The organism is Paraconexibacter sp., from assembly GCF_059438195.1.
The window spans coordinates 1-48969 of record NZ_JBLKKY010000033.1 but is presented as its reverse complement, the minus strand read 5'-3'; the positions used below and the strand labels follow the sequence as shown (position 1 = coordinate 48969).

Genomic DNA, 48969 nt, shown 5'->3' with positions numbered 1-48969 from the left:
AACGGCTTCATCGAGCCGATCGTCAAGGAGCTGCCGATGGAGTACGCGGTCGAGATGAACCGCCTCATCGAGCTCCAGATGGAAGGGAGCATCGGCTAGATGTCGACGACCGCAGCGACGGAGCCCGAGTGGCTGCAGGAGCGCCGCTCGGGCGCGGCGGAGCGTGCCCGCACCCTGGAGCTGCCCTCGTTCAAGGGGACGCCCGGCTGGGAGTTCACGCCCCTCAAGGGGCTCGACCTCGATGCCTACGCCCCGGCGACGGGGGGGACGGCAGCCGACCGCGCGCTCTTCGACTTCGAGGGCGCGGTCCGCGTCGGCGGTGAGGCCTCCGGCGAGGCGACGAGCGAGGGCCCGGTCATCCTCCCCCTCGGCGAGGCGGCCGCCCGCTACCCCGACATCGTCGGCAAGCACCTCGGCACCGTCGTCGCCGACTCGGCGCTCGTCGCCCGCAACGACGCCCACTGGAGCGACGGCGTCTTCGTCTACGTGCCGCGCGGCGTCCACGTCGAGGCCCCGATCCTCGTCACGCACGTCCACGAGCAGGCCGGGACGGCGCTGCACACGCGGACGCTCGTCGTCCTCGAGGAGGGCGCCGAGGTCGAGATCTGGGACCAGACCGTCAGCGGCGACGACGAGACGGAGGGCCTCGTCAACGGCGTCGTCGAGCTCGTCGTCGGGCAGAACGCCCGGCTGCGGTACGTCTCCGCGCAGGACCTCAACGAGAAGACCTGGATCTTCGGCGCGCAGCGCGCGGTCGTCGCACGCGACGGCCACGTCGACTGGGTGACGCTCGGGTTCGGCTCGAAGAACGGCAAGGTGTTCCTCGAGACGACGCTCGCGGGCCCCGGCGCGCACGCGACGGTCACGGGCGCCTACGCGTCGCGCGGCCGGCAGCACCTCGACGTCGACACGCTCCAGGAGCACGCGGCGCCCAACACGACGTCGGACCTCGCGTTCCGCGGGATCCTCAACGACCGCTCGTCGACGGTGTGGCGCGGGATGATCAAGGTCGACGAGGGCGCGCAGCAGACCGACGCCTTCCAGGAGTCGCGCAACCTCCTCGTCTCGAAGAAGGCCCACGCCGACGCGATCCCCGGGCTGGAGATCCTCGCCGACGACGTCGCGTGCACGCACGCGGCGGCGATCGCGCAGATCGACCCGGGCCAGCTCTTCTACCTCCGCAGCCGCGGCCTCCCGCTCGCGGCGGCGCGCCGCATCGTCATCGAGGGCTTCCTCGAGGCGACGGTCGCGCGCCTGGAGGAGGGGCCGATCCGCGAGCAGGTCACGGAGGCGATCGGCCGTCGCCTCGAGCAGGTCCTCGGCACCTGAGGCCCTGCCGCCCGAGGCGGCGCGTCGGCCCGCCGCCTCGCGGCGGGGCGCCGACGCACCGCCGCGGCGGCGGTCAGGTGCTGGCCGTCGGGGCGGGGAGGCCGGCGAGGACCTCCGCGAGGTCGTCGACCGTCTTGAACTTGAGGGCGGTCCGGTAGACGTGGGTGTAGGCGATCTTGCCGTCCGCGTCGATGACGACGGTCCCGCGCTTCGTCCCCATGATGCGCGAGTCCATGCCGAACGCGGCGGCGACGGAGCCGTCGGGGTCGGCGAGCAGGGGGACCGTGAGTCCGTGCTTCGCGGCGAAGGACTCCTTCGAGCCGACGTCCTTGCCGCTCACGCCGTAGACCCTCGCGGGCAGGTCGGCGACCTCGTCGGCCCGGTCGCGGTACGAGCAGAACTGCTTCGTGCACACGGTCGTGTCGTCGCCCGGGTAGAAGAGGAGGACGACGTTCTCGCCGCGGTGATCGGAGAGCCGGAACGGACCGTCGGTGCCCGACGTCTCGACGTCGGGGGCGGGGTCGCCGACTGCGGGAATGCGTGCCATGAGAGGGTCTACGTTCCCAGATGACCGACTGGATCCATCGCCAGGCCACGCGGATCGCGTCGGACGCCGTCCCCGAGCTCGAGCGGCTCGTCGCCGTCTCGTCGCCGTCCGGTGACTCGGACGGCGCGGAGGAGTGCGTCCGCGTCGCCACCTCGCTGCTCCCCGCCGAGGCGGACGTCGAGCGCCTGCCGTGCTCCTCGCCCGATCACGCCGACGACCTCCTCGCGACCGTCCGCGGCTCGGGCGAGCGACGCCTGCTCCTCCTCGGCCACATCGACACCGTCGTCGCCCACGAGGAGCACCGGCGCCTCTCCGTCGACCCGCACGACGCGAACGTGCTGCGCGGGTCGGGGTCCATCGACATGAAGGGCGGCGACGTCCTCGCGCTCGGCGTCCTGCGCGCGATCGCCGAGGACCGCCTCGCCGACGTCGAGCGGGCCGATCTCCTGCTCGTGTGCGACGAGGAGTGGCGGCGGTCGCCGTTCGCCCACGCGCAGCGGTTCGCGGACTACGACGCGTGCCTCTGCTTCGAGGCCGGTGAGCGGACGGCCGACGGCGACGAGGCGGTCGTCGTGAAGCGCAAGGCGGCCGGCACGATCCGCGTCGACGCCGCCGGCCGGTCCGCCCACAGCGGGGCGCGGCCCGAGGAGGGGCGCAACGCCCTCCTCGCGCTCGCCTCCGCGGCGCAGTGGGTCGCCGCGCAGGCCGATCCGGACGGGCCGCACCACCTCACCGCCGTCCCCACGGTCCTCCGCAGCGGCGACGCGTTCAACGTCGTCCCGGCCGCGGGCCAGCTCCTGTGCGATCTGCGGTCGGACTCCGAGCGGGCGTTCGACGCCGTCATCGAGGGGCTCCCGCGCGACGTCGCCGGCGTCCGCCTCGACGTCGAGACGCTGCGGATCTGGCCGGGGATGGACTGCCGAGAGGCCGCCGCCCCCGTCCTCGAGTCCGCCGGCGACGTCCTCGGGCGTCCGATCCTCGCCTCGGAGCGCGGCGGCGCGAGCGACGCGAGCCACGTCGCGACCGTCGTGCCGCTCACGATCGACGGCCTCGGGCCCCTGGGCGGGGGCGCGCACGCGCCTCACGAGCACGTGCTGCGGGACTCCCTCGGCGCACGGGCCGAGGTCGCGCTCGCGGTCGTGGACGCGGTTCTCGCCCGCCCCTGAGGACCGGAAGGCGGTCCTCTGCTCGGACCGCTCGAACAAGGGCTTCACCCGTCATGCCGGAAAGAAGTCGGTCATCGCGTAACGGGTGTCCCCTTGGTTCTGTAGGCTTTCGCGAGTTTGACAACCCATGCCGAGCCCCCGCCACACGGATGGAGGGGGACGGGGGACCCACCGGACCAAGATGGTCGGGGGCGAATCCGGGCTTGAACGCCCGGTAGCGCAGCACTCAGCGCGAGCCCGACAGCTAACCCCGTAGGCGCAGAGAGCCAGGGGTTACGCACATGCACCACCGCTTCGTCCAACGCCGTTCCGTCCGACTCGCGCTCGTCGCGGCAGCCGCGACCGCCGCCACGTTCACCGCGCCGGTCGCTGCACCCACCGCGGTGCTCGGAGTCGCCGTCGCCGACACGTCGAGCGACCGCGACTTCGGCGACCGCTCGCTCCGCGCCGGCGACAAGGGATCCGACGTCCGGGAGCTGCAGCGGCTCCTCAACAAGGTCGGCATCGAGGTCAAGGTGAGCGGCACCTTCGACGCGGCGACGAAGAAAGCCGTCCAGCGCTTCCAGCGCGCCGCCGGGTTCAAGCCGAGCGGCGCCGTCGGCAAGACGACGGCCCGCTCGCTCCGCCAGGCGGTCAGCGGCGGCGCCGAGGTCGCGGGCACCGGCGGCTTCGCCGCCAGCAGCGGCCCGCGTCCGAGCCGCCTCGGGCTCCGCCTGCCGGTGAAGTCCGGGATGAGCGGCCAGGACATCCGCGTCCTCCAGGACTTCCTCACCCGCGCCGGCTTCCGCACGAAGGTCGACGGCCAGTTCGGCGGCGGCACGAAGAAGGCGCTCAAGCGCTTCGAGAAGGCCAACGGCCTCCCGGACGACGGCGTCGCCGACGCGAACGACCTCGACGTCCTCCGCGGCCAGGTCGACGCCGGTCCGGACGCCGAGACCGCCGAGAAGCCGCTCGAGCTGGCTCCCGGCGACCGCGCGAAGCTCGGTCCCGACGGTCTCGCGATCGCCCCTGCGAACGCCCCGCAGGAGGTGAAGGACATCATCGCGGCCGGCAACAAGATCGCGAAGAAGCCCTACATCTACGGCGGCGGGCACGGCAAGTGGGACGACAAGGGCTACGACTGCTCGGGCTCCGTGAGCTACGCCCTCTACGGCGCCGGGCTCGTGAAGAGCTCGATGCCCTCCGGCGGCTACGAGACGTGGGGCGAGTCGGGCGCCGGCAAGTGGGTCACGATCTACGCCAACGGCGGCCACATGTACATGGTCGTCGCGGGCCTGCGGTTCGACACGAGCGGCCTCAAGCAGGACGGCTCCCGCTGGCACGACACGGACCGCCCGACGAGGGGCTACAAGGTCCGTCACCCGAAGGGCTTCTGACGGTCGCGGCGCGCCGTCGCGAGCGGGCGGCTCTGGTCACCAGGGGCCGCCCGCTAGCCTCAGCAGCCGATGACCCCGCCCGTCCGGATCCTCGCGGTGCCCGGCGCGCTGCGCCGCGGATCGTTCAACCGCGCGCTCGCCGCCGCCGCCGTGGAGGAGTCACCGGACGGCGTCGAGGTCGCCGTCCACGGGCTCGAGGACGTCCCTCTCTACGACGGTGACGTCGAGGCGGCAGGGATGCCCGACGGCGTCCGCGCCTTGCGCGACGCGCTCGCCGCCGCCGACGCGCTCCTCCTCTGCTCCCCCGAGTACAACGCGTCGGTCCCCGGGGTCCTCAAGAACGCGCTCGACTGGGCCTCGCGCGGTGACGACTCGCCGCTGACCCGGCTGCCCGTCGGGCTCGCCGGCGCGTCGCCGGGACGCTTCGGCACGGTGCGCAGCCAGGCGCACCTGCGTCAGGTGCTCGCCGCGACCGGCGCGCTCGTGCTCCCCAAGCCCGAGCTGTACGTCGCGGGGGCGCGGTCGCTCTTCGCCGAGGGGCGGCTCGCCGACGACGAGACGCGCTCGCGCCTGCGGACGCTGCTCGCCGCTCTCGCCGAGTGGGCGGGCGCGGTCCGATGACGGACCGCGAGGAGCGCGGGGACGACGAGGCGGTCGTCCCTCACCACCCCCGCAGCCCGGACGAGGAGCTCCTCTCCGCGGATCTCCCCACCGTCACCGAGGAGCGCACCGACGCCGAGCGCGTCGCCGACGCGAGCATGGAGCTCGCGACGGGCTTCGCGACCCTCCGGGGCGTCGACCGCGCGGTCTCGGTCTTCGGCTCCGCGCGCCTCCACGAGGGGACGCCCGAGCACGCACTGGCGCGCGAGGTCGCGCGCCGGCTCGGCGAGGAGGGCTTCACGATCATCACCGGAGGCGGGCCGGGCCTCATGGAGGCCGCGAACGCCGGCGGCCAGGATGCGGGCGTGCGCTCGGTGGGCCTCAACATCGTCCTGCCCTTCGAGCAGCTCCCGAACGAGCACCAGGACATCTCGCTCGAGTTCGACTACTTCTTCACGCGCAAGGTGATGTTCGTCCGCTACGCGAACGCGTTCGTCGTGTTCCCGGGCGGCTACGGGACGCTCGACGAGCTCTTCGAGGCGCTCGTCCTCATCCAGACCGAGAAGATCGAGGACTTCCCGGTCGTCCTCGTGGGGACGGACTTCTGGTGCGGACTCGTCGACTGGATCCACGAGCGGCTCGTCGCCGGCGCGCTCGTCTCGCCCGGAGACGCACGGCTCTTCACCGTCACCGACGACGTCGAGGAGGTCGTCGACACGGTCCGGGCGGCGAGCGACCGACGGTGGGGGCGCGCGCGCTGAGCGTCCGCGCGCGATGATCCGGACGATGGCCGAGCCGCTGCGCGTCACCTCCCGCGTCGCGATCCCCGCCGACGAGCTCGTCGTGCGCGTGAGCCGCTCGTCGGGACCCGGCGGCCAGCACGCGAACGTCACCGCGTCTCGCGTCGAGGTCGTCTTCGACGTCCGCGCGTCCTCTGCACTCACGCCGGAGCAGGCGGACCGCGTCGTCGCGCGACTGGGGCCGGTCGTGCGCACCGTCGCGCAGGAGCACCGCAGCCAGGCGCGCAACCGCGAGCTCGCGCTCGAGCGGATGCGGGAGCGCCTCGCCGGCGCCCTCCACGTGCCCCGCTCGCGCACGCCCACCCGCCCGTCGCGCGCCGCGAAGCGCCGCCGCGTCGACGCGAAGAAGGCCCGCGGCGCCGTGAAGCGCCAGCGGCGCCGGCCGGTCGACGAGTAGCGGCCCGCTCAGACCTGCACGAGCGCCCGCGCCCCGACCACGACCTTGCGTCGGCCCGGCACGACCGCGCGGCCCGGACGCGTCCCGAGGCCGGCGCGCTCGATCTCGCGCAGGATCTCGCGGTACATGGCGGCCGCGGCGGCGATCGCCCGCCCGCCGCGGCGCAGGCGGGGGATCCCGGCGAGGCCCTCCTCGTAGAGGGCGTCGGCCCGCGCGATGTACTCGCGCAGGAGGGCGGCGCGCCGGCCGGGCGTCGGCGGACCGTGCCGCGCGACCGCCGTCGCGGGGAGGTAGCGCCGACCGGCCGCGGCGTCCTCGTCGATGTCGCGGAGGATGTTCGTCAGCTGCATCGCGCGGCCGAGCGCGGCCGCGGCCCGCAGCGCCTCGTCGCGGTCGCCGTCGACCCCGAGGATCGCCGCCATGAGGATGCCGACGGTGCCGGCGACCCTGTGGCAGTAGCGGTCGAGCTCGTCGTCGTCGGCCGGCTCGCGGCGCTCGATGTCGTCCCGCATGCCGGCGCAGAAGTCGCGCAGCGCGTCGGCGGGCAGGGGATGGCGGTCGGCGAGGCGCGCGAGGATGCGCGTCTCGGGGCTCGTCACGCTGCCGTCCTCGCACCACGCCTCGACCGCGGCCACGCGGGACGCCGCCTCGGGGCGCCGCTCGTCGACGAGGTCGTCGAGCGTCCTCATGACGAGGTAGAGGAGATGGACGTCGTCGCGCACGTCGCCGGGGAGCAGCCGGCAGGCGAGCGAGAACGTCCGCGCGGCCCGGCGCGTGGTCGCGCGCGCCTCGCGCAGGAGCGGATCGGAGCGCTGGCCGTCAAGCAGCAAGGTCCGGCTCCTTCGCGATCGCGTGGGAACGGGGGAGGAGGCCCGCCGCCGCGTCGGCGGACACGAGCCCGGCCGTCACCTCGGCGCCGAGGAGGACGCCCGGGATCCCGGCCCCGGGGTGGGTCCCGCCACCGACGCGGTAGAGGCCGCCGATGCGCGGGTCGCGGTTGGGCGGGCGCAGCGCGGCGCTCTGGTGCAGCGTCGGCTCGAGCGCGAACGCGTTGCCGTCCCGCGCGTCGTAGCGGTCCCGGAAGTCGGCGGGCGTCATGCGGTGCTCGGCGACGACGCTGTCGCGGAGGCCCTCCAGGCCGAACGTCGTCTCGAGGTCCTCGAGCAGCCAGTCGCGCACGCGGTCGCCGTCGCGCGCCCAGTCCTGGCCGCCGCGGAGGTTCGGGACGGGGAGGAGGACGCAGATGGAGTCCCCGCCCGGCGCGGCCATCCCTGGCTCCGTCCGGTTGGGCACGTGGAGGTACGTCGACGACGTCGACGGCAGGCGGCCGCGCCGGGTGACGTCGCGGATGAACTCCCGGTAGCCGCGGCCGACGAGCAGCGTGTGGTGCCGGAGGGACGGGAAGGACCGGTCGGTGCCGAGATAGAGGAGGAGGCACGACATCGTGGGGCGCAGCGGGCGGCGGGCACGGCGGCGGACGGCGGGAGGCAGGAGCCCGTCGAGCTGGAGGACGTCGCCGTTGTGGACGACGGCGTCGGCGGCGATCCGCTCGCCGCCCTCCGTCACGACGCCGCGCACCCGGCCGCCGTCGACCTCGATGCGCGCGACCCCGTCCCCGCAGCGGACGTCGAGCGGCGTGGCCATCGCCTCGACGATGGAGTGGACGCCGCCGTCCGCGTACCAGACGCCGTCGAGGAACTGCAGGTAGACGAGGGCGCCGTAGATGGCCGGCACCCGGAAGGGGTCACCGCCGATGAAGAGCGAGTGGAAGCTGAACGCCTCGCGCACGCGCTGGTCGCGGAAGAACCGCGCGGTGCGGTGCCACAGCGGGAGCGCGGCCCCGAGGCGGACCATCGTCGGCGTGAAGGCGGCGAGCCGGCGCAGCGACGAGAACTCGCGCCGCCCGGCGCCGAGGATGCCGGTCTCGTAGACCGGGCGCATGGCCTCCATGTAGGCGTCGAACCGCGTCGCGTCGCGGGGTGAGAGGCGCGCGATCTGGTCCTTCATCCCGTCGGGGTCGCGGACGAAGTCGATGGTCGCCCGCTCGTCCCCGGGACGCTCGGCGGCCCACTCGATCCGGTAGAACGGGTCGAGCTCGCGCAGCGTGACCTCCGCCCCGAGGTCGAGGCCCGCGGCGGCGAACGTCTCCTCGAGGACCCACGGCATCGTGACGAGCGACGGGCCGGTGTCCCAGGTGAATCCCGCGTCGCGGATCTGGGCGGCGCGCCCGCCGGGGGCCGGGCGCCGCTCGACGACCACGACCTCGTGACCGGCGCCTTGGAGCCGAAGTGCGACGCCGAGGCCGCCGAGCCCGGCTCCGATGACGACGACGCGGCTCACCCGGGCGCTCCGGCGACGCGGAGGTGCTGGGGCCCGAGCGCCGCGACGGAGGGCGCCCCCGCCGCCCAGGTCGCGACCGCGATCTGGCGGACGACGGTCGCGACCGCCTCGCCGGAGGCGTCGTCGCGCGCCGCGAGCAGGAACGGCCGGGCGAGTCCGACCGCGGTCGCGCCGAGGGCGAGGCACTTCGCGGCGTCGACCCCGTCGCGCAGGCCGCCGCTCGCGAGGATCGTGAGATCGGGCGCGGCCGCGCGGGCCTCGGCGAGCGACACCGCGGTCGGCGTCCCCCAGTCGGCGAACGCCTCGGCGACGCCGTGCGCCGCGGTGTCCCGCCGCCCCTCGATGAGCGCCCAGTTCGTCCCGCCGGAGCCGGCGACGTCGATCGCCGCGACGCCGGCGTCCCGCAGCAGCGCGACGTCCTCGGCGTCCATCCCGAACCCGACCTCCTTCACCACGACCGGCAGCGGTGCGAGCGCGGCCACCAGCCGGCCGATCGCCTCGGCGACGCCCGCGAACTCCGGCTCGCCCTCCGGCTGGACGGCCTCCTGAAGCGCGTTGAGGTGGACGGAGAGCCCATCCGCTCCGAGCATCTCGACGAGGCGGCGTCCGCGCTCCACGCCCGCACGGCCGCGGATCTGGGCGGCGCCGAGATTCGCGAGGAGGAGCGGTGGCCGGGGGGCACCGGTCCGGAAGTACGTCCGACCGAGCCCGGGATCCTCGAGGAGCGGGCGACCCGACCCGAAGGTGAGCCCGATCCCGTGCTCCGCGGCGGCGCGGAGGAGGCGGAGGTTGATCGTCTCGGCCTCCGGCGTGCCGCCGGTCATCGCGCTCACGACGAGCGGGGCGCGGAGCGGCCGGCCGAGGAGCGTCACGCCGAGGTCGACATCGGCGAGATCGCGTTCGGGGAGCGCGCGGTGCCGGAGTCGCACGCCGGAGAGGCCGGTCCCGGAGACGTGCGTGACGCCGTCCTCGCTCGCGATGCGGAGGTGATCGGCCTTGCGCCCGTCGAGGGCGGGGCCCTCGTGGGCGACGGCGCGCGCGGGTGTGGTCGGCGGGGGCATTCGGACGGGGATACGCACGAGACCGCGAGGCGGACCGCCGGCTCGGGGGCAGGGCGCCGCAGCGTCTGGCAGGATCGCAGCCGTGGAGCGACGCGAGGACGGCCCCCCCGCAGACGTCGAGGCCCGTCCGGGCGACGTCGTCCTCGCGCGCGGTCCCGACGGTCGCTTCCACGCGCTCGTCCGCGGAGTGCGCCTCGGGCGCCTCGTCGTCGAGCGCTGCGACGGCCGGCCGACGGGTCCGCTCGCCCTTCGCGACGTCGTGTGCGTCTACCGGAGCATCGGATCTCCCTCCCCGGGCGCCGGTCTTCCCGCGGCGGAGCGCAAGCGCCCGACCGGGCAGCTGCGCTTCGAGGTCTGACGTGGGCGTCGCCCTCGGTCCCCGCCTGCGGCGCCTGTGGGCGACGCTGCCGGGGCCCGGCCGCCGCCAGGAGTGCCCGCTCTGCGGCACCCGACTCCGCCGGTTCCTTCCCGGGCCCGGCGGCCGCCAGCCGCGGGCGCGCTGCCCTCACTGCGGGTCGCTCCAGCGCCATCGCCTCCTCTGGCTCGCTCTCGAGCGCACGGAGGACATCGCCGAGCGGCCTCGCGACGTCCTCCACCTCGCCCCCGAGGCGGGGCTGGCGGCCGCGCTCCAGGGGCTCCCGGACGTCCGCTGGACCGGCGCGGACCTCGACCCGGCGCCGGGCCTCGTCCGCGCCGACCTCGAGGCGCTTCCCTTCGACGACGGCGCGTTCGACCTCGTCATCGCCAACCACGTCCTCGAGCACGTCCGGGACGACGGCCGCGCGTTCGCCGAGGTGCGCCGCGTCCTGCGTCCGGATGGCGTCGCGATCCTCCAGGTGCCCGTCAACGGGCCGGTGACCCGGGAGGACCCCGCCGCGACGCCGGAGGAGCGCCTGCGCCTCCACGGCCAGGAGGACCACGTCCGCACCTACGGCCGCGACGTCGTCGACCGCGTCGCGCGCAGCGGCCTCGTCCCGGCGTGGCTCGACGCGAGGGACCACGTCACCGAGGAGGACCGGCGGCGCTACGGCCTCGACTACGCCCCGGACTTCGGGATCGACCTCGGCGAGCTGCGCGAGGCGTGGGAGATCCACCGCTACCGCAGGCCCTGACCGGCGCCGGCCGGCGTGCCCGGCGGCACCGCGTCACCCCCCGGCGGCGACGCCGGTCCGCGCGGGCGCGCGCAGCGACGGGTCGAGCTCGTCGGCCGTCGGTCGGCCCACGGCGTGCCGGCGGTACCAGCGCCGTCCGTGGGCGTTCTGGTAGGTCCACAGCGCGGCGGCGACCGGGCCGCGATCGTGCATCCAGAACCGCTCCGGGATGTCGTCGAGCGGCGGCCGGCGGCCGATCTCGACGTCGGCGATCGCGACGCCAGGACCCTCGCGGCGATCGCGGCGGGCGAGCACGGTCCCGTCGGCCGCGCAGATGACGGCCCCGCCCTGGAAGTGCCCGCGATAGGGCACGCCCGGCGCCCACGGCAGCGCGCACTCGACGGGGCCGCCGTGCGCCGCGTGGGCGACGGGGGCGCCGACCGCCCGCGCCATCGCCTGCGCGATGTGCGCCGCGGTCCTCGCGTTGCTCGCCTCGAGGCGGCGCATCACGCCCTTCGGCGGCCATTCCGGGATGCTCCACCACGCCGAGCCGCCGACGACGACGTCGACGCGGCCGCGCAGCCGCCGCGCGGTCTGCGTCCGCATGAACTCCCAGCAGACGGCGGCGCCGGTCGCGACGTCGCCGCTCGCGTCGATGACCCCGTCGTCGTCACCCCCGACGTAGAAGCAGTTCTCCCACATCGTCGGGAGGTCCTTGTCGTGACGCCCGAGGACGGCGCCGTCGGGGCCGACGAGGAAGAAGGCGTTGCGGTTGTGGCCGTCCTCGTCGCGGCAGATGAACGAGCCGCCGGTCGTCGCGCCATGACGTGCGGCGAGCGTCCGCAGGAGGCGCAGGGCCGCGCCGTCGGGCGGGAGCGCGGCGTCGGCCATCGCATCGGCGAAGCCCATGCCCGTGGAGAAGAACTCCGGCAGGACGATCCACTCCGCCCCGCGGGCGCCGGCCTCGTCGCCGAGGGCCTCGCAGCGGCGCAGGTTCTCCGCGACGTCGGCCATCGCGGGCTCGAGCTGGACGACGGCGATCCTCATGAGGCCTCCCGGGGGTCGAAGGGGACGTCCTCATTCTCGACGGAGTGTCAAGAGCGACGGGTCGTCGCGCCTTCCTCCGGCGGGCAGCTCGCGACGCGCGCGGCGGGCCGGCCGCGCGCGTCACCGGCCCTCCCCTAGGGCGTCTGGTCCTCGAGCTGCTTGCGGGCCTCCTCGAGCTGCTTGCGGGCCGCGTCGATGTCCTCCTGGCTCACGCCGGACTGCTCCTCGAGCTGGTCGAGCGCCTGCTCCGCGGCGTCCGTGGCGTCCTGGCCGAGCGCGTTCGCGTCGTCCTGGAGCTGCTTGGCGGCGTCCTCCGGCGAGATCTCGCCGGACTCGACCTGCTCCTGGAGCTCCTGCGCCTCCTTCTGCAGCTCGGTCGCGCGGTTCTGGAGCTCGTCGCTCTGGTCCTGGAGCTGGGTCCCCGTGTCGCGGAGCTGCTCGGTCGTGTCGTCGTCGTCATCGCCGCAGGCGGCGAGTCCGAGGGAGGCGACGGCCGCGAGGGCCGCGATCGTCTTGCGGGGGATCATCGATGACTCCTTGGTCGAAGCGTCTCGTCGTGCGACGCGACCGTAGCCCACGAGGAGCGAGAGGAGGGTGTCACCCTGGTCTCAACCTCCGTCGGCGACGGGCGCCGTCCCCGCGTACCGTCGCAGGATCTGCTCCGCTCGTGTGCCGGCTGGGCGGTACGAGCCGTCGGCGCGCCCCGAGTTGCGGCCGTCGAGCGACCAGTCCCACCACCAGATCCCGATGAACCAGGGGACGCGTCGCCACGCTTCGAACGCGGCGGCGTAGGCGACAGCCTGGGTGCGCGCGTCGACCGGCGCGCCGGGGTCGATCTGCGCGGGGAAGCTCGTCGCCCCGAGCCGGCTCGGGTAGCCGAGCTCGGTGAAGCGGACGGGGAGTCCGCCGACCCGGGAGCGAAGGGCGGCGAGGCGGTCGACGAACGGCCGCCACGCCTCGACGAGCTCGCCGACGCTCGGGGCGGTCGCGAGCCGCCCGTCGGTGAGCGGCATGTAGGCGTCGACGCCGATCGCGTCGAGTGCGTCCCAGAAGCCGACGTCCTCGGCGTCCTCGACCCAGTTCGCGGCGTAGGTGAGCTCGCCGTCGAAGACCCGCCGCACGTCGGCGATCACGCTGCGGAACCGCTGCTCGTGCGGCGCCATCGAGACGAGCTCGGTGCCGACGACGAACGTCTCGGCCCCGGCCGCGCGTGCGAGACGCGCGTAGTGGAGGGCGAAGCGATCGTAGGAGGCGAACCACGCGTCGACGTCGCCCGGCGAGATCTCCCCGCGGAAGGTGCCGTCGAGGACGTCGACGTGGGGCTTGACCGCGACGGCCATCCCGAGGGCGCGCGCCTCCCGGGCGGCGGCGAGGAGGCCGGCGTCGGAGGGCGTCTTCGCCGGCGCGGGGCGCACCGTGGAGGCGGAGGCGGTCGTCATGTACCAGGTCGGCACGAGGACGACGTGGGTCGTGCCCGTCTCGGCGAGCGCGCGGAGGGCCCGCCGGGCGTCCGGACCCGAGAACCCGCCGGGGACGTAGGCGGTCGCGTTCATCCCGCGCTCCCACCGCGGCCCGAGGAGGGGGGAGGAGACGACGCGGACGTCCGTGACGTCGCCGCCGCAGCCCGCGCCGGCGAGCGCCGCGAGCAGGGCGAGGACGGGCACGGCGACCTTGCCGCGCGACCGCCGGCGCCGGGGGCGGTCAGTGCTCGGCGACGACCCCGTCCTCCGGCACGATCGGGCGGCCCTCCTCGACCCAGCGCTGGATCCCGCCGGCCATCGAGTACGCCTCGTACCCGGCGCGCCGGAAGGCCTGGGCGGCCATGAGGGAGCGGGCGCCGAGCCGGCACTGGAAGACGATCGGCGTGCCCTTGTCGAACGTCTCCGCCTTCGAGGCGAGGCGCTCCAGCTCGACGTGCCGGGCGCCGTCGATGCGGCCGGCGTCGACCTCGTACTGCTCGCGCACGTCGACGAGGACGGCGCCCTCGCGGACGCGTCCCTCGGTCTCCTCGGGGCTCAGCTCGATGTCCGGGCTCGAGAGGGGGTGGCTCATGTCCACAGCGTACGGGTCCGCCGTCGGGCCGCCTCCGCGGCCCGACGGTCACACGCGCGGGCCGCGCACGCGGGGGCCCTCGTGCGGGACCTCCATCGCGACGAGCTCGTGGGCCCGGCGCGCCCAGTCGCAGAGCACCGGCCGGGTCGTCCGCGGATCGATGATCTCCTCGGCGCTGAAGCGCTCGGCGGTCCTGAACGGCGAGCGGACGGCGTTGAGACGCTCCGTGATCTCCCCGAGGAGCCGCTCGCGGCCGCCCTCGCCGTCGTCGGCGGCCTCGAGCTCACGGCGGTACGCGGCCTCGATCCCGCCCTCGATCGGCAGGGACCCCCAGTCTCCGGACGGCCAGGCGTAGCGGAGGTTGAGGCGCGATCCGTCACCGTGCCCGGCTCCCGCGACGCCGAAGACCTTGCGGACGAGGATCGAGACCCACGGCGTGCGGGCCTGGTGGACGGCGCAGAGCCACCGCCCGCCGCGACGCATCGTGTTCGCGCGCTCGCTCGCCGTCCCGATGACGAAGCCCGGCTGGTCGACGAGGTTGACGACGGGGAGGCGGAACTGGTCGGCGGTGTCGACGAAGCGGGTGAGCTTGTCGGCCGCATCGCCGGTGAGACCGCCCCCGTAGACCTTCGGGTCGCTCGCGATGACCGCGACCGGCCGGCCGTCGAGGCGCGCGAGCGCGGTGATCGCCGAGGTGCCGTAGCGACGCCCGGTCTCGAAGATCGAGCCGCGATCGAAGACGAGCTCGAGGATCCGCCGCATGTCGTACGTCCGTCGCGACTCACGCGGGACGATCGAGAGCAGCTCCTCCTCGCGGCGCTCGGGGTCGTCGGTCGAGACGGTGACCGGCGGCGCCTCCCACGCGTTCTGCGGGAGGTAGGAGAGGTACCGGCGGACCTGCGCGTCGGCGTCCTCCTCGTCGCGCGCCTCGTTGTCGACGGCGCCGGCGCGGGTCTGCGCGCGGGCGCCGCCGAGCTCCTCCTTGTCCGGCGTCTCGCCCATCGCGGCCGCGACGACCGGGGGGCCGGCGACGAAGAGCTGCGCGGTCCCGCGGACGATGACGCTGAAGTGCGACATGACCACGCGCACGGCGCCGAGCCCGGCGCAGGGGCCGAGCGCGACGCCGACGACCGGGACGCGGGCGAGGTTCGCGACGACGAGCTCGAACCCCGGCAGCGGCGGGACGTAGGTGTAGCCCCACGTCTCCAGCGTCTTGACGCTCCCGCCGCCGCCGGTCCCGTCGACGAGCCGCACGAGCGGGAGACGCAGGTCGTGCGCGGCGCGCTCCGCCCACACCATCTTCTCCCAGATCGCCGCGTCGGCCGCGCCGCCGCGAACGGTGAAGTCGTCGCCCTGGACGACGACGCGGCGGCCGTCGACGTCGCCCTGGCCCACGATCATGTTCGCGGGGAGGACGTCCTCGAGCGACCCGTCGTCGGCGTAGCGCCCGACGCCCGCGAGCTTGCCGGTCTCGTGGAACGTCCCGTCGTCGAGGAGCGCCGCGATCCGCTCGCGGACGGTCCGGCGGCCGCTCGCCCGTTGTCGCGCGACGCGCTCCTCGCCGCCCATGCGCTCCGCGAGCTCCTCGCGGCGGCGCAGCTCGTCGAGCTCGGGTTCCCAGGACATGCCGGCGCACGCTACCGCGCCAACCCGGCCGGGAGCCGCGCTCGCGGCTGCGATCATCGTCCGCCGTGCTCGCGTCCCGCGTCCTTCCCGCCCTCGCACTCGCCGCCGCCTCGCTCGCCCTCGGCGCGTGCGACGACGCGTCCTCCGGTGCCGGCGCGCCGCCGCCGGCCGCGGTGGAACGCGACGGCGAGCGTCCGGCGCCCCGGTCGCCGCTGGCCCTCCCGGCGGGGGTCCCGACCGCCGCGCAGCCCGGGGCGACGCCTCCCGCGACGGACCGGCGCGTCATCAACGCGTGGCTGAGGGCCGTGCGGGAGGGTGACGTCGAGCGGGCCGCCGGCTACTTCGCGGAGCCGTCGACCGTCCAGAACGGCACGCCGGTCCTCACGCTCCGCAGCCGCGAGGCGCGGGAGGAGTTCAGCGGCTCGCTGCCGTGCGGCGCGATCGCGACGGGCTACGGCTACGCGGACGGCTACGTCATCGTCGAGTTCCGGCTCACCGAGCGGCGCGGCGGCGACTGCATGGGCGCCACGGGGCTCACCGCGCGCGGGGCGATCAAGGTCGAGGACCGCCGGATCACGGAGTGGTACCGGCTCGGGAACTCTCCCGGAGAGGCGCCGTCCCCGCCGGGGTCCGGGCCGTCGGTCCCCCCAGGGGCAGGGGACCTCGTCTGACGTCCGCGCGCCGGGTTCGCGCGCGCGGACGCCCGGATCAGCGCGGCGGCGGGTCGTAGTGCGGGTCGCGACGCTCGCGCACGACCGTCTCTCGGTCGCGCTGCTGCATGAGGAAGAGCGCGAGGACGAGCCCGGCGGCACCAACGATCATGAGGATGAGGCCCGCCGTGGCGAGGTCGACGCCCTCGATGGCGTCGTCGACCGCGTACCGCAGGATGGCGCCAGAGGCCAAAAGGAAAAGAGCGGTTCCGATCTGCATGACGAATCGGTACCCATCTGCGGCCAATACGATGCGTCCATGACCGTCTCGTCCCACCCCGACCTCTACGACATCCCGCAGGAGTTCCTCGACTTCCGCGACCTCGTGCGCCAGCTCGCGCAGGAGCAGATCGCGCCGCGGGCAGGCGACATCGACCGGTCGGGTGAGTACCCGTGGGACATCCGCAAGCTCCTCGCCGAGCAGGACATCCTCGGCCTGCCGTTCGCGTCCGAGCACGGGGGGACCGGCACGGGGACGCTCATGCTGCAGATCGCGGTGGAGGAGATCGCGAAGGTCTGCGCGTCGAGCTCGCTCATCCTCATGATCCAGGAGCTCGGCTCGCTGCCGATCACGCTCTTCGGCACGGACGAGCAGAAGGAGAAGTGGCTGCCGCGGCTCGCGACCGGCGAGATCTCGCCCGCCTTCGCCCTCTCCGAGCCGGAGGCCGGCTCCGATCCCGCCTCGATGCGCACGCACGCCGTGCGCGACGGCGACGAGTGGGTCATCAACGGCCAGAAGAACTGGATCACGAACGCGGGGATCGCCGACTACTACATCGTGTTCGCGAAGACCGACCGCGAGTCGAACCGCATCAGCGCGTTCATCGTCGAGTCCGACCGCGACGGCTTCGACCCGGGCAAGATGGAGCACAAGATCGGGATCAAGGGCTCGCCGACCGGGCAGCCGGTCTTCACCGACGTCCGCGTCCCGCACGAGAACATGATCGGCGCCGAGGGCAAGGGCCTCGGAGTCGCGCTCGGCACCCTCGAGCGCACGCGCCTCGGCGCGGCCGCCCAGGCCGTCGGGATCGCGCAGGGCGCGACCGACTACGCGAACGAGTACGCCAAGGAGCGGATCGCCTTCGGCAAGCCGATCAACCAGCTGCAGGGCATCCAGTTCAAGCTCGCCGACATGGAGACCGGGACGGCTGCTGCGCGCGAGCTCCTCTACAAGGCCTGTGCGATGGTGGACCGCGGCGTGAAGTCGCCGCTGCTCGGCAAGTACACGTCGATGGCGAAGCTGTTCGCGTCCGACAACGCCATGCGCGTCACCGTCGAGGCGGTGCAGGTGCTCGGCGGCTACGGGTACGTCAACGAGTACCCGCTCGAGCGGATGATGCGCGACGCGAAGATCACCCAGATCTACGAGGGGACGAACGAGATCCAGCGGGTCGTCATCTCGCGCGCGATGGCCGCGTAGACCGACCCTCGCGCCGGGGCGCTGCGCACGTCACACTCCGCTCATGCGCTTCCGACGTCCATCCGAGCTCGTCCCGCTGCGGACGATCCTCTTCTCGGCGGGGATCGCGCTGAGCCTCGGGCTGACGGCGATCGTCCTCATGCGCGGATGGAGCGCGAGCACGCCGCTGCGCCTCCTCGAGACGCTCGCCGTCATGGTCGTCGTCGCCTCGGCGCTCTTCGGCGCGATGGCGGCGATCGGCCTGCGGCTCGCGGACTGGCAGGAGCCCGAGAGCGAGGAGGAGTTCGACGTGATCGTCGAGCGAGCGGAGCGCCTCGCGCGCGACGGCACGTACGCCGAGCCCGACGAGACGGACTTCCTCGACCTCGACCCCTACGACGACGACGACTTCGAGGAGCTCGTGCGCGATGCGCTCGACGACCTGCCGGACCTCCTCCGGCGCCTCCTCGACAACCACAACGTCGCGGTGGTCATCTCCGACGGCGGCCGCCGCAACCACGCATACGGGCTCTACCAGGGCGACGGCGCGACGCGCGACGACTTCCCCGACCGCATCGTCATCTACCGCGACACGCTGCGGCGCGACTTCGGGCACGACCCGGAGATGCTCCGCGACCAGGTGACGATCACCGTGCGCCACGAGCTCGCCCACCACGTCGGCTTCGACGAGCTGGGCGTCCGCGACCTCGGGCTGTAGGAGCGCCGGCGCGCCTCGCGCACGCCTAGGGCAGCCGCACCGTCGGCGCCCGCCGCAGCATCTCGGCGACGAGGAACGAGAGCTCGAGCGACTGCTGCGTGTTGAGGCGCGGGTCGCACGCCGTCTCGTAGCGGCTGCCGAGCTGCTCGTGCGAGATCTCCTGGGCGCCGCCGAGGCACTCGGTGACGTCCTCGCCGGTGTGCTCGACGTGGATGCCGCCGGGATGCGTGCGCAGGGAGTGGTGGACCTCGAAGAAGCCCTCGACCTCGTCGTAGACGCGGTCGAAGTGACGGGTCTTGTGCCCGCTCGGCGACTCTTCGGTGTTGCCGTGCATCGGGTCGCACTGCCAGACGACGCGATGGCCGGTCTCGTGCACCGCCTCGACGATCGGCGGGAGCGCCTCGCGGACGTTCTCGTTGCCCATGCGCGAGACGAGCGTGACCCGCCCGTCGACGCGGTTCGGGTCGAGCCGCTCGACGATCTCGACCGCCTCCTCCGGCGTCGTCGTCGGGCCGATCTTCACGCCGACCGGGTTCGCGATGAGCGCGGCGAGCGCGACGTGGGCGCCGTCGAGCTGGCGCGTGCGGTCGCCGATCCAGAGCTGGTGGGCCGACAGGTCGTAGAGACGGTCCTCCTCGAGGCGCAGCATCGCCCGCTCGTAGTCGAGGACGAGCATCTCGTGGCTCGAGAACATCTCGACCGTCCGCAGCGCGCTGTCGTCGACGCCGCACGCCGACATGAAGCGCAGCGACCGGTCGATCTCCTGCGCGACCGCCTCGTAGCGCTCGCCGGCCGGCGAGTGGGCGACGAAGTCCATGTTCCACTCGTGGACGTGGTGGAGGTCGGCGAGCCCGGCGCCGGTGATCGCGCGGGTGAGGTTCATCGCGGCGGCCGCGTTCGCGTAGGCCCGCAGGAGGCGGACCGGGTCGGGGATCCGCGCCTGGGGGTCGGGCTCGAAGGCGTTGACCATGTCGCCGCGGTAGGAGGGGAGGCCGAGCGCGTCGATGTCCTTCGACCGCGGCTTCGCGTACTGGCCGGCGATCCGGCCCACCTTCACGACGGGCATCGAGGTGCCGTAGGTGAGGACGACCGCCATCTGCAGCAGCGTGCGGATCGTCCCGCGGATGTGGGCCTCGGTGTTGTCGACGAACGTCTCGGCGCAGTCGCCGCCCTGGAGGAGGAACGCCTCGCCGCGGGCGACGGCGCCGAGGTGCGCCTGCAGCCTGTCGACCTCGGTCGGCACCGTGATCGGCGGGACGGACTCGAGGAGCGCGCGGACCCGGGCGAGGTAGTCGGGGTCCGGCCAGCTCGGCTGCTGGAGCGCCGGGCGCGCGAGCGCGTCGTCGAGGGCGTCGCGGAGGTGCTGCGGAAGCGGGGGAAGGTCGGGCAGGGCCTCGACCGCGATGTCGATCGTCCAGTTCACGGGACAAGGAAGCGTAAGGGTCGGGCCGCGGAAAAGCGCCGCGCTAGCATGTCCGGGAGGAGCACGCCCGATGCGCGGCTCCGCCGGACCCCGTGGAGTGCGACCGCCGGGGACACCGAAGCCCGTGGAGTGCGACCGCCGGGCATCACAACCGAAAGGACATGTCACATGTCGGAAGCCGTCATCGTCGATGTCGTGCGAACCCCGGTCGGCCGGGCCTTCAAGGGCTCGCTCGCGAGCCTGCGTCCTGACGAGACGCTCGCCTACGTCGTCGACCAGGTGCTCGACCGCAACCCCGCGGTGGACCCGTCGTCCGTCGAGGAGCTCGTCGCCGGCTGCGGGCTGCCGCAGGGCCTCCAGGCGAACAACATCGGCCGCCTCGCGGTCCTCCTCAGCGAGAAGCTCGGCCAGGAGGTGAACGGGTCGACGATCAGCCGCTACTGCGCGTCCGGCCTCGACGCCATCCGCGTCGCGGCGAACAGCGTCGTCGCCGGCCAGGGTGACGTCTACATCGCGGGCGGGGTGGAGTTCGTCAGCCGGTACAACGCCGCGCAGGAGGCCGCGCACCCCGAGGACCAGAACGAGAAGCTCCAGGGCAAGGAGCCCGGGCAGCCGAACGCCTACATCGCGATGGGTCTCACCGCCGAGAACGTCGCCGAGAGGTACGGCGTGACGCGCGAGCAGCAGGACGAGTATGCGAAGCGCTCGCAGGACCGGGCGGTCGCGGCGCAGGAGTCGGGCTTCTTCGATCGCGAGATCGTGCCCGTGACGCTCGCCGACGGCACGGTCGTGAGCAAGGACGACGGCCCCCGGCCGGGGACGACGATGGAGAAGCTCGCGACGCTGAAGCCGGCGTTCAGGGAGGACGGCGGCACGGTGACGGCGGGCAACGCGTGCCCGCTCAACGACGGCGCGGCCGCCGCGATCGTCATGTCGGCCGACAAGGCGAAGGAGCTCGGGCTCACGCCGCGGGCGCGGATCATCACCGCGGCGACGTGGGGCAACGAGCCCGAGTACATGGGCGTCGCGCCGATCGGCGCGATCAAGAAGGTCCTCGAGCGGGCCGGGATGTCGATGAGCGACGTCGACGTCGTCGAGCTCAACGAGGCGTTCGCCGCCCAGGTCCTTCCGATCGCCGACGAGTGCGGCATCGACATGGAGAAGCTCAACCCGCACGGCGGGGCGATCGCGCTCGGCCACCCGTTCGGCATGACGGGCGTCCGCATGATGGCGACGCTCCTCAACGATCTCGAGACGATGGACAAGTCGATCGGGCTCGAGACGATGTGCGTCGCCCAGGGCCAGGGCGAGGCGCTCATCGTCGAGCGTCTGGGCTGATCTCGTGGCGATCCCGGCGGCCGTGGCGACGGAGACCAGCACGGCGCTCGCGATCCGCATGCGCGGAGTCGTGAAGCGCTTCGGACCGATCACCGCGGTCGCCGGGCTCGACCTCGACGTCCCGGCGGGGACGTGCGTCGGCCTCCTCGGGCCCAACGGCGCGGGGAAGTCGACGACGATGAAGCTCCTCACGGCGCAGGCGATCGCCGACGAGGGCGAGCTCGTCGTCCTCGGGCATCCGCTGCCCGGGGAGTCGAAGCTCGCCCGTGCGCGCATGGGCGTCGTGCCGCAGCTCGACAACCTCGACACGACGCTCACCGTCGAGCAGAACCTCCGCGTGTTCACGCACCTCTACCGCGTGCCGCGCGAGGAGCGCGAGGACGCGATCGGCGCCGCGCTGCGGATCGCGAACCTCGTCGAGCGCGCGGACGCGAAGGTGACCGAGCTCTCGGGAGGGATGCGTCGGCGGCTCCTCATCGCCCGCGCGCTCGTCCACGGGCCGCCGCTCGTCCTCCTCGACGAGCCGACGGTCGGCCTCGACCCGCAGATCCGGCAGGAGCTGTGGGCGCTCATCGACCGGCTGCGCAGCGAGGGGACGTCGATCCTCATGTCGACCCACTACATCGAGGAGGCGGAGCGGCTCGCCGACACCGTCGTCGTCATGGCGGCGGGCAAGGCGGTCGACGCGGGTCCGCCGAAGCAGCTCGTCGCCGCCCACGTCGGCCGCGAGGCGGCCGAGGTGTACGGGCCGCCCGACAAGCTCGCCGAGGCGGAGCGCGTCGCGCGGATGGCCGGCATCGCGACGCGGCGCACCGGGACGAGCGTCTCGCTGCTGCGCGTCGAGGACGCGCCCGCCGGCGTCGTGCCCGACGACGCGATCCGCCGCTCGACGGCGCTCGAGGACGTCTTCGTCCTCCTCACCGGGGAGGAGGTCGAGTGAGCTCGCTCGCCGACGCCCCCGCGCCGACCGCCGGCGGTGAGCCCGCGCCCCGTCGCCGTCGACCGCGACGTCTCGAGAGCGCCGCGCTCGCCGGCGTCCTCGTCCGCGAGGTCATGAACTTCGCCTCGTACTGGCGGTCGGCGACGTTCTCGGCCACGGTCGAGCCGACCGTCTACCTCCTCGCGTTCGGCTTCGGCTTCGGCGCCCTCATCAACGAGGTCGGCGGCCTCGAGTACATCGAGTTCGTCGGCACCGGCACGGTCGCGACCGCCGTCCTCTTCTCGGCGGCGTTCGGGTCGATGTACGGGTCGTTCATCAAGCGGGAGTTCCAGCGCACCTACGACGCGATCCTCGCGACGCCGGTCGACACGGAGGAGCTCGTGACCGCCGAGATCCTCTGGCTCGCCGCGCGCGCGGGGGTCTACGGGTGCGTCCCGCTCCTCGTCGCGATGGTCTTCGGCCTCGACCCGAGCTGGGGCATGCTCCTCGTCCCGTTCATCGCGATGCTCGCCGGCTTCGGCTGGGCGGCGTTCGGCACGACCGTGAGCGCCTCGGCGGACACGATCGAGAACTTCAGCTACATCCAGAGCGCGGTCCTCACGCCGCTCTTCCTCACGGCCGGGACGTTCTTCCCGCTCTCGGAGCTGCCGCGCGGCGTCGAGCTCGCCGCGAACCTCAACCCGCTCTACCACACGGTCCAGCTCGTCCGTCACGCGACGTTCGGCTTCGAGGCCGGGGCCGACCTCATCCACCTCGCGGCGCTCCTCGCGTTCGCCGGCGTCCTCTGGCGCATGGCGATCCGCAGGACGGAGCGGCGGCTCGTGGTCTGACGGCGGCGCGCGTCTACGTCGCCGTGGTGAGGACCTCGTCGAGCGAGGCGACGAGCGCGTCGCGGGCGACGCTCACCGGCGGGTCGAGGTCGCGGTCGGCGGTGAGCCCGAAGCAGACGCGGCCGTCGTAGCTGATGATCCCGACGTTGAGCCCCTGGGTCGACGGGTTGAGCGGCACGGCCGGGTAGACCTCGAGGAGACGGCGCCCATTGAGGTAGAAGGGCACCTGGGGTCCCGGCACGTTCGAGACGACGAGGTTGAACGCGCGCACGCCGCTCATCGCGCGGGCGAGCGACGAGGAGGCGAGTGGCGGGGCCCAGCCGCTCGCCTCGACGAGGAGAGCCCCCGCGCGGACCGCGGCGGAGCCCTTGATCTGCGTCATCGTCGCGTGGACCCGCGCGATGCGGTCGGCAGGGTCGGCGAGGTCGGACGGCAGATCGACGAGGACGGTCGAGATGCGGTTCCCGCCCTCTTCGCCCTCCCGCCGGACGCTCACCGGGACGAGCGCGACGGGCTCGCTCGACGGCGAGGAGCCCGCCGCCTCGAAGTAGCGGCGGAGCATCCCGGCGACGACGGCGAGGATGACGTCGTTCACCGTGCCGCCGGATGCCTTCGCCGCGGCCTTGATCGCCGCGAGCTCGGCCTGGTGGAACGCGTACCGGCGGTTCGGGCCGATCGGCTCGTTGAGCGGCGTCATCGGCGCCGCCGGCCGCTGCCGGGCGAGCTCGACGAGGAGGTCGGTCGCCCGCCGGAGGTCGCCGGCGGCCCGCGTGGGGTCGGCGTAGCGCCACGGGGCGACCATCCCGGCCCACCAGCGCGCGCCCTTGAGGGTGCGCGTCGCCTGCGAGAACGGCAGCTTGACGAGATGGCTGCGGCGGTCGTAGCGGCGCGGGGTCCACTCCTCCGCCGGCGGCAGGTCGAGGCCGTCGGGCGACGGGTCGAGGACCACCGTCCCGATGTCGATCGCCGCGACGCCGTCGACGAGGGCGTGGTGCATCTTCGGGATGAGGGCCGTCCGGCCGCCCTCGAGCCCCGAGACGACCGTCATCTCCCACAGCGGGCGGCTGCGGTCGAGCTTCCGCGACATCTCGAGGCCGACGAGCGTCGCGAGCTCGTCCCGGTCTCCCGCTCCGCCCAGGGTGACCTGCCGGACGTGCCAGTCGAGGTCGAAGGCGTCGTCGTCGACCCAGACGGGGTTCGTGAGGCCGGGCGCGGGCGAGGCGAGCTTCTGGCGGTAGCGCGGGATGAGATGGAGGCGCTCCTCGAGCCGGCGGACGATCTCCTCCCGGTCGACGCCCTCGCCCGGCTCGAAGACGAGCAGCCCGCCGACCGACATCGTCACCGGACCCTGCTCCGCGGCGAGGGAGCTGCGGTCCGCGGCGGACAGGGGGTCGGTCATGCCCCGACCCTATCCGCGAGCCGCAGGATCGTGACGTCCTGCGACGCGATCCTGCGGCTCGCGGGGGGAGGGGTGCGGGAAAGGGCTACTTCGGCGCCATGCGCAGGGCGCCGTCGAGCCGGATCGTCTCGCCGTTGAGCATCGGGTTCTCGGCGATGTGGGCGGCGAGGTCCGCGAAGACGGCGGGATCGCCGAGCTTGGACGGGAACGGGATCGACGCGCCGAGCGCCTCGCGCGCCGGCTCCGGCAGCGTGGCGAGGAGCGGCGTGTCGAAGAGGCCCGGGGCGATCGTCACGACGCGGATGCCCGAGGGGGCGAGGTCGCGGGCGGCCGGGAGGGTCATGCCGACGACGCCGCCCTTCGAGGCGGAGTAGGCGACCTGGCCGATCTGGCCGTCGAACGCGGCGATCGACGCGGTGTTGATGACGACGCCGCGCTCACCCGCGTCGCCGACGGGCTCGTTCTCGAGCATCGCGGCGGCGGCGAGGCGAAGGACGTTGAAGGTCCCGATGAGGTTGATCCCGATGATGCGCTCGAAGTCGGCGAGCGGGTGCGGGCCCTTCTTCCCCGCGACCTTCTGCGCGATCCCGGTGCCCGCGCACGTCACGCAGATGCGCAGGCCGCCGTCGGCCTCTCGCGCGGCGGCGACGGCCGCCTCGACCTGGGTCTCGTCGCGCACGTCGCACGCGACGAACTCCGCGCCGAGCTCGGCGGCGAGGCCGGAGCCCTTCTCCTCGTTGACGTCGGCGATCGTCACGTCGGCGCCGGCCGCCGTGAGCTTGCGCGACGTGGCCTCGCCGAGACCCGAGGCGCCGCCGACGACGAGTGCTCCACTCCCAGAGATGTTCATGCGCCGGACCCTAGCGAGGGTCCGGCCCCGTGCCACGCGTCAGGTGCGCGCCGTCCCGACGGGCGCCGGGGGCGCCGCTCAGAGGCGCCGGGCGAGGGAGAGCGCGAACAGCTCGTCCTCGTCGGTGTACATCTTCGCGAGGTCGAGGCCCGCCGCGGCGAGGTCGCCCTGCAGGCGCTCGGGGGTGAACTTCGCGCTCACCTCGGTCCGCATCTCCTCGCGCGCCTCGAAGTCGACGGAGATCCCGAGGACCCCGAGCGTCACCGTCTGCCTCCGGACGCTGCGCAGCCGCATCTCGATCCACTCGTGCTCGCGGTCGTAGAACGCGACGTGCTCGAAGGCGTCGAGGTCGAAGTCCGCGTCGAGCTCGCGGTTGAGGACGCGCAGCACGTTGAGGTTGAACTCCGCCGTGACGCCGGCGCTGTCGTCGTAGGCCGCCTCGAGCATCGAGGGGTCCTTCACGAGGTCGGTGCCGAGGAGGAGGTGGTCGCCCTGATCGAGCATCCCCGCCATGCGCCGCAGGAAGCGCCGGCGGCTGCCGGGCGTGAAGTTCCCGAGCGTCCCCCCGAGGAACGCGACGACGCGCGAGCCGCCCTCGCCGGTGGGGGGCACGCGGTCGAGGTGCCGCTCGAAGTCGCCGACGATCCCGTGGACGGCGAGGCCCTCGTACTCGTCGGCGAACGTCGCCGCGACCTCGCGGACCATCGACTCGGTGACGTCGAAGGGGACGTAGCGCCGCAGCGTCCCGGCCCGCGTCATGGCGTCGAGGAGCACGCGGGTCTTCGCCGCGGTCCCGGATCCGAGCTCGACGAGCTCGGTCGCCCCGGTGTCCTCGACGATCGCGTCGGCGCTCGTCTCGAGGATCGTGCGCTCGGTCCGCGTCGGGTAGTACTCCGGGAGCTCGCAGATCCGGTCGAAGAGGATCGCGCCGTGGGCGTCGTAGAAGTGCTTCGGGGGGAGCTCCTTGAACGGCTTCGTGAGTCCGTCCAGGACGTCCTCGGAGAGCGATCGCTCGCCTCCCGCGGAGAGGTAGGAGCGCACCTCGACCCGCTCGTGCGGCGGGGCGTCGTGCGTCGTCGTGGCACGGGTGGAACCGGTGTCGGTGCTCATCCTCACTCCTCGTCCATCGCCAGGCGCACCCCGGCGAAGATCTGCCTGCGCTGCGGCAGGTCCCAGTTGCGGAACGTCGTCGTCGCGACGCGTGGGTCCGCGGCCCACGAGCCGCCGCGCAGGACGCGGTAGTCCTTGTCGAAGAAGACCTCGGAGTACTCCCGGTACGGGTGCGCGCGGAAGCCGGGGTAGCCGGAGAAGACCGTGGACGTCCACTCCCACGCGCAGCCGCGGCCCTCGAGGAGCCCGCCGGCGCTCTCCGGGTCCTGCTCCCAGGTCGCCGCCCTCTCCCACTCCGCCTCGGTCGGAAGACGCGCGCCGTGCGCGCGGGCGAAGGCGTCGGCCTCGAACCAGGAGACGTGGCACACCGGAGCGTCGGGATGCCCGTCCCTGATCGCGGGGTGACAAGCGATGTCCTCGTCGAGCTTCCACGCCCAGCCCTCGCGGGACCACCACTCGCGGCGCTCGTATCCGCCGCCCTCGGTGAACGTGAGCCAGCTCCCGATCGTGACGGGGCGCGAGCCGATGCGGAACGCGGGGACCTCGACGCGGTGGCGCGGTCGCTCGTTGTCGTAGGAGAAGACGCCGGCCGGGGCGCCGAGGTGGTGCGTGCCGGCGGGCACGCTCACCCAGTCGCCCTCTCCGAGCTGCGGCAGCGCGCCGAGGCCGTCGGGGAGGAGGCCGGCGTGGCGCATCGCCTGGAGCATCGTCTCGGTGTGCTGCAGCTCGTGCTGGAGCACCATCTCGTGCAGCGTCCCGTCGCCCGGCCCGATGCGCTCCAGGACGTCGAGTGTGCGGCCGCGGACGGCGTCGAGCTCCGCGAGAGCCTCGTCGTGACGCAGGATCTCGATGTCGCCGCGGACGGCGCGGGGCGTCTCGAAGGCGTCGTAGAGCGCGGCGAGCTCCGGACGATGGAGCGGCTCCCCGCCGTGGCGGTGGACGAGCCAGAGATCCTCGTAGGCGGCGATGTGCCCGAGGTCCCAGACGAGCGGCGAGAGGATCGGGTCGATCTGCCTCTCGACGTCCTCGGTCGACAGGTGCGCGACGAGCCCGAGCGTGCGCTCGCGGACGGCGGCGAGGTCCGAGGCGACGGCCTCGGGGGACACCTCCGCGGGCGCAGGTGGAGCGGGGGCGGGGAACGTGCGGACGGTCATGTCTGGGCCGGTCCTCCCAAGGGACACAGCCTACGGGGCGGACTCCACGGCCCCTACCCGATCTGCGCCGAGTTCATCGCGCGTTCACGACTGTGGGACAAAGTGGCGCGTTGCCACTCTTCCGTGAGTCGAACCGGATTCCGGAGGCGCCAGGGCACCCTCAGAATCCGGTTCGACGCCTTTCGGCGCGGGGCCTACTCCGAGACGGGGGCGTGCTCCTCGTCGCGGATGACGTGCATCACCGCGTTGATGAGCGCGAGGTGCGTGAACGCCTGCGGGAAGTTCCCGAGGTGCCGGCCGGTCGCGGCGTCGAGCTCCTCGGCGTAGAGGTCGAGCGGGCTCGACAGCGACAGCAGCCGCTCGCAGAGCTGTCGGCCGCGCGTCCGCTCCCCGATCTCGAGGAGCGCGCTCACGAGCCAGAACGAGCAGATGAGGAACGTCCCCTCGTGGCCCGAGAGGCCGTCGTCGGTCTCCTCGGTGCGGTAGCGCAGGACGAGCCCGTTCTCGGTGAGCTCGTCGGCGACCGCGAGGACCGTCGCCTGCACGCGCGGGTCGTCGTGCGGGAGGAAGCGCACGAGCGGGATGAGGAGGCAGCTCGCGTCGAGCGCCGTCGTCTCGTAGTGCTGCGTGAAGACGCCGCGCCCGTCGACGCCCCGCTCGCAGATCTCGGAGTGGATCTCGTTGGCGACCTCGCGCCACTCGTCGGCGAGATCGTCCTTGCCGCGGCGGGCCGCGAGCCGGGCGCCGCGGTCGAGCGCGACCCAGCACATGAGCTTGCTCGATGTGTAGTGCTTCGGCTCGCCGCGCGCCTCCCAGATTCCCTGGTCGGGCAGCCGCCACGTCTCCATCGCCCGCTGCACCTGGTCGGCGATGACCGGCCACAGGCGCTGGGAGTTGTGCCCGTACTCCTTCGTGTGGAGGTAGAGCGAGTCGAGGACGGCGCCGTAGACGTCGTTCTGACGCTGGTCGTGCGCGCCGTTGCCGATGCGGACGGGCTTCGCGCCCTCGTACCCGGAGAGGTGGTCGAGCGTCTGCTCGGTGAGCTCGCGCTCGCCGCCGATCCCGTACATGATCTGGAGGCCGCCGTCGTCGTTGCGCTCCGCATCGGCGACGAACTGGATGAAGTCGTCGGCCTCCCAGTTGAGGCCGAGCGAGTTGAGCGCCGACAGCGTGAACGTCGCGTCGCGCATCCACGTGTAGCGGTAGTCCCAGTTGCGCTCGCCGCCCGGCGTCTCCGGGAGCGAGGTCGTCGCGGCCGCGACCATCGCGCCCGTCGGTGCGTACGTGAGCCCCTTGAGGACGAGCGCCGAGCGCTGGAGGTGCCCGCGCCAGCGGTGGTCGGGGAACTTCCCGTCCGCGAGCCAGCCGCGCCAGAACTCCGATGTCGTCTGCAGCGCGATGTCCGCCTCGAGCACGCTCCTGGGTCCGTCGAGCAGGCGCGACCAGGAGAGCGCGCAGAACCGCGTCTCGCCGGTCTCGAGGCGGTGGCGCGCCCGTGCGCAGCCTCCCTCGATGCCGAGCCGCAGGTCGCTGATGAGCCGCATCCGCTGGTTCCCGGCGCCCGTGGCGTCGACCGCCATCGGGTCCCCCTCGACGCGCTCCCACAGCGCCGGCTCGCGACCGTAGTCCCACATCGGCTCGCAGAGCAGCTCGATCTGCGCCTGGCCGTGGATGCACGTGATGGTGCGGACGAGGACGTGATGGGCCTCGAAGTCGGTCGGCGGCCGCGTGTGGGCGGTCGCCGCACCCTGCTCGCGCTCCCGCCAGTGGCCGATGACGAGGGCGTCGCGCACGACGAGCCACCCCGTCGGCGTCATCCACGTCGTCTCGAGGATGTTCGTGCCGGGCTCGTAGCGCCGGCCAGCCGGGACGCCCATCGACGAGGGGCCGAGGCGGAAGCCGCCCGCGGAGCGGTCGAGGACCGCGGCGAAGACCGATGGCGCGTCGAACCGCGGCGGGCAGAGCCACTCGACCGTGCCGTCCGGTGCGACGAGCGCCGCGGTGTGGCAGTCGGACAGGAACCCGTAGTCCGCGATCGGCGGAAAGGGGGAGACGGCCGGGAGGCGCTCGACGAACGGCGTCGGGTCCGCCTCGAACGGCGTGTCCATGAACGGGTCCATGCCGCCGCGGCGCGGCGGATGGCCGCCGGCACGGCTGCCGGCGCCCCCCTTGCCGCGGACGGCGGGATGGATCGGCGCCCCGTTCGCCTCGCGGCCCGTCGGAGCGCCGGGCCCGGTGGGACCGCTCGGGGCGCTGTCGTCGGACGTCGTGGGGTCTGTGGTCGCGCGCTCGGGCGGAGGAGTCACGTCCACAGGATTGCGCAGTCCCACGGGCACGACCACCTGCCGCAAGCGATGATGCCGCGGACGCGGCCGAGCTCAGCGGACCCGCAGCCTGAGCACGACGGTCCCGAGGCGGTCGAGCCGCTTGCCTCGCGGCGCGCGCACGGTGACGATCACGCGGTCCCCGGGAGCCTCGATCGCGTGCAGCAGCTCGAACATCGCGAAGTCGGGGATCTCCCCGCTCCCGGGCACCTCGGGGCCGAGGTCGTCGCCGTCGAGGAGCTGGTCGGCGACGCGGATCGGCGTGCGCATCGCCTTCTGGCGGCCGCTTCGCACGTCGATCGAGATCGGGACGATCGCGAGCCGGTGCCGGCGCCTGTCGCCCTCGCGACGCACGTACCGCGTCGTCCCGGCGATCGAGATCGCGCGCCCGTCGATGACGAGCGGCTGGGTGTACGTCGGCTCGTCGGAGTACCCGCGGATCGGGACGGTGCCGCGCTGCGTGAAGCGCTCGTCGAACTCGAGGTCGTCACGCAGCTTGACGATGATGTCGCTCGCGCCGGAGAGGAAGCCGCCGTCGACCGGCGTGAGGAAGTCGAGCGCGCCTCCGCCGACCGCGCTGTGGCCGACCGACCGCGTCCCGCTCGCGTCGATCGCGAAGGTGAGCGGCGTCGTCTCGTCCTCCGGGCCGCTGCCCGGCAGCTGGTTCTCGCCGACCACCGCGACCGCGCCGCCGGCGCCCGGGGCGAGATCGTGCACGGCGTTCTCCGCCGGGCCGTCGTCGAAGTCGGTGATCCAGACGCCGCCGGTGCCGAAGGAGGGGTCGGGCCTGCCGTCCGAGAGCAGGCGCACGACGACGTGGGAGCGCTCGGTCGGCCCGTCCGAGCGCACGACGCCGCCGACGAGGATGCGGCCGCCGGGCACGAGCGCGACGGCCCGCGCCTGTCCGGTCGCGTCGAGCATGGCGGACCCGCCGGGGCCGAACGAGCGATCGGGCCGCCCGTCGGGGCGGAGCTGTGCGACCGCGAACGACGGCTCTCCATCCACGTCGCGGCTACCGGCGAGGAGGACGCTCCCGTCGGGCCGGCGGACGGCGTCGACGACCGAGCCGCGGTAGACCCACGAGCCGCGGGTCCCGAAGGTCCGGTCGAGGCGGCCCGAGCCGGTGAGCCGTCGCAGGACCGTGCGGGACGAGGTTCCGTCGACGAGCAGCGTGCGGCCCTTCGAGAGGGGGACGGCCATGTCGATCTGCTGGCTGAGTCGCACGACGCCGCGGTCGCCGAAGGTCCTGTCCGTCGAGACGGAGGCCACCGCGGGGCCGGCCGTCGTGGCGAGGGCGCCGCAGATGAGCGCGGTGATCAGGTGCGCCTGGCCTCGCATGGCTGCTCCCGTCGTCGTGGACCGTCCCCCGGCGCAACGCTAACGCGCCGGACGGCCGGCGTCGAGGCCGGTCAGGCGAGCTCGCCCGCCGCCTCGGTGTCGGCGACGACGACGAGGCGGTCGCGCCGCAGGAGCGAGGCGGGCGTCGCGGGCGAGCGCGTGCCGAGCGCCCGGGCGAGCGCGTCGCGCTTCTCGCGGCCGGTGACGGCGAGGAGGAGCGCGTGCGCCTTGGAGAGCGTCTCGAGCGTGAGCGTCACCCGGTCGGGCGGCGGCTTCGGGGCGCCGCGCACGGCGAGGACGCGCGGCCCTCCGGCGAACGTCTCGAGCTCGGTCGAGGACGGGAAGAGCGACGCGGTGTGACCGTCCTCGCCGAGGCCGAGGAGGACGAGGTCGAGCCGCCGGACGCCGAGCTCCTCGGCGTAGCGGCGCGCCGCGGCGTCGGGGTCGTCGAGCTCGCCGAGGACCCGGTGCTCGGAGGCGAGCCCGTGACCGCGGCCGGCGAGGAGCGTCTCGTGCACGAGCCGGTGGGTCGAGTCGGGATCGTCCGGGGGGACGCAGCGCTCGTCGGCGTACCACACGTGGAGGTCCCGCCAGGGGAGGTCGCGGCCCGCGAGAAGCTCGTACGCGCGTCGCGGCGTCCGGCCGCCGGAGAGGGCGACGTGGGCCTCCCCGCGCGCGACCGCCGCGACGCGGACCGCGCGCTCGAGGCGGTCGGCGATCTCGCCGGCGACCGCCTCCGCGTCGCGGACGACGACGAGCCGGCTGCCTCCGGGGCCGGGCCGCTCACCGCTCACGACTCCCTCCGCCGGGCGTTGAGCGCGGGGTGGCTCGACGCGTGCTCGCGGTCGGCGCGGATGACGTGGAGGACGGCGTTGATGAGCGCGAGGTGCGTGAAGGCCTGGGGGACGTTGCCGAGCTGACGGCCGCTCGCCGGGTCGATCTCCTCGGCGTAGAGGAGCAGCGGCGAGGCGTAGCCGAGGAGCCGCTCGCAGAGCGCGCGGGCCTGGGCCGCCTCCCCGATCTCCGCGAGCGCGCTCACGAGCCAGAAGGAGCAGGCCGTGAACGCGCCCTCGTCGCCGCGCATCCCGTCGTCGGTCTCGTGGACGCGGTAGCGCGCGAGGAGGCCGTCGACCGCGAGCTCGTCGCGGACGGCGTGGACGGTGGCGACGATCCGCGGGTCGTCGGGCGGCAGGAACCGGACGAGGGGGAGGAGGAGCGTGCTCGCGTCGAGGGCGCTCGTCCCGTAGTGCTGGACGAAGACGCCGCGCTCGTCGACCCCGTGCTCGCACACGTCGGCCCGGATCGCGTCGGCGGCCTCCTGCCAGCGGGTTGCCCTCTCGTCGTCGCCGCGCAGCCGGGCGAGCCGGGCTCCGCGATCGCACGCCACCCAGCAGAAGACCTTGGACGTGACGAAGTGCTGGGGCTCCCCGCGGATCTCCCAGATGCCGCGGTCGGGCTCCCGCCACCTCTCGATCGTCGTCTCGACCTGGTGGACGACGATCGGCCACATCGACTCGGGCAGCTGGTCGCGCGACTTCGTGTGGATGTAGACCGAGTCGAGGTAGGACCCCCACACGTCGTGCTGGTTCTGGTCGTAGGCCCCGTTGCCCACCCGGACGGGCCGCGCGCCCTCGTAGCCGTCGAGATGGTCGAGGGTCCGCTCGGTGAGGGTCTTCTCCCCGTCGATCCCGTACATCACCCGCAGATGGGGGTCCTCGCGCGCGACGTCGAGGATGAACGCGAAGAAGTCGCTCGCCTCCCAGTCGAAGCCGAGCGAGTAGAGCGCCCACAGGGAGAACGTGGAGTCGCGGATCCACGCGTACCGGTAGTCCCAGTTGCGCTCCCCGCCCGGCGTCTCGGGGAGGGAGGTCGTCGTCGCGGCCGTGAGCGCGCCCGTCGGCGCGTAGGTGAGGCCCTTGAGGGTGAGCGCGCTGCGCTGGAGGTACGCCCGCCAGGGATGGTCCGGGAACTCGCCGCGCGCGAGCCAGTCGTGCCAGAAGTCGGCGGTGACGACGAGCCGGTCGTAGGCCTCCTGCGAGGTCCGCGGCGCGGCGTGCTCGGTCCACGAGAGCGCGAGGAACGCGGTCTCGCCGTCGTGCAGCGTCGAGCGCAGGACGGCGTGCGCGCCCTCGACGCCGAGTCGCAGGTCGCTCGTGAGCGTCAGCGCCGGCCCGTCGCCGCCGTCCGCCGGCCGGCCGGTGACGACGTGGTACCCGTCCTCCGCGTACTCCCAGGCGACGCGACGCCGGCCGTAGTCGAGCTTCGGGTCGCAGTCGGCGCTCATCTCCACCGACCCGTTGACGCATCGCATCATCCGCAGCAGGACGTGATCGGCGTCGTGGTCGTTCGGCGCCCGCCGGTGGGTGTGGGAGCGCTCGTCCTCGTGGTGCCACGGGCCGACGAGGAGGAGGTCGCGGACGACGACCCAGCCGGTGCGCGTCTGCCACGTCGTCTCGACGATCATCGTCCCGGGCACGTAGCGACGGCCGGCAGGCACCGTCATGCCGGTCGGGGCGAGCCGGAAGTAGCCGGCGTCGCGGTCGAGGAGGGCGCCGAAGACCGACGGGCCGTCCATCCGCGGGAGGCACATCCACTCGACGCTCCCGCTCGGCGCGACGAGCGCGGTCACCTCGCAGTCGGAGAGGAAGGCGTAGTCGCCGATCGGCGGGAAGGGGCTGCCGCCGAGGGTCGTCGCCCCGATCGACCACCTCATGCGACGAGCCTCTCGGCGATCCGGAGCGCGGGAAGGTAGGTGGGGTCGCGCAGGAGAGCCTGGCGGATCCCCTCGCCGAGGATGCCCGACTCCCCCCGCGAGGCGCCGAGGAGCGTCCACTGCGCTTGCTCGGACCCGGGACGCGCGCGTGTCGCGCGCAGTCCTCCGGGCGCGCGGTCGAGCGCGAGCGACGTGCCGTCGGCCGTCGTGAGGGTGAGTCCGGAGAGCCCGGGGACGTCCTGCCCGCGGGCGACGCGGAGGTCGACGAGGACCTCGTCGCGCCGTCCGCGCAGACGTGCGCATGCGCCGGAGTCGCTGCGGACGAGTCCGGCGGCCTCCCAGCCGAGGCGGGACGCGAGCCATCCGGCGAGGAGGAGCGCGGCCGCCAGCGAGGCGTGGTGGTAGCGGATCTCCACGCGGCTGAGCGCCTCGAGGGCGGCGCGCCGCCCGGGCGGGTCGAAGGTCGCGGCGATCCGCTCCCGCCATGGCGTCGAGCGGAGCCACGCGAGGTCGACGACGTACGTCTCGCCGCTGAGGTCGAGCGCGCGGCGGATCGCCGCCGGCGGGTCGGGGTCGGCGACGGAGTCGACGAGCGCGATCTGCGCGACCTCGAGCAGGGCCCGCACGGCGTCGTGGTGCCCGTGCGGCGCCCATGCGACGGTCGGCACGTCGGGCTTCGCGAGCGGGTCGATGATCGACGAGAGGTGCGCGAGGTGTCTGGGCCCGAGATCGAGCACGATCGTCTCGCGTGCCGGAGCGAGCTCGCCGGCGGCGACGGCCGCGGGCGGCGCCGCCTCGGCCGAGAGGGTCGCGAGGGCGTCGAGCGTCGTGCGTCCCTCCTGCACGGCGCACACGATCGTCCGGGAGGGGTGGTACCGGCCGACGCGTGCGAGCCGGTTCGCGATCTCCCCGCTCCACGCGCGGTCGACGACGACGACGAGGTTGAGGACGCGGGTCGTGACGGTGGAGGGATCCTCGCGCTGGCGGTCGGCCTCGAGATCGCGGACGCCTTCCGCGATCTCGGACGGCGTCGCGTCCTGCGCTCCCCACACGGTGTCGGTCGTCGTCGGCATCCGCTCTCAGATACGGCGCCAGCGGTCGTGTGGACGGAGGAGGGTCCCGGCCTCTGCCGGCCCCTGCGAGCCGGCGGCGTATCGCGGCAGCTCGCTGCGTCGCTCGGACCACCGGGTGACGATGGGGTCGCAGATCCGCCACTGCGCCTCCGCCTCGTCGCCGCGGGTGAAGAGCGTCGCGTCGCCGCGCATCGCGTCGATGATGAGGCGCTCGTAGGCCTCCGGGGACTGGCTCACGAAGGCCGTGCCGTAGAGGAACTCCATCTGCACGGGCCGGATCCGCATGCGCGTGCCCGGGATCTTGGCCCCGAGCGAGAGCGAGACGCCCTCGTTCGGCTGGATCGACATGACGAGCTCGTTCGGCGCGAGCGTGCCGCCGGTCGCCACCTCGTCGAAGGCGACGTGCGGCACCGGCTTGAGCGTCACCGCGATCTCCGTCGCCTTCCGCGCGAGCCTCTTGCCCGTCCGCAGGTAGAACGGCACTCCCGCCCACCGCCAGTTCTGCACACCGAGACGGAGCGCCGCGTACGTCTCGGTCGTCGACCCCTCGCGGACGCCGTCCTCGTCGAGGTAGCCGCGGACGGCGTCCGCCCCGGCCGTCCCCGCGGCGTACTGCGCGCGGACCGCGACGTCGTCGACCTCCTCGGGCCGGGGAGGCCGGATCGCCTTGAGGACCTTCACCTTCTCGTTGCGGACCTCGTCGGCGCCGAGGTCCGCCGGCGGCTCCATGCAGAGGAGGCACAGGAGCTGCAGCATGTGGTTCTGGACGAGGTCCCGGAGCGCTCCCGCGCTGTCGTAGTAGCCCGCCCGCGACCCGATCCCGATGTCCTCGGCCGCGGTGATCTGGACGCTCTGGATGTGGTCGCGGTTCCACAGCGGCTCGAACATCCGGTTCGCGAACCGGAACGCGAGGAGGTTCTGGACGGTCTCCTTGCCGAGGTAGTGGTCGATGCGGAAGACCTGCGACTCGGAGAAGACGTCGAGGACGCGGCGGTTGAGCTCGACGGCCGACCCCAGGTCGGTGCCGAACGGCTTCTCGATGACGACGCGCGTCGACGCCTCCGCGCAGCGATCGAGGCCGTGCGCGCCGAGCTGCTCGACGATGGTGGTGAAGAACGAGGGGGCGGTGGAGAGGTAGAAGACCCGGTTGAACGCCGGCTCCCCGCCGGCCTGCGCCCCGGCCTCCCGGTCGAAGGAGCGGAGCGTGCGGTCGAGGTCCGCGTACACCTGCCCGTCGCCGAAGGCGCCGCTCACCCAGCGGACCTCCGCGAGCAGCGCGTCGAGGACGTCCTCGTCGGGCGTCCGGCGCGAGAACTGGCGGATCGCCTCCGCCGCCTCGGCCCGGAAGTCGTCGTCGCCGAGGCGGCTCCGGGAGGTCCCGACGAGGCGGAACCGCTCGGGCAGCGCGCCCTCGTGGGCGAGGTTGTAGAGCGCGGGGAGGAGCTTGCGCTTGGCGAGGTCGCCCGTCGCGCCGAAGATGACGAGCGCGGTCGGCGGGACCGGCAGCCGCTCGAGACCGGCGGCGAGCGGGTTCTCCCCGGGCGCCGCCGCGGACTCGGCGTGCGCGCTCATCAGCCGTCCGCGCGCCGCTGGACCGAGTGCCCTCCGAACTGGTTGCGCAGCGCGGAGAGGACCCGGTGCGTGAAGTCGCCGTTGCCACGCGAGTAGAAGCGCGCCTGGAGCGCCGCGGTCATCACCGGGACGGGGACGTCCTTGTCGATCGCGTCCTCGATCGTCCAGCGCCCCTCGCCCGAGTCGGCGGTGTACCCGTCGAGCCCCTCGAGCTCGCCGCCCTCCTCCTCGAAGGCCTTGGCCGCGAGCTCGCACAGCCACGAGCGGACGACGGAGCCCTGCATCCAGAGGTGGGCGATCTGCGCCTTGTCGAGGTCGTAGTCGCTCTTGTCGAAGAGGTCGAAGCCTTCGGCGTAGGCCTGCATGAGCCCGTACTCGACGCCGTTGTGGACCATCTTCACGTAGTGGCCGGCGCCGACCGGCCCGACGTGCGCCCACCCCGGCCCGTGCTCCGGATGGGGCGGCGGCGCGAGGACGTCGAGGAACGGCGCGACCCTCCGCACCGCCTGCTTCGTCCCGCCGACCATCATGCAGTAGCCCGCCTCCAGCCCCCACACGCCGCCGCTCGTGCCGACGTCGACGTACTGGACGCCGGAGGCCCGGAGCGCCGCTGCGCGCGCCGTGTCGTCGGTCCACTTCGAGTTGCCGCCGTCGACGACGACGTCGTCCTTCTCGAGGAGGTCGGCGAGCGCCTCGACCGTCGACTGCGTCGGCGCTCCCGCCGGGACCATCACCCACACGACCCGGGGACGGGGAAGCTGCGCGACGAGGTCCTTCAGGCTTCGCGCGCCCGTCGCCCCGTGCTCCTTCGCGGCGCCCACCGCGGCGCGGTCGCGGTCGTAGGCGACGACGGAGTGGTCGGAGTCCCGGAGGATGCGGGCGACCATGTTGCCGCCCATCTTCCCGAGGCCGACGAAGGCGATGTGGGCCATCAGAGGTGCTCCTGGAGACGGGCGGTGAGGGCGCGCAGTGCCCCGGCGGGGTCGTCGCCGGGGAGCGTCACGCGCTCGGCGGGGCGCCCGGTCGCGCGCAGGGTCCGCAGGTCCCCGAGCGCCTGGGCGCGCTTCAGCGTCTCGAAGCCGTAGGGGCGACCGGGGATGGCGATGTCGGGGGCGGAGTCCGCGACGAGCTGCAGGAACCGCCCGGTGGGCGGGCCGCCCTTGTGGAACTGGCCGGTCGAGTGCAGGAAGCGCGGGCCGTAGCCGAAGGTCGTCGTCGCGCGGGTCGCGTCGCGGACGACGCGCCGCAGCTCCTCGGCGGCCGCGTCGAGCTCGCGGGACGGCGGGGCGTAGGCCATGACCGCGAGGTACTCGGGGGCGGCGAGCCCTCGCACGAGCCCGGCGAGCGCCGCGTCGTCGGCGTCCGGCCCGGCGTCCGGCCGCTCCTCGCCGAGGACGGCGTTCGTCGCGTCCTTCGCCGACTGCACGTCCGGCTGGTCGAAGGGGTTGATGCCGAGGACCCAGCCCGCGACGGCCGTCGCGAACTCGGCGAGGACGAAGACGGCGCCGAGGTCGCCGGGCCCGGAGGCGTCGATCGTGAGGATCGGGTGTCCCGCGTCCGCGAGGCCGGACAGGTCGCGCTCCGGGGCCCCGGCGACCCGGACGTGCGCGAAGACGCGGTCGTCGCCGTAGACGGCGGCGGCGCCGAGCGGCTCGTCGGCGACGGGGAGCGCGCCGCGGGCCTCCTTGCCCGTCGACTCCGCGACGAGCTGCTCGAGCCAGAGGCCGAGCGAGGCGAGCGGCGGGTCGACGAGGAACGTGAGCTTGTCGCGGCCGCGTGCGGCGAGCTCGCCGATCGCGACGCCGAGCCGGAGTCCCGGGTTCGCGGCGGCGTCCCGCGCGGCGCACGCCGCGGCGGCCCGTCGCGAGCCGGCGGCGAGCGCGTCGAGGTCGGCGCCCATGAGGGCCGCGGGGAGGAGCCCGAAGACCGACATCGCGCTGTAGCGACCGCCGATCTCGGGGACGCCGAGGAAGGTGCGTCGGAAGCCGTGGGACCGCGCGAGGTCGACGAGCGACGAGCCGGGATCGGTGATCGCGACGAAGCGGCGGCCGGCGTCGGCGTCGCCGACCGCGGCGCGGACGCGTGCGTCGAAGTGGTCGAGCGCGCTGCGCGTCTCGATCGTCCCGCCGGACTTCGTCGCGACGACGAAGAGCGCCCGGGCGAGGTCGATCGACGCCTCGACGTCACGGACGGCGCCGGCGTCGGTCGAGTCGAGCATGTGGAACACGGGACGCCCCGCCACGTCGCCGACGGAGCGGTGGACGACCTCGGGGGCGAGCGACGAGCCGCCCATCCCCAGGAGGACGACGTCGGCGATGCCCTCGTCACGGACCTCGCCGGCGAATGCGGCGACGTCCGAGAGGAGCGCGGGGTCGGGGTCCGCGGCGTCGAGCCAGCCGAGGCGGTCGGCGACCTCGGGCCGGCCGGGGAGGCCCCACACCGTGTCGTCGCGCTGCCAGATCCGCCCGACGACGTCCTCGGCGACGGCGCGCTCGAGGCGCGCGTTGACCGCCGCGTCGAGCCCCGGTGAGAGAACGGGCTCGGCGATCGGCTCGGACGGGCTCTCGGGCACGGCGGGCGGTCTCCCTTCGTCGGCGTCGCGTTGGGGCAACCCTTTCACGAATCGCCCGATCTCCAAACGTGCGACGAGCCCGGACGCGACTCGGGCCGCGGCGGTTGCCGCGGCCCGAGCGCCTGGACCGGCTGTGGAGGCGGGTCCGACCGGAGGTCAGTGGCCGCCGCCCGCGGGGGCCTCGCCCGCCGCGAAGACGCCGACCGCGCCCTTCACCATGTCGCCGAAGGCGTGGGTGACGAACGGGTAGGAGCCGTCCTCGGCGAGCGTGAACTCGACCCAGCCGCCCTGCGAGGGGGCGAGGTTGACGGTCTGGACGTGCTCGCCGACCGTGCCCTCGATGACGGTGCGGTCGAAGACCGTCCCGATCACGTGGAAGGCGCTCCAGATCGAGGGGCCGGCGTTGAGGACGTAGACGCGGACCTTCTCACCGGGCTGCACCTCGATGGGGTGCTTCTCGTACTGGTTGGCGTAGCCGTTGAACGTGATCGCGTCCGGCGCCTTCGCCTTCATCTTGCCGAGGTCGGCGTTGTCGCCGACGTTCGGGCCGAGGTAGAACTCCTGCTGGGTGATCCAGAACTCGTGGTCGGCCGGCGCCATGTCCTTCGGCTTGACGATCATGGTGCCCACCATGCCCGCCCCGGTGTGCATGAGCACGGGAGCGGTCGCGCAGTGGTACATGAACACGCCCGGGTGGTCCGCGGTGAACCGGAACTCGTGGGTCTCTCCCGGAGCGATCGTCGCGAACGCCTTGTTCGGCGCGACCTCGGAGGAGTGGTAGTCGACGGAGTGCGGGAACCGGACGTCCATCGACTCGTCGCCGCCGTTGACGAGGGTGATCTCGACCTCGTCGCCCTCGGTGACGACCATCGGCGTCGAGGCGCCGGAGCCGCGAAGGAGCTCGCCGTTGACCCCGTAGGACCAGACGCGGGTGGCGGGAAGGTCGTCGGACACCTTCGTCACGTGCTCGAAGACGTCGACGCGGAACTTCTTCACGTCGCCCTCGGGCGTGGCGGGCAGGCGCGGGTCGACGGGCGAGAACTCCTCGACGGGCTCGTCGCTCGAGCCGGCGGGTGTGGGGGCGATCGGCGAGCCGCCGGCGGGTCCGCCGGCTGCGCTCTCGACCGGAGCCGCCGTCGCGACGCCGTCGGTCGACGCCTTGCTGACGACGACCGCGAGCGCGATCGTCATGAGGAGCGCGAGGACGCCGGCGACGAGCATGACGCTGCGGTCGATGATCGGCTCGTCGACCGGGCGGCGGTCGCTCTGCTCCTCGGGGGCCTCGTCGGGCTTGCGCGAGCGCAGGATCGAGGCGGGATGGGGGATGGTCGGCACGGTGGGTCACCTCTGTGGTGGGCGGGTCTGCGATGCACGGTCAGGATCGGGCCCGGGCGGCGCCCGCACATGCGTGAGAGCCCTCGTCATCCACTGCGGCAAGTGCCGCTCCCGTTGCGGAAAGCCCGCGACCTCTTCTCGGTGTCTCCGACGAATGCTGCGATTTCCGGCGCGGCGGTGCGACACGTGTGACACGTCTCTCACACGCGCCGTGCGGCGCTATGGTCGGACCGCGATGAGCGATCCGCGCGATCCGGGCGGTTCTCGCCGCCGGCGCTCCGGCCGGCCGGTCGGCCTCGTCCGGGCGCTGCCCGCCGTCCTCGCGATCGCGCTCACCGCGATCGGCTTCCTCGTGCTGCTGCTCGTCCTCCTCGGCTGACCGCCGAGAGGGCCGCTACTCCCGCAGCCGCCGGCCGATCTCGGCGAGCCGCTCGCGCGGGAGCGTCTCCTCGAGGTGAGGGAACACCTCGCGCTCCTCGAAGCGGACGTGCGCGGCGAGGAGCTCGCCCACCTCGTGCGCACGCTCGATGCGGGGCTCACGCGCGAGCGACGAGATCGCCGCGCGGAGCCGATCGTGCTCGTCGAGGAGGCGGCGGGCCATCGGGTCGGGCAGCTCGTCGAGGAGGACCTCTTCCTCGGCGGCGAAGTGCGCTCCGCCGGCGTCGTCGAGGAAGGACTGCGACCCGGCGGCGATCTCCGCGACGTCGCTCGCGTCGGCGCGGCGCAGTCGCAGGGCCACCCCGAGCGCGACGTGGTGCTCGCGCGAGAGCGGGGCGAGCTCGGGCGCGCGCCTCATGCCGCGCTCGGCGTGTCCGCGATGCGGTGGCAGGCGATCCACTGGGTGAGGTGCCGGCCGACGAGCTTCGCGGGGGGCCACCAGGACGCGTCGGTGCTCGCCGTCCCCGTCTCCGGCGTGGGACGCCCGTCGGCGGACAGCTCGGTGCGCAGGAAGAGCGGCTGGCGGCCGCCGAAGATCGCTGCCCGGAGCACCTGGCGCGCGCCGCCCGGCCCGCCGGTCGCGTCGACGCCGCCGAGGATGTCGATCGAGGCGGCCTCCGCCTGCTGGGCGGCGAGACCGCCCTGCTTCACCGGGCGATCGGTGATGTCTCCGGCCGCCCACACGCCGTCGAGGCCCGTGACGCGGCCGCGCGGGTCGGTGGGGACGAAGCCGCTCGTGCGCCCCGCGACGCCCGCGACGCGCCGGCCGGCGAGCGAGGGCACGGCGACGACCCGGTCGGCGCGGATGTGGCAGCCGCACGCGAGGTGCAGGCCGCTGCGGTCGACCGCTCGGGGCGAGCGCCCCGGCACGAGCATCACCCCGTTCTCGGCGAGGAGGTCGCGGACCGCGGCCGAGGGGCGCGGGCCGAAGACCTCGAGCGGCGTCTGCTCGGGCGTGACGACGGTGACCTCGGTCGCGTGCCCGCTCTCCTGCGCGAGACGCGCGGTCTGCAGCGCGAGCTCGTAGACGGGAAGGCTCCAGGCGGTGCCCGCCGGAACGGTGAAGACGACCCGTCCCGCCCTCCCGGCGCGGATGTCGTCGAGGACGCCGCGCAGCCGCACCTCGTCCCGGTGGTCGCGGAAGGTCGTCGCGCCGGGGACGCCGACACGCGCGCGGGCGCCGAGCGCGAGGAGGAGCGCGTCGTACTCGAGGATCCTCCCGCCGGCGAGTCGGGCGCGACGGGAACGCGGGGACACCGCCGAGAGCCGGTCGGCGTGGACGCGAGCCCCGCACTCGGCGGCGATGCCGCCGAGGTCGAAGCGGGCGACGGCGGTCTCCCGGAACGGCGCGAGCGTCGAGTCGGGGCGGATGCGGGGGCGGCGCTCGGGCGTGACGAGCGTGAGATCGACGTCCTCGCGGGCCGTCGCCCGCAAGGCGAGGAGCGCCTCTCCGGCGGCGACTCCCCCTCCCGCGACGAGGACCCGGAGCGGTCGTGCAGCGGCCATGGAGCGAGCATCAGGACACCGCCGGCGCGCGTCATCCGTGTCTCTCGGACCGCCTCTGCGGAGAACTACCGATGCAGGGACGCCCACAACCTGATCTCGGCGGTCCCCGACGCACGTCGGCTCCGTCGGTCAGGATGTCCCGCCATGAGGGCGATGCAGATCACCGAGCTCACGGGTCCCGAGAGCGCGCTTCACGAGGCCGACCTCCCGGACCCCGAGCCGTCCCACTTCATGACGCCGGGCTCCGGCGTCGTCATCGAGGTGAAGGCCGCCGGGGTGTCCTTCCCCGAGGTCCTCCAGAGCCGTGGCGAGTACCAGTTCAAGCCGGAGATGCCCTTCACGCCGGGCAGCGAGATCGCGGGGGTGGTCCGCGCGGCCTCCGACGACGCGCCGTTCTCGCCCGGCGACCGCGTCATGGCGTTCTGCTTCCTCGGCGCGTTCGCCGAGGTCGCGGTCGCGCCCGTCGCGTTCACGTTCCCGCTTCCGGAGTCGTTCGACTTCGCGCAGGGCGCCGCGCTCATCCTCAACTACCACACCGCCTACTTCTCGCTCGTCACGCGAGGCGCTCTGCGGTCCGGGGAGACCGTGCTCGTGCAGGGGGCCGCGGGCGGCGTGGGGACCGCGACGATCCAGGTCGCCAAGGGTCTCGGCGCGCGGACGATCGCCGTCGTCTCGACGGCGGAGAAGGAGCGCGTCGCCCGCGACGCCGGGGCCGACGAGGTCGTCCGCAGCGACGGGCCGTGGAAGGACGAGGTGCTCTCGCTCACCGACGGGAACGGGGTCGACGTCGTCGTCGATCCCGTCGGCGGCGACCGCTTCCTCGACAGCCTGCGGTCCCTCGGCCGAGGGGGCCGTCACGTCGTCGTCGGCTTCACCGGTCGCTCGATCCCCGAGGTGAAGGTGAACCGGCTTCTCCTGCGCAACACCGCCGTCGTCGGCGCGGCGTGGGGCGAGTGGCTCTTCGCCGACCTCTCGCTCATGGGCACGATCCAGGCCGAGATGGACCGGCTCATCGCCGGCGGCCACATCCAGCCGCCCGTCGGGGCGCGGTATCCGCTCGACCGGGCCGGCGAGGCCCTCGCCCTCCTCGACGAGCGCGGGGCGACCGGCAAGGTCGTCCTCGAGCCCTGAGGCGGGACGATGGAGCGCGGGGCGGACCTCGCCGGGATCGCCGAGGCGGACGCTCTCCTCGGCCGTCCGTTCCCGCTCCCGGGCTGCCGGCTCCCGCTCGTGCGCTGGGTCGAGGTGCGCGCCGTCGCGGCCGGGGCCGAGGTGGCGTGGAACCTCGACGACAGCCGGCCCGGCACGCCGGGCCGGCTCGCCCTCTACGCCGGCCCCACGCCGCCGCCGGACCAGCTCGTGGGCACCACGGCCGACGCGGCGGACGCGCGGCTCGGCGCGCGGCGGGTCGCGGTGCGCCGCGTGCCCCTCGACGGCGCCCAGCCCTCGCTGCGGCCGGTCGTCGAGCTCGTGTGGGCGGCGGACGGTCTCTCGCTCCGTCTCACCGGCCAGGGGCCGTGGGCGCTCGAGGAGCTTCTCGCCGTCGCGTCGTCGGTCGGCGTCGAGACGCTTGACGGGCTCGGATAGGCTGGCCCGCCGATGGACCTCTCACGTGTGAGCCGGGGCGAGTACATCGCGATCGTCGGAGGCCTGCTCCTCCTCGCCGGGATCTTCATCAAGTGGTACGAGGCGGTGAGCGAGCTCGCGGTCATCGACGGCGAGGCGGGCCTCGGGACCTACTCCGCATGGGACGTCCACGGCATCCTGCGCTGGCTCTTCATCGCCGCCGCGCTCGCGCCGCTCATCCTCGCCTACATCATCGCGCGCGACCACCAGCTCTCGTGGCCGCGCGGCCAGCTCACGTCGATCGTCGCGATCACCGCGTTCGGCATCGTCGTCTACGTCGGGCTCATCGACCGTCCGGGCGACCCGTCCGGCCAGATCGAGCTCGAGTGGGGCTGGTACGTCGCGGTCGTCGGGATCCTGCTCATGCTCGCCGGCTCGGTGATGCGCCAGCAGGAGAGCGAGCTGCGACGCAAGCCGCCGGGCACGCTGTAGCCCCGCGGCGGGGACCCCGCCGGTCGCCGCGGAGTGCGAGGATGGCGCCCTCGAAGCGTCATCGAACCGTCCCGAGGAGACCCCGACACGCCATGACCACGCACGAGCGTCCCGATCGCAACCTCGCTCTCGAGCTCGTCCGGGTGACGGAGGCCGCGGCGATGGCGGCCTCGCGCCTCGTCGGTCGCGGCGACAAGATCGCCGCCGACCAGGCCGCGGTCGACGCGATGCGGGTCGTCCTCGACACCGTGAGCATGGACGGCACGGTCGTCATCGGCGAGGGCGAGAAGGACGAGGCGCCGATGCTCTTCAACGGCGAGCGCATCGGCGACGGCGACCCGCCGGAGGTGGACATCGCGGTCGATCCGCTCGAAGGCACGACGCTCACCGCCAAGGGCATGCCGAGCGCGCTCTCCGTCATCGCCCTCGCCCCCCGCGGCACGATGTTCGACCCCGGGCCGTGCGTCTACATGGAGAAGATCGCCGGCGGGTCGGACATCGCCGACCTCCTCGACCTCGACCGGCCCATCGGCGACACGCTCGGGCTCGTCGCCGAGCGCAAGGGCGTCGACGTGGGCGACATCACCGTCATGGTCCTCGACCGGCCGCGTCACGAGGAGGGCATCGACGCGATTCGCGAGGCCGGCGGGCGCGTGCGCCTCATCTCCGACGGCGACGTCAGCGCGGCCCTCGTCGCGGTGAGCCCGGACCGGCCCGTCGACCTCCTGTGGGGCGTCGGCGGCACCCCCGAGGGCGTCATCTCGGCTGCCGCGGTGAAGTGCATCGGCGGCGGTCTCGTCGGCCGGCTCTGGCCGCGCGACGACGACGAGCGCAAGGCCGCCGTCGACGCGGGTTACGACCTCGAGCGCCAGCTCACGCAGGACGATCTGGTCCGCGGCGACGACTGCTTCTTCAGCGCGACCGGCGTGACGGACGGGGATCTCCTCGAAGGCGTTCGCAACCTCGGACCCGGAGGATGGACGACGGAGTCGCTCGTCATGCGGACCCGCTCCGGCACCGTGCGGCGCGTGTCCGCCGTCCACGACCGCGCGAAGCTGCGGATGATCAGCGGGCAGCGCTACGGCTGACGGCGTCGCCCGCGCCGTCCTTCTCGCGCGCGGGGACCGGGTCGGGCGTCTCCTCGGGCGTCTGCTGCTCGACGGCGAGACGCCCGACGACGGACTCCTCGAGCTTGCCCCGGGCGAGGGAGCGGAGGAAGCCGTGGGTGACGATGACGTGGATGCGCGACTGCGTGTTCTCGTAGACGAAGCGGCTGATCGAGTGCGCGATCGCGGGGTAGAAGTTCGCGACCTCGACGTCGACGTGGAGCATCGAGCGGCCCGGCGTGATCGACGGCAGCCGCTGGACGTCGATCTCGAGGTAGCCGTCGCCTCCGTGGCCCGGCTTCGCGACGAGGAGGCCCTTCGCGATGCGCCAGCGCACGATCCCGCGGTTGCCGTCCATCTCGTACTCGGGGGCGCAGAAGCTGAGGAGGACGAACGGCCGGCGCACGAAGACGACGAAGCGCTCGCGCTCCGTGTACTCGACCCGGATGAGCCCGAGGGTGCACCTCGAGAGGAAGGCCCAGTAGGTGCGCGCGAGGCGCTCGAGGTTCATCGGGCTCCAGAGCCGCGCGAACTCGTCGTCGGTGAGGGTCACGTCGGCGCCCTGGATCGACCGGACGACGCCGTCGGAGGACGTCTCGGTCCGGTCGTAGGGCCGGTGGATGATGGTGTCGCCGAAGCGCTTCTCGCGGTTGAGGATCCGGCGCGCGCCGAGGAGGAACGCCGTGAAGGCGCCGATGGCGGCGCCGAGGACTGCGAGGAGGGCGACGTACGGGCGTCGCATGACGGTCAATCTACCCGCCGGCCGACGGCTCACGCGTCCCGAGCGCCTCGCGGACGGCGTCGTCGTAGCCCAGCGGGTCGTCGTTGAGCCCCGGCGGGGGCGGCCGCCGCACGATCGTCTCGACGCTGAGCCCGTCGACGAGCGGTCGCACGAGCCCGCTGTCGACCGGCGTGAAGAGACTGACCCAGTACGAGGAGAGGCGCGGGCTGAGGACGGGGACGGGGACGACCGTCGGCTCGCGGCGGCCGGAGAGCTCGGCGAAGCGGAGCATCATCTCGGCGTAGGTGAGGACGTCGGCGCCGCCGATCTCGACCTCGACGGGTGGGTCCTCCCACGTCGCGAGCCGCGTGAGGACCTTCGTGACGTCGTCGATCGCGATCGGCTGCGACCGGGTCTGCACCCAGCGCGGCGTGAGCATCGCGGGGAGCCGCCGGACGAGGTGGCGGAGGATCTCGTAGGACGCGCTGCCTTCTCCGATGATCATCGCGGCCCGCACGTGGACGAGCCCCGGGACGTGCCGTCGGAGCTCCGCGGCGGTCTCGGCGCGGCTGCGGAGGTGCTCGGAGTCCTCGGGCCCTCCGGCGAGTCCGCCGAGGTAGATGACCCGGTCGACCCCGGCGCGCGCGCACGCGGCGCCGAAGGCTGCCGCGGCGCGCTTGTCGCGCTCGGCGAAGTCGCGACCGCCGCCGCGCCCCATCGAGTGGACGAGGTAGTACGCGACCTCGATGCCCGAGAGGGCCTCGTCGAGCCCCTCGCCGGTGAGGGCGTCCCCCTGCACGACCTCGACCTCGGGCGGCAGATCGGCGTCCGCGGGGTCGCGGCGGACGAGGCAGCGCACCTCGTGGCCGGCGGCGAGCAGGACGGGGAGGAGGCGGCCGCCGACGTACCCCGTCGCTCCGGTGAGGAGGACGCGGCGGCTCGAGGGCGAATGTGGCTCGGTGTTGGGCACGTGCGGTCTACGCGACAGGCCGTGGGGCCGATGACCCCGGGGGGACGTGCCCTCGTACTCCCCACGACGAGGGGACGCCGAACATCAACGTTCTGTTGAATGTCGGCCACACACCCTGTTGCACCATGGACACGAACGGCATCGACACCCCCCGCCTCGGCTCTCCCTCTTCGAGCGAGCTCCAGATCAAGGAGGTCGCGGAGAAGACGGGCATCGCGGCCGGGACGATCCGCATGTGGGAGCAGCGCTACGGCTTCCCGGATCCCCGGCGGACGAACTCGGGCTACCGGCGCTACACCGAGCACGACGTCGACACGCTGCGGAAGGTCGTCGCCCTCCGCCACCGCGGGCTCTCGGTCCCGGCGGCGATCGAGCGGGCGCAGGACACCGGCGGCCCCGACGACCGCCCGTCGATCTACGCGGCGGTCGCGTCGACGGAGCACGGCGCTCGTCCCCAGATGCTGCGCAAGTCGACGCTCCTCGCTCTTTCGCGCGCGATGGAGCACGAGGCGCTCGCGCAGGGCGCGCGCCCCGTCCTGTTCGGCGCCTTCCAGCACGAGCCGTTCTACCGCGCGGTCGAGGCCCGCTACCGCGGGATCGCCCGCGTGGCGGACGCGGCCGCGGTGTTCGCCGACTTCCCGCAGCTCAAGCACGAGCCGGGTGCGCCGTCCGAGATCCCGATCGATCCCGACGACGTCCTCGGCAACGAGTGGGCGGTCGTCGTCGACGCGCCGGGCTACGCCGCGTGCCTCCTCGCCTGGGAGATGCCGGGGGTCGTCCCTCCGGGCGGTGACGACATGGACCGGCGCTTCGAGGCGCTGTGGACGGTCGACCCCGTCGCCACGCGGCGCGCCGCGCACGTCGCCGCGCGGCTCGCCGGGCGCGCGGATCCCGAGTACGGCGAGCGTCTCGAGCAGCTGCTCGAGAACCGCCCGCTCGCCGCGGACGCGCCGCCTCCGGCGCTCACCGCGCTCACGAACCGCCTCGTCGCGTACCTCGAGGACGCCCGCGGCTGAGGGCGCCCTCGAGGCGCTCAGATCCGCTGGATCTCCACCTCGGAGCCCGCGGGCAGCTCGCCCTCCCCCATGGGGACGAGCGCGAGCGCGTCGGCGAGCAGCATCGAGGTGAGGACGTGGGATCCCTGCGGCCCGGTCGGCGTCACCCGGTCGCCGGCGACCCGCACGCGGATCATCTCGTCGCGCGCCGGATGACGCGCGACCGGCTCGGTGAGCGTCCCCCGCCCGCGCGGCACCTCGGCGTCGGCGCCCTGGAGGGCCCGGAGAGCCGGTGCGGCGAAGAGGAGGAAGGTGACCATCGCGGACACCGGATTACCCGGGAGGCCGAAGGCGAGGACGTCCTCCCGCGTGCCGAACCACGTCGGCTTGCCCGGGCGCAGCGCGACCCGCCAGAAGCGCTCCTCGACGCCGGCCTCGCGCAGCGCGTCCTTCACGTGGTCGTGTGCGCCGACGGACACGCCCCCGGTCGAGACGACGACGTCGGCCGCGTCGAGCGCGCTCGCGACGGCCGCGCGCGTCTCCTCGGCGTCGTCCCCGACGCGGGTCCGGCCGATGACCTCGCCTCCGCAGCGGGCGAAGATGTCTTCGTTGCGGATGTTGCGGTGGATGGTATCGGCGAACGCCTTGAGCATCCGATCACCCACGATGTGGCCATGGGTATCGTTGACCGCCTTGAAGTAGTCGAGGTCGACCATGAGCAGGCTGAGCGGGGTGCGGTGGCGGACCGCGAACCGCAGCTCGCTCTCGATCCGATCGAGAAAATACCGCTGGTTGTAGGCGCCGGTGAGCCCGTCGCGCAGCGCCGAGTCCAGCATCTGTTGCTGGAACGACTCGTCGAGCCGATCGTGGTAGGTGAACTTGAGGATCGTGGTCCGGCCGAGCTGGATCTTGTCGCCGTCCTGGAGCGGCCGGGCGTCGATCGCC

At 73.7% G+C, this 48969-nt stretch carries 49 protein-coding genes and 1 riboswitch; of the genes, 20 read left to right on the top strand and 29 right to left on the bottom strand.

Going from position 1 to position 48969, the window contains the following annotated elements:
* Positions 1–99: 99 nt before the first annotated feature.
* Positions 100–1329, top strand: coding sequence for a Fe-S cluster assembly protein SufD (sufD, locus tag ACME2J_RS12615; protein WP_495545272.1), 1230 nt, complete (start codon positions 100–102; stop codon positions 1327–1329).
* Positions 1330–1402: 73 nt separating this feature from the next.
* Here sufD and ACME2J_RS12610 read toward each other — a convergent pair whose 3' ends face one another.
* Positions 1403–1876 (bottom strand): peroxiredoxin, encoded by a 474-nt coding sequence (locus tag ACME2J_RS12610; protein ID WP_495545271.1) that lies wholly within the window; start codon positions 1874–1876, stop codon positions 1403–1405.
* Between the two features lie 20 nt (positions 1877–1896).
* Between ACME2J_RS12610 and ACME2J_RS12605 the strand changes: the two genes are divergently transcribed.
* From ACME2J_RS12605 to arfB, 5 genes are all read left to right on the top strand, one after another.
* Positions 1897–3042: a M20/M25/M40 family metallo-hydrolase gene (locus ACME2J_RS12605; protein WP_495545270.1), complete on the top strand. Its 1146-nt coding sequence runs from the start codon at positions 1897–1899 to the stop codon at positions 3040–3042.
* 118 nt (positions 3043–3160) lie between these two features.
* Positions 3161–3317: riboswitch (cyclic di-AMP (ydaO/yuaA leader) on the top strand.
* Positions 3318–3323: 6 nt separating this feature from the next.
* Positions 3324–4418 (top strand): peptidoglycan-binding domain-containing protein, encoded by a 1095-nt coding sequence (locus ACME2J_RS12600; protein ID WP_495545269.1) that lies wholly within the window; start codon positions 3324–3326, stop codon positions 4416–4418.
* 69 nt (positions 4419–4487) lie between these two features.
* A complete protein-coding gene (locus ACME2J_RS12595; RefSeq protein WP_495545268.1) occupies positions 4488–5039 on the top strand; it encodes an NADPH-dependent FMN reductase in 552 nt (183 codons plus the stop codon).
* Positions 5036–5779: an LOG family protein gene (locus ACME2J_RS12590; RefSeq protein ID WP_495545267.1), complete on the top strand. Its 744-nt coding sequence runs from the start codon at positions 5036–5038 to the stop codon at positions 5777–5779. The genes ACME2J_RS12595 and ACME2J_RS12590 overlap by 4 nt, the downstream gene beginning before the upstream one ends.
* Positions 5780–5804: 25 nt before the next feature.
* Positions 5805–6215: an alternative ribosome rescue aminoacyl-tRNA hydrolase ArfB gene (gene arfB, locus ACME2J_RS12585; RefSeq protein WP_495545266.1), complete on the top strand. Its 411-nt coding sequence runs from the start codon at positions 5805–5807 to the stop codon at positions 6213–6215.
* 8 nt (positions 6216–6223) lie between these two features.
* Here the strand turns inward: arfB and ACME2J_RS12580 are convergent, their stop codons facing one another.
* Genes ACME2J_RS12580 through fni form a run of 3 tightly spaced genes read right to left on the bottom strand, consistent with a single transcriptional unit; the run spans position 6224 to position 9616 of the window.
* A complete protein-coding gene (locus tag ACME2J_RS12580) occupies positions 6224–7045 on the bottom strand; it encodes a phytoene/squalene synthase family protein (protein WP_495545265.1) in 822 nt (273 codons plus the stop codon).
* Positions 7035–8555 carry a phytoene desaturase family protein gene (gene crtI, locus ACME2J_RS12575; protein WP_495545264.1) on the bottom strand — a complete coding sequence of 507 codons (1521 nt, stop codon included), beginning with the start codon at positions 8553–8555 and terminating at the stop codon, positions 7035–7037. Before crtI ends, ACME2J_RS12580 begins: the two co-directional genes overlap by 11 nt.
* Entirely contained in the window at positions 8552–9616 is a 1065-nt protein-coding gene (fni, locus tag ACME2J_RS12570; RefSeq protein ID WP_495545263.1) for a type 2 isopentenyl-diphosphate Delta-isomerase, read from the bottom strand. The genes crtI and fni overlap by 4 nt, the downstream gene beginning before the upstream one ends.
* A gap of 82 nt (positions 9617–9698) precedes the next feature.
* On the opposite strand from fni, the gene ACME2J_RS12565 reads away from it, so the two are divergent.
* Positions 9699–9974 (top strand): hypothetical protein, encoded by a 276-nt coding sequence (locus tag ACME2J_RS12565; protein WP_495545262.1) that lies wholly within the window; start codon positions 9699–9701, stop codon positions 9972–9974.
* Position 9975: 1 nt separating this feature from the next.
* Entirely contained in the window at positions 9976–10728 is a 753-nt protein-coding gene (locus ACME2J_RS12560) for a methyltransferase domain-containing protein (RefSeq protein WP_495545261.1), read from the top strand.
* Between the two features lie 33 nt (positions 10729–10761).
* Here the strand turns inward: ACME2J_RS12560 and ACME2J_RS12555 are convergent, their stop codons facing one another.
* The 5 genes from ACME2J_RS12555 to ACME2J_RS12535 all read right to left on the bottom strand — a co-directional run bounded on the left by ACME2J_RS12555 (position 10762) and on the right by ACME2J_RS12535 (position 15432).
* Positions 10762–11754 carry a carbon-nitrogen hydrolase family protein gene (locus tag ACME2J_RS12555; RefSeq protein WP_495545260.1) on the bottom strand — a complete coding sequence of 331 codons (993 nt, stop codon included), beginning with the start codon at positions 11752–11754 and terminating at the stop codon, positions 10762–10764.
* A gap of 134 nt (positions 11755–11888) precedes the next feature.
* The gene (locus tag ACME2J_RS12550) at positions 11889–12281 is read right to left on the bottom strand and encodes a hypothetical protein (protein WP_495545259.1); all 393 of its coding nucleotides are present in this window, start codon (positions 12279–12281) and stop codon (positions 11889–11891) included.
* A gap of 81 nt (positions 12282–12362) precedes the next feature.
* Entirely contained in the window at positions 12363–13418 is a 1056-nt protein-coding gene (locus ACME2J_RS12545) for a glycoside hydrolase family 113 (protein ID WP_495545258.1), read from the bottom strand.
* A gap of 37 nt (positions 13419–13455) precedes the next feature.
* Positions 13456–13806, bottom strand: coding sequence for a rhodanese-like domain-containing protein (locus tag ACME2J_RS12540; RefSeq protein WP_495545257.1), 351 nt, complete (start codon positions 13804–13806; stop codon positions 13456–13458).
* A 48-nt stretch (positions 13807–13854) separates the two neighbouring features.
* A complete protein-coding gene (locus ACME2J_RS12535) occupies positions 13855–15432 on the bottom strand; it encodes an acyl-CoA carboxylase subunit beta (RefSeq protein ID WP_495545256.1) in 1578 nt (525 codons plus the stop codon).
* 65 nt (positions 15433–15497) lie between these two features.
* Between ACME2J_RS12535 and ACME2J_RS12530 the strand changes: the two genes are divergently transcribed.
* Positions 15498–16103 carry a hypothetical protein gene (locus ACME2J_RS12530; RefSeq protein WP_495545255.1) on the top strand — a complete coding sequence of 202 codons (606 nt, stop codon included), beginning with the start codon at positions 15498–15500 and terminating at the stop codon, positions 16101–16103.
* Positions 16104–16140: 37 nt separating this feature from the next.
* Here the strand turns inward: ACME2J_RS12530 and ACME2J_RS12525 are convergent, their stop codons facing one another.
* Positions 16141–16362 (bottom strand): DUF6458 family protein, encoded by a 222-nt coding sequence (locus ACME2J_RS12525; RefSeq protein WP_495545254.1) that lies wholly within the window; start codon positions 16360–16362, stop codon positions 16141–16143.
* 39 nt (positions 16363–16401) lie between these two features.
* On the opposite strand from ACME2J_RS12525, the gene ACME2J_RS12520 reads away from it, so the two are divergent.
* Both ACME2J_RS12520 and ACME2J_RS12515 read left to right on the top strand, forming a co-directional pair.
* A complete protein-coding gene (locus ACME2J_RS12520; protein WP_495545253.1) occupies positions 16402–17562 on the top strand; it encodes an acyl-CoA dehydrogenase family protein in 1161 nt (386 codons plus the stop codon).
* Positions 17563–17605: 43 nt separating this feature from the next.
* Entirely contained in the window at positions 17606–18259 is a 654-nt protein-coding gene (locus ACME2J_RS12515; RefSeq protein WP_495545252.1) for a metallopeptidase family protein, read from the top strand.
* 25 nt (positions 18260–18284) lie between these two features.
* Here ACME2J_RS12515 and ACME2J_RS12510 read toward each other — a convergent pair whose 3' ends face one another.
* Complete coding sequence (locus ACME2J_RS12510) at positions 18285–19682, bottom strand: class II 3-deoxy-7-phosphoheptulonate synthase (RefSeq protein ID WP_495545251.1); 1398 nt, start codon at positions 19680–19682, stop codon at positions 18285–18287.
* Between the two features lie 168 nt (positions 19683–19850).
* Here ACME2J_RS12510 and ACME2J_RS12505 point away from each other — a divergent pair, with 168 nt between their 5' ends.
* Genes ACME2J_RS12505 through ACME2J_RS12495 form a run of 3 tightly spaced genes read left to right on the top strand, consistent with a single transcriptional unit; the run spans position 19851 to position 22790 of the window.
* Positions 19851–21020, top strand: coding sequence for an acetyl-CoA C-acyltransferase (locus ACME2J_RS12505; RefSeq protein WP_495545250.1), 1170 nt, complete (start codon positions 19851–19853; stop codon positions 21018–21020).
* A gap of 58 nt (positions 21021–21078) precedes the next feature.
* Positions 21079–21960 carry an ABC transporter ATP-binding protein gene (locus ACME2J_RS12500; protein ID WP_495545274.1) on the top strand — a complete coding sequence of 294 codons (882 nt, stop codon included), beginning with the start codon at positions 21079–21081 and terminating at the stop codon, positions 21958–21960.
* Positions 21957–22790 carry an ABC transporter permease gene (locus ACME2J_RS12495; RefSeq protein WP_495545249.1) on the top strand — a complete coding sequence of 278 codons (834 nt, stop codon included), beginning with the start codon at positions 21957–21959 and terminating at the stop codon, positions 22788–22790. The genes ACME2J_RS12500 and ACME2J_RS12495 overlap by 4 nt, the downstream gene beginning before the upstream one ends.
* Positions 22791–22803: 13 nt before the next feature.
* On the opposite strand, the gene ACME2J_RS12490 is transcribed toward ACME2J_RS12495, so the two are convergent.
* From ACME2J_RS12490 to ACME2J_RS12430, 13 genes are all read right to left on the bottom strand, one after another.
* Positions 22804–24189 carry a wax ester/triacylglycerol synthase family O-acyltransferase gene (locus ACME2J_RS12490; protein ID WP_495545248.1) on the bottom strand — a complete coding sequence of 462 codons (1386 nt, stop codon included), beginning with the start codon at positions 24187–24189 and terminating at the stop codon, positions 22804–22806.
* Positions 24190–24274: 85 nt separating this feature from the next.
* Complete coding sequence (locus tag ACME2J_RS12485) at positions 24275–25039, bottom strand: SDR family NAD(P)-dependent oxidoreductase (protein ID WP_495545247.1); 765 nt, start codon at positions 25037–25039, stop codon at positions 24275–24277.
* Positions 25040–25117: 78 nt separating this feature from the next.
* Positions 25118–26149 carry an L-histidine N(alpha)-methyltransferase gene (gene egtD / locus ACME2J_RS12480; protein WP_495545246.1) on the bottom strand — a complete coding sequence of 344 codons (1032 nt, stop codon included), beginning with the start codon at positions 26147–26149 and terminating at the stop codon, positions 25118–25120.
* Between the two features lie 2 nt (positions 26150–26151).
* Positions 26152–27303: an SUMF1/EgtB/PvdO family nonheme iron enzyme gene (locus tag ACME2J_RS12475; RefSeq protein WP_495545245.1), complete on the bottom strand. Its 1152-nt coding sequence runs from the start codon at positions 27301–27303 to the stop codon at positions 26152–26154.
* A 194-nt stretch (positions 27304–27497) separates the two neighbouring features.
* Positions 27498–29411, bottom strand: a complete 1914-nt coding sequence (locus tag ACME2J_RS12470; protein WP_495545273.1) for a glycoside hydrolase family 15 protein — start codon at positions 29409–29411, stop codon at positions 27498–27500.
* A 270-nt stretch (positions 29412–29681) separates the two neighbouring features.
* Positions 29682–30965, bottom strand: a complete 1284-nt coding sequence (locus ACME2J_RS12465) for a hypothetical protein (RefSeq protein ID WP_495545244.1) — start codon at positions 30963–30965, stop codon at positions 29682–29684.
* 71 nt (positions 30966–31036) lie between these two features.
* Entirely contained in the window at positions 31037–31759 is a 723-nt protein-coding gene (gene pgl, locus ACME2J_RS12460; RefSeq protein WP_495545243.1) for a 6-phosphogluconolactonase, read from the bottom strand.
* Positions 31756–33678 (bottom strand): glycoside hydrolase family 15 protein, encoded by a 1923-nt coding sequence (locus tag ACME2J_RS12455; protein ID WP_495545242.1) that lies wholly within the window; start codon positions 33676–33678, stop codon positions 31756–31758. Before ACME2J_RS12455 ends, pgl begins: the two co-directional genes overlap by 4 nt.
* Positions 33675–34751 carry a glucose-6-phosphate dehydrogenase assembly protein OpcA gene (locus ACME2J_RS12450; protein WP_495545241.1) on the bottom strand — a complete coding sequence of 359 codons (1077 nt, stop codon included), beginning with the start codon at positions 34749–34751 and terminating at the stop codon, positions 33675–33677. The genes ACME2J_RS12455 and ACME2J_RS12450 overlap by 4 nt, the downstream gene beginning before the upstream one ends.
* A 6-nt stretch (positions 34752–34757) precedes the next feature.
* On the bottom strand, positions 34758–36323 hold the full coding sequence (zwf, locus tag ACME2J_RS12445) for a glucose-6-phosphate dehydrogenase (RefSeq protein WP_495545240.1): 1566 nt from the start codon (positions 36321–36323) through the stop codon (positions 34758–34760).
* On the bottom strand, positions 36323–37255 hold the full coding sequence (gnd, locus tag ACME2J_RS12440; RefSeq protein WP_495545239.1) for a phosphogluconate dehydrogenase (NAD(+)-dependent, decarboxylating): 933 nt from the start codon (positions 37253–37255) through the stop codon (positions 36323–36325). Before gnd ends, zwf begins: the two co-directional genes overlap by 1 nt.
* Complete coding sequence (locus tag ACME2J_RS12435) at positions 37255–38895, bottom strand: phosphoglucose isomerase-related protein (protein ID WP_495545238.1); 1641 nt, start codon at positions 38893–38895, stop codon at positions 37255–37257. The genes gnd and ACME2J_RS12435 overlap by 1 nt, the downstream gene beginning before the upstream one ends.
* A gap of 156 nt (positions 38896–39051) precedes the next feature.
* Positions 39052–40230 carry a multicopper oxidase domain-containing protein gene (locus tag ACME2J_RS12430; protein WP_495545237.1) on the bottom strand — a complete coding sequence of 393 codons (1179 nt, stop codon included), beginning with the start codon at positions 40228–40230 and terminating at the stop codon, positions 39052–39054.
* A gap of 235 nt (positions 40231–40465) precedes the next feature.
* On the opposite strand from ACME2J_RS12430, the gene ACME2J_RS12425 reads away from it, so the two are divergent.
* Positions 40466–40609, top strand: a complete 144-nt coding sequence (locus ACME2J_RS12425; RefSeq protein WP_495545236.1) for a hypothetical protein — start codon at positions 40466–40468, stop codon at positions 40607–40609.
* A gap of 15 nt (positions 40610–40624) precedes the next feature.
* Here ACME2J_RS12425 and ACME2J_RS12420 read toward each other — a convergent pair whose 3' ends face one another.
* Both ACME2J_RS12420 and ACME2J_RS12415 read right to left on the bottom strand, forming a co-directional pair.
* On the bottom strand, positions 40625–41026 hold the full coding sequence (locus tag ACME2J_RS12420) for a hemerythrin domain-containing protein (RefSeq protein ID WP_495545235.1): 402 nt from the start codon (positions 41024–41026) through the stop codon (positions 40625–40627).
* Positions 41023–42174 (bottom strand): FAD-dependent oxidoreductase, encoded by a 1152-nt coding sequence (locus tag ACME2J_RS12415; RefSeq protein WP_495545234.1) that lies wholly within the window; start codon positions 42172–42174, stop codon positions 41023–41025. Before ACME2J_RS12415 ends, ACME2J_RS12420 begins: the two co-directional genes overlap by 4 nt.
* A gap of 144 nt (positions 42175–42318) precedes the next feature.
* Between ACME2J_RS12415 and ACME2J_RS12410 the strand changes: the two genes are divergently transcribed.
* The 4 genes from ACME2J_RS12410 to glpX all read left to right on the top strand — a co-directional run bounded on the left by ACME2J_RS12410 (position 42319) and on the right by glpX (position 45320).
* A complete protein-coding gene (locus ACME2J_RS12410) occupies positions 42319–43305 on the top strand; it encodes an NADPH:quinone oxidoreductase family protein (protein ID WP_495545233.1) in 987 nt (328 codons plus the stop codon).
* A 9-nt stretch (positions 43306–43314) separates the two neighbouring features.
* Positions 43315–43761 (top strand): hypothetical protein, encoded by a 447-nt coding sequence (locus ACME2J_RS12405; protein WP_495545232.1) that lies wholly within the window; start codon positions 43315–43317, stop codon positions 43759–43761.
* Between the two features lie 12 nt (positions 43762–43773).
* A complete protein-coding gene (locus tag ACME2J_RS12400) occupies positions 43774–44232 on the top strand; it encodes a hypothetical protein (RefSeq protein WP_495545231.1) in 459 nt (152 codons plus the stop codon).
* 92 nt (positions 44233–44324) lie between these two features.
* On the top strand, positions 44325–45320 hold the full coding sequence (glpX, locus tag ACME2J_RS12395) for a class II fructose-bisphosphatase (RefSeq protein ID WP_495545230.1): 996 nt from the start codon (positions 44325–44327) through the stop codon (positions 45318–45320).
* Here glpX and ACME2J_RS12390 read toward each other — a convergent pair.
* Both ACME2J_RS12390 and ACME2J_RS12385 read right to left on the bottom strand, forming a co-directional pair.
* Positions 45298–46080, bottom strand: a complete 783-nt coding sequence (locus ACME2J_RS12390) for a hypothetical protein (RefSeq protein WP_495545229.1) — start codon at positions 46078–46080, stop codon at positions 45298–45300. The genes glpX and ACME2J_RS12390 overlap by 23 nt on opposite strands.
* 10 nt (positions 46081–46090) lie before the next feature.
* A complete protein-coding gene (locus ACME2J_RS12385; RefSeq protein ID WP_495545228.1) occupies positions 46091–47029 on the bottom strand; it encodes an NAD(P)H-binding protein in 939 nt (312 codons plus the stop codon).
* Between the two features lie 125 nt (positions 47030–47154).
* On the opposite strand from ACME2J_RS12385, the gene ACME2J_RS12380 reads away from it, so the two are divergent.
* Positions 47155–48045, top strand: a complete 891-nt coding sequence (locus ACME2J_RS12380; RefSeq protein WP_495545227.1) for a DICT sensory domain-containing protein — start codon at positions 47155–47157, stop codon at positions 48043–48045.
* Between the two features lie 17 nt (positions 48046–48062).
* Here the strand turns inward: ACME2J_RS12380 and ACME2J_RS12375 are convergent.
* The coding region (locus tag ACME2J_RS12375; RefSeq protein ID WP_495545226.1) for a diguanylate cyclase at positions 48063–48969 on the bottom strand (907 nt) is incomplete at its 5' end.

Excerpts from the sequence above, each read along its gene's own strand:
- sufD (WP_495545272.1), top strand. The coding sequence starts at position 100 with ATGTCGACGACCGCAGCGACGGAGCCCGAGTGGCTGCAGGAGCGCCGC.
- ACME2J_RS12610 (WP_495545271.1), bottom strand. The coding sequence starts at position 1,876 with ATGGCACGCATTCCCGCAGTCGGCGACCCCGCCCCCGACGTCGAGACG.
- ACME2J_RS12605 (WP_495545270.1), top strand. The coding sequence starts at position 1,897 with ATGACCGACTGGATCCATCGCCAGGCCACGCGGATCGCGTCGGACGCC.
- ACME2J_RS12600 (WP_495545269.1), top strand. The coding sequence starts at position 3,324 with ATGCACCACCGCTTCGTCCAACGCCGTTCCGTCCGACTCGCGCTCGTC.
- ACME2J_RS12595 (WP_495545268.1), top strand. The coding sequence starts at position 4,488 with ATGACCCCGCCCGTCCGGATCCTCGCGGTGCCCGGCGCGCTGCGCCGC.
- ACME2J_RS12590 (WP_495545267.1), top strand. The coding sequence starts at position 5,036 with ATGACGGACCGCGAGGAGCGCGGGGACGACGAGGCGGTCGTCCCTCAC.
- arfB (WP_495545266.1), top strand. The coding sequence starts at position 5,805 with ATGGCCGAGCCGCTGCGCGTCACCTCCCGCGTCGCGATCCCCGCCGAC.
- fni (WP_495545263.1), bottom strand. The coding sequence starts at position 9,616 with ATGCCCCCGCCGACCACACCCGCGCGCGCCGTCGCCCACGAGGGCCCC.
- ACME2J_RS12555 (WP_495545260.1), bottom strand. The coding sequence starts at position 11,754 with ATGAGGATCGCCGTCGTCCAGCTCGAGCCCGCGATGGCCGACGTCGCG.
- ACME2J_RS12550 (WP_495545259.1), bottom strand. The coding sequence starts at position 12,281 with ATGATCCCCCGCAAGACGATCGCGGCCCTCGCGGCCGTCGCCTCCCTC.
- ACME2J_RS12540 (WP_495545257.1), bottom strand. The coding sequence starts at position 13,806 with ATGAGCCACCCCCTCTCGAGCCCGGACATCGAGCTGAGCCCCGAGGAG.
- ACME2J_RS12535 (WP_495545256.1), bottom strand. The coding sequence starts at position 15,432 with ATGTCCTGGGAACCCGAGCTCGACGAGCTGCGCCGCCGCGAGGAGCTC.
- ACME2J_RS12525 (WP_495545254.1), bottom strand. The coding sequence starts at position 16,362 with ATGCAGATCGGAACCGCTCTTTTCCTTTTGGCCTCTGGCGCCATCCTG.
- ACME2J_RS12520 (WP_495545253.1), top strand. The coding sequence starts at position 16,402 with ATGACCGTCTCGTCCCACCCCGACCTCTACGACATCCCGCAGGAGTTC.
- ACME2J_RS12515 (WP_495545252.1), top strand. The coding sequence starts at position 17,606 with ATGCGCTTCCGACGTCCATCCGAGCTCGTCCCGCTGCGGACGATCCTC.
- ACME2J_RS12505 (WP_495545250.1), top strand. The coding sequence starts at position 19,851 with ATGTCGGAAGCCGTCATCGTCGATGTCGTGCGAACCCCGGTCGGCCGG.
- ACME2J_RS12500 (WP_495545274.1), top strand. The coding sequence starts at position 21,079 with ATGCGCGGAGTCGTGAAGCGCTTCGGACCGATCACCGCGGTCGCCGGG.
- ACME2J_RS12490 (WP_495545248.1), bottom strand. The coding sequence starts at position 24,189 with ATGACCGACCCCCTGTCCGCCGCGGACCGCAGCTCCCTCGCCGCGGAG.
- ACME2J_RS12485 (WP_495545247.1), bottom strand. The coding sequence starts at position 25,039 with ATGAACATCTCTGGGAGTGGAGCACTCGTCGTCGGCGGCGCCTCGGGT.
- egtD (WP_495545246.1), bottom strand. The coding sequence starts at position 26,149 with ATGAGCACCGACACCGGTTCCACCCGTGCCACGACGACGCACGACGCC.
- ACME2J_RS12475 (WP_495545245.1), bottom strand. The coding sequence starts at position 27,303 with ATGACCGTCCGCACGTTCCCCGCCCCCGCTCCACCTGCGCCCGCGGAG.
- ACME2J_RS12470 (WP_495545273.1), bottom strand. The coding sequence starts at position 29,411 with ATGGACACGCCGTTCGAGGCGGACCCGACGCCGTTCGTCGAGCGCCTC.
- ACME2J_RS12465 (WP_495545244.1), bottom strand. The coding sequence starts at position 30,965 with ATGCGAGGCCAGGCGCACCTGATCACCGCGCTCATCTGCGGCGCCCTC.
- ACME2J_RS12455 (WP_495545242.1), bottom strand. The coding sequence starts at position 33,678 with ATGAGGTGGTCGATCGGGGCGACGACCCTCGGCGGCAGCCCCTTCCCG.
- ACME2J_RS12450 (WP_495545241.1), bottom strand. The coding sequence starts at position 34,751 with ATGCCGACGACGACCGACACCGTGTGGGGAGCGCAGGACGCGACGCCG.
- zwf (WP_495545240.1), bottom strand. The coding sequence starts at position 36,323 with ATGAGCGCGCACGCCGAGTCCGCGGCGGCGCCCGGGGAGAACCCGCTC.
- gnd (WP_495545239.1), bottom strand. The coding sequence starts at position 37,255 with ATGGCCCACATCGCCTTCGTCGGCCTCGGGAAGATGGGCGGCAACATG.
- ACME2J_RS12425 (WP_495545236.1), top strand. The coding sequence starts at position 40,466 with ATGAGCGATCCGCGCGATCCGGGCGGTTCTCGCCGCCGGCGCTCCGGC.
- ACME2J_RS12420 (WP_495545235.1), bottom strand. The coding sequence starts at position 41,026 with ATGAGGCGCGCGCCCGAGCTCGCCCCGCTCTCGCGCGAGCACCACGTC.
- ACME2J_RS12415 (WP_495545234.1), bottom strand. The coding sequence starts at position 42,174 with ATGGCCGCTGCACGACCGCTCCGGGTCCTCGTCGCGGGAGGGGGAGTC.
- ACME2J_RS12410 (WP_495545233.1), top strand. The coding sequence starts at position 42,319 with ATGAGGGCGATGCAGATCACCGAGCTCACGGGTCCCGAGAGCGCGCTT.
- ACME2J_RS12405 (WP_495545232.1), top strand. The coding sequence starts at position 43,315 with ATGGAGCGCGGGGCGGACCTCGCCGGGATCGCCGAGGCGGACGCTCTC.
- ACME2J_RS12400 (WP_495545231.1), top strand. The coding sequence starts at position 43,774 with ATGGACCTCTCACGTGTGAGCCGGGGCGAGTACATCGCGATCGTCGGA.
- glpX (WP_495545230.1), top strand. The coding sequence starts at position 44,325 with ATGACCACGCACGAGCGTCCCGATCGCAACCTCGCTCTCGAGCTCGTC.
- ACME2J_RS12390 (WP_495545229.1), bottom strand. The coding sequence starts at position 46,080 with ATGCGACGCCCGTACGTCGCCCTCCTCGCAGTCCTCGGCGCCGCCATC.
- ACME2J_RS12380 (WP_495545227.1), top strand. The coding sequence starts at position 47,155 with ATGGACACGAACGGCATCGACACCCCCCGCCTCGGCTCTCCCTCTTCG.